The 57,671-nt window shown below is 32.7% G+C and carries 58 protein-coding genes, 2 pseudogenes, 1 riboswitch and 4 other annotated features (1 of these 65 cut by a window edge); of the genes and pseudogenes, 57 read left to right on the top strand and 3 right to left on the bottom strand.

What is annotated here, in order from left to right; all coding sequences use genetic code 11:
- The first annotated feature begins 264 nt into the window (after positions 1-264).
- The 21 genes from gap (at position 265) to KA894_RS01130 (ending at position 23,412) form a co-directional block, all read left to right on the top strand.
- Positions 265-1,290 (top strand): type I glyceraldehyde-3-phosphate dehydrogenase, encoded by a 1,026-nt coding sequence (gap, locus tag KA894_RS01030; protein WP_210133624.1) that lies wholly within the window; start codon positions 265-267, stop codon positions 1,288-1,290.
- Between the two features lie 263 nt (positions 1,291-1,553).
- Positions 1,554-2,024, top strand: coding sequence for a transcriptional regulator NrdR (gene nrdR, locus KA894_RS01035; RefSeq protein ID WP_096809240.1), 471 nt, complete (start codon positions 1,554-1,556; stop codon positions 2,022-2,024).
- Positions 2,025-3,416: a replicative helicase loading/DNA remodeling protein DnaB gene (locus KA894_RS01040; RefSeq protein WP_119487939.1), complete on the top strand. Its 1,392-nt coding sequence runs from the start codon at positions 2,025-2,027 to the stop codon at positions 3,414-3,416.
- A 3-nt stretch (positions 3,417-3,419) separates the two neighbouring features.
- Positions 3,420-4,343: a primosomal protein DnaI gene (gene dnaI / locus KA894_RS01045; RefSeq protein WP_103373300.1), complete on the top strand. Its 924-nt coding sequence runs from the start codon at positions 3,420-3,422 to the stop codon at positions 4,341-4,343.
- Between the two features lie 47 nt (positions 4,344-4,390).
- Positions 4,391-4,599: a binding site (T-box leader), on the top strand.
- A gap of 82 nt (positions 4,600-4,681) precedes the next feature.
- Positions 4,682-6,619, top strand: a complete 1,938-nt coding sequence (thrS, locus tag KA894_RS01050) for a threonine--tRNA ligase (RefSeq protein ID WP_096809246.1) — start codon at positions 4,682-4,684, stop codon at positions 6,617-6,619.
- A 58-nt stretch (positions 6,620-6,677) separates the two neighbouring features.
- A riboswitch (Lysine riboswitch) is annotated at positions 6,678-6,850 on the top strand.
- A gap of 212 nt (positions 6,851-7,062) precedes the next feature.
- Positions 7,063-8,550 carry an amino acid permease gene (locus tag KA894_RS01055; RefSeq protein ID WP_210133625.1) on the top strand — a complete coding sequence of 496 codons (1,488 nt, stop codon included), beginning with the start codon at positions 7,063-7,065 and terminating at the stop codon, positions 8,548-8,550.
- A 64-nt stretch (positions 8,551-8,614) separates the two neighbouring features.
- Positions 8,615-8,743 (top strand) — a sequence feature (ribosomal protein L20 leader region).
- Positions 8,744-8,766: 23 nt separating this feature from the next.
- Positions 8,767-9,294: a translation initiation factor IF-3 gene (infC, locus tag KA894_RS01060; RefSeq protein ID WP_096811207.1), complete on the top strand. Its 528-nt coding sequence runs from the start codon at positions 8,767-8,769 to the stop codon at positions 9,292-9,294.
- 28 nt (positions 9,295-9,322) lie between these two features.
- Complete coding sequence (rpmI, locus tag KA894_RS01065) at positions 9,323-9,523, top strand: 50S ribosomal protein L35 (protein WP_096809251.1); 201 nt, start codon at positions 9,323-9,325, stop codon at positions 9,521-9,523.
- Positions 9,524-9,589: 66 nt separating this feature from the next.
- On the top strand, positions 9,590-9,946 hold the full coding sequence (rplT, locus tag KA894_RS01070) for a 50S ribosomal protein L20 (RefSeq protein WP_096809253.1): 357 nt from the start codon (positions 9,590-9,592) through the stop codon (positions 9,944-9,946).
- Positions 9,947-10,462: 516 nt separating this feature from the next.
- Complete coding sequence (locus KA894_RS01075; protein WP_096809256.1) at positions 10,463-11,074, top strand: NUDIX domain-containing protein; 612 nt, start codon at positions 10,463-10,465, stop codon at positions 11,072-11,074.
- A 12-nt stretch (positions 11,075-11,086) separates the two neighbouring features.
- A complete protein-coding gene (locus KA894_RS01080; RefSeq protein WP_119487940.1) occupies positions 11,087-12,010 on the top strand; it encodes a hypothetical protein in 924 nt (307 codons plus the stop codon).
- A 183-nt stretch (positions 12,011-12,193) separates the two neighbouring features.
- Positions 12,194-13,504, top strand: coding sequence for a trigger factor (tig, locus tag KA894_RS01085; protein WP_096809261.1), 1,311 nt, complete (start codon positions 12,194-12,196; stop codon positions 13,502-13,504).
- A gap of 186 nt (positions 13,505-13,690) precedes the next feature.
- The gene (gene clpX, locus KA894_RS01090) at positions 13,691-14,953 is read left to right on the top strand and encodes an ATP-dependent Clp protease ATP-binding subunit ClpX (protein WP_096809263.1); all 1,263 of its coding nucleotides are present in this window, start codon (positions 13,691-13,693) and stop codon (positions 14,951-14,953) included.
- Between the two features lie 272 nt (positions 14,954-15,225).
- Positions 15,226-15,813, top strand: a complete 588-nt coding sequence (yihA, locus tag KA894_RS01095; RefSeq protein WP_103373298.1) for a ribosome biogenesis GTP-binding protein YihA/YsxC — start codon at positions 15,226-15,228, stop codon at positions 15,811-15,813.
- Between the two features lie 159 nt (positions 15,814-15,972).
- On the top strand, positions 15,973-17,307 hold the full coding sequence (hemA, locus tag KA894_RS01100) for a glutamyl-tRNA reductase (protein WP_210133626.1): 1,335 nt from the start codon (positions 15,973-15,975) through the stop codon (positions 17,305-17,307).
- Between the two features lie 21 nt (positions 17,308-17,328).
- Entirely contained in the window at positions 17,329-18,165 is an 837-nt protein-coding gene (gene ccsA, locus KA894_RS01105) for a cytochrome c biogenesis protein (RefSeq protein WP_096809272.1), read from the top strand.
- A 47-nt stretch (positions 18,166-18,212) separates the two neighbouring features.
- Positions 18,213-19,139 carry a hydroxymethylbilane synthase gene (hemC, locus tag KA894_RS01110; protein WP_096809274.1) on the top strand — a complete coding sequence of 309 codons (927 nt, stop codon included), beginning with the start codon at positions 18,213-18,215 and terminating at the stop codon, positions 19,137-19,139.
- 18 nt (positions 19,140-19,157) lie between these two features.
- Entirely contained in the window at positions 19,158-19,844 is a 687-nt protein-coding gene (locus KA894_RS01115; RefSeq protein ID WP_096809276.1) for a uroporphyrinogen-III synthase, read from the top strand.
- The gene (gene hemB / locus KA894_RS01120; protein WP_119487941.1) at positions 19,834-20,811 is read left to right on the top strand and encodes a porphobilinogen synthase; all 978 of its coding nucleotides are present in this window, start codon (positions 19,834-19,836) and stop codon (positions 20,809-20,811) included. The genes KA894_RS01115 and hemB overlap by 11 nt, the downstream gene beginning before the upstream one ends.
- Positions 20,812-20,824: 13 nt before the next feature.
- The gene (hemL, locus tag KA894_RS01125; protein ID WP_096809278.1) at positions 20,825-22,108 is read left to right on the top strand and encodes a glutamate-1-semialdehyde 2,1-aminomutase; all 1,284 of its coding nucleotides are present in this window, start codon (positions 20,825-20,827) and stop codon (positions 22,106-22,108) included.
- Positions 22,109-22,329: 221 nt separating this feature from the next.
- Positions 22,330-23,412 (top strand): AbrB family transcriptional regulator, encoded by a 1,083-nt coding sequence (locus KA894_RS01130; protein WP_096809280.1) that lies wholly within the window; start codon positions 22,330-22,332, stop codon positions 23,410-23,412.
- A gap of 396 nt (positions 23,413-23,808) precedes the next feature.
- Here KA894_RS01130 and KA894_RS01135 read toward each other — a convergent pair whose 3' ends face one another.
- Entirely contained in the window at positions 23,809-24,387 is a 579-nt protein-coding gene (locus tag KA894_RS01135) for a DNA-3-methyladenine glycosylase I (RefSeq protein WP_096809282.1), read from the bottom strand.
- Between the two features lie 58 nt (positions 24,388-24,445).
- Positions 24,446-24,687: a binding site (T-box leader), on the top strand.
- A gap of 41 nt (positions 24,688-24,728) precedes the next feature.
- Here KA894_RS01135 and KA894_RS01140 point away from each other — a divergent pair.
- The 17 genes and pseudogenes from KA894_RS01140 to KA894_RS01210 all read left to right on the top strand — a co-directional run bounded on the left by KA894_RS01140 (position 24,729) and on the right by KA894_RS01210 (position 41,074).
- A complete protein-coding gene (locus tag KA894_RS01140; protein ID WP_096809283.1) occupies positions 24,729-27,359 on the top strand; it encodes a valine--tRNA ligase in 2,631 nt (876 codons plus the stop codon).
- Between the two features lie 11 nt (positions 27,360-27,370).
- Positions 27,371-28,633, top strand: a complete 1,263-nt coding sequence (locus KA894_RS01145; protein WP_115342122.1) for a bifunctional folylpolyglutamate synthase/dihydrofolate synthase — start codon at positions 27,371-27,373, stop codon at positions 28,631-28,633.
- 186 nt (positions 28,634-28,819) lie between these two features.
- Complete coding sequence (locus KA894_RS14900) at positions 28,820-29,527, top strand: prepilin peptidase (RefSeq protein WP_119487942.1); 708 nt, start codon at positions 28,820-28,822, stop codon at positions 29,525-29,527.
- A 179-nt stretch (positions 29,528-29,706) separates the two neighbouring features.
- Positions 29,707-30,516: an aldo/keto reductase gene (locus KA894_RS01155; protein ID WP_199194483.1), complete on the top strand. Its 810-nt coding sequence runs from the start codon at positions 29,707-29,709 to the stop codon at positions 30,514-30,516.
- A 328-nt stretch (positions 30,517-30,844) separates the two neighbouring features.
- The gene (locus KA894_RS01160) at positions 30,845-31,666 is read left to right on the top strand and encodes a squalene/phytoene synthase family protein (RefSeq protein WP_103373689.1); all 822 of its coding nucleotides are present in this window, start codon (positions 30,845-30,847) and stop codon (positions 31,664-31,666) included.
- A 622-nt stretch (positions 31,667-32,288) separates the two neighbouring features.
- Complete coding sequence (locus KA894_RS14835; RefSeq protein ID WP_096811209.1) at positions 32,289-32,429, top strand: DUF2089 family protein; 141 nt, start codon at positions 32,289-32,291, stop codon at positions 32,427-32,429.
- 99 nt (positions 32,430-32,528) lie between these two features.
- Complete coding sequence (locus tag KA894_RS01170) at positions 32,529-32,825, top strand: hypothetical protein (protein ID WP_096809290.1); 297 nt, start codon at positions 32,529-32,531, stop codon at positions 32,823-32,825.
- Positions 32,826-33,164: 339 nt separating this feature from the next.
- Entirely contained in the window at positions 33,165-33,437 is a 273-nt protein-coding gene (locus KA894_RS01175) for a hypothetical protein (protein WP_125147425.1), read from the top strand.
- Positions 33,438-33,605: 168 nt separating this feature from the next.
- Positions 33,606-34,466, top strand: coding sequence for an AraC family transcriptional regulator (locus KA894_RS01180; RefSeq protein WP_174221769.1), 861 nt, complete (start codon positions 33,606-33,608; stop codon positions 34,464-34,466).
- Positions 34,467-34,502: 36 nt separating this feature from the next.
- Positions 34,503-34,721, top strand: a complete 219-nt coding sequence (locus KA894_RS14840) for a nucleotidyltransferase domain-containing protein (protein WP_241966479.1) — start codon at positions 34,503-34,505, stop codon at positions 34,719-34,721.
- A gap of 8 nt (positions 34,722-34,729) precedes the next feature.
- Positions 34,730-35,182 (top strand): DUF4037 domain-containing protein, encoded by a 453-nt coding sequence (locus tag KA894_RS14845; protein ID WP_323703360.1) that lies wholly within the window; start codon positions 34,730-34,732, stop codon positions 35,180-35,182.
- Positions 35,179-35,322: a hypothetical protein gene (locus tag KA894_RS14850; RefSeq protein WP_308669854.1), complete on the top strand. Its 144-nt coding sequence runs from the start codon at positions 35,179-35,181 to the stop codon at positions 35,320-35,322. The genes KA894_RS14845 and KA894_RS14850 overlap by 4 nt, the downstream gene beginning before the upstream one ends.
- Before the next feature lie 784 nt (positions 35,323-36,106).
- Positions 36,107-36,643: pseudogene (gene radC / locus KA894_RS01190) on the top strand (RadC family protein); the annotation flags it as partial.
- 136 nt (positions 36,644-36,779) lie between these two features.
- Positions 36,780-37,865 (top strand): tyrosine-type recombinase/integrase, encoded by a 1,086-nt coding sequence (locus tag KA894_RS01195; protein ID WP_204195746.1) that lies wholly within the window; start codon positions 36,780-36,782, stop codon positions 37,863-37,865.
- Positions 37,862-39,754, top strand: coding sequence for a site-specific integrase (locus KA894_RS01200; RefSeq protein ID WP_210123848.1), 1,893 nt, complete (start codon positions 37,862-37,864; stop codon positions 39,752-39,754). The genes KA894_RS01195 and KA894_RS01200 overlap by 4 nt, the downstream gene beginning before the upstream one ends.
- A 6-nt stretch (positions 39,755-39,760) precedes the next feature.
- Positions 39,761-40,138: a DUF6262 family protein gene (locus KA894_RS01205; protein WP_000361060.1), complete on the top strand. Its 378-nt coding sequence runs from the start codon at positions 39,761-39,763 to the stop codon at positions 40,136-40,138.
- A gap of 153 nt (positions 40,139-40,291) precedes the next feature.
- Entirely contained in the window at positions 40,292-41,074 is a 783-nt protein-coding gene (locus tag KA894_RS01210) for an aminoglycoside nucleotidyltransferase ANT(9)-Ia (RefSeq protein ID WP_000067268.1), read from the top strand.
- A 125-nt stretch (positions 41,075-41,199) separates the two neighbouring features.
- Here KA894_RS01210 and erm(A) read toward each other — a convergent pair whose 3' ends face one another.
- Positions 41,200-41,931 carry a 23S rRNA (adenine(2058)-N(6))-methyltransferase Erm(A) gene (erm(A), locus tag KA894_RS01215; RefSeq protein ID WP_204195749.1) on the bottom strand — a complete coding sequence of 244 codons (732 nt, stop codon included), beginning with the start codon at positions 41,929-41,931 and terminating at the stop codon, positions 41,200-41,202.
- A 509-nt stretch (positions 41,932-42,440) separates the two neighbouring features.
- Here erm(A) and KA894_RS01225 point away from each other — a divergent pair.
- From KA894_RS01225 to KA894_RS01235, 3 genes and pseudogenes are all read left to right on the top strand, one after another.
- A complete protein-coding gene (locus KA894_RS01225; protein WP_204195750.1) occupies positions 42,441-43,103 on the top strand; it encodes a class I SAM-dependent methyltransferase in 663 nt (220 codons plus the stop codon).
- Positions 43,104-43,334: 231 nt separating this feature from the next.
- A pseudogene (locus tag KA894_RS01230) lies at positions 43,335-43,475 on the top strand (JAB domain-containing protein); the annotation flags it as partial.
- Between the two features lie 119 nt (positions 43,476-43,594).
- Positions 43,595-43,870 (top strand): hypothetical protein, encoded by a 276-nt coding sequence (locus KA894_RS01235; RefSeq protein ID WP_096809296.1) that lies wholly within the window; start codon positions 43,595-43,597, stop codon positions 43,868-43,870.
- A 54-nt stretch (positions 43,871-43,924) separates the two neighbouring features.
- Here KA894_RS01235 and KA894_RS01240 read toward each other — a convergent pair whose 3' ends face one another.
- The gene (locus KA894_RS01240; RefSeq protein ID WP_096809298.1) at positions 43,925-44,104 is read right to left on the bottom strand and encodes a hypothetical protein; all 180 of its coding nucleotides are present in this window, start codon (positions 44,102-44,104) and stop codon (positions 43,925-43,927) included.
- Positions 44,105-44,251: 147 nt separating this feature from the next.
- Here KA894_RS01240 and KA894_RS01245 point away from each other — a divergent pair, with 147 nt between their 5' ends.
- The 16 genes from KA894_RS01245 to recJ form a co-directional block, all read left to right on the top strand.
- Positions 44,252-44,710: a DUF4930 family protein gene (locus KA894_RS01245; RefSeq protein ID WP_096809300.1), complete on the top strand. Its 459-nt coding sequence runs from the start codon at positions 44,252-44,254 to the stop codon at positions 44,708-44,710.
- Positions 44,711-44,777: 67 nt separating this feature from the next.
- The gene (locus tag KA894_RS01250; RefSeq protein WP_170006960.1) at positions 44,778-44,936 is read left to right on the top strand and encodes a hypothetical protein; all 159 of its coding nucleotides are present in this window, start codon (positions 44,778-44,780) and stop codon (positions 44,934-44,936) included.
- Between the two features lie 483 nt (positions 44,937-45,419).
- Positions 45,420-46,262 carry a rod shape-determining protein MreC gene (mreC, locus tag KA894_RS01255; protein ID WP_096809302.1) on the top strand — a complete coding sequence of 281 codons (843 nt, stop codon included), beginning with the start codon at positions 45,420-45,422 and terminating at the stop codon, positions 46,260-46,262.
- Positions 46,262-46,786: a rod shape-determining protein MreD gene (gene mreD / locus KA894_RS01260; RefSeq protein WP_096809304.1), complete on the top strand. Its 525-nt coding sequence runs from the start codon at positions 46,262-46,264 to the stop codon at positions 46,784-46,786. Before mreC ends, mreD begins: the two co-directional genes overlap by 1 nt.
- Before the next feature lie 29 nt (positions 46,787-46,815).
- Positions 46,816-46,889: a sequence feature (ribosomal protein L21 leader region), on the top strand.
- 12 nt (positions 46,890-46,901) lie between these two features.
- Positions 46,902-47,210 carry a 50S ribosomal protein L21 gene (rplU, locus tag KA894_RS01265; RefSeq protein ID WP_019468505.1) on the top strand — a complete coding sequence of 103 codons (309 nt, stop codon included), beginning with the start codon at positions 46,902-46,904 and terminating at the stop codon, positions 47,208-47,210.
- Between the two features lie 2 nt (positions 47,211-47,212).
- Positions 47,213-47,533, top strand: coding sequence for a ribosomal-processing cysteine protease Prp (locus KA894_RS01270; protein WP_096809306.1), 321 nt, complete (start codon positions 47,213-47,215; stop codon positions 47,531-47,533).
- A gap of 11 nt (positions 47,534-47,544) precedes the next feature.
- Positions 47,545-47,829, top strand: a complete 285-nt coding sequence (gene rpmA, locus KA894_RS01275; protein ID WP_042738496.1) for a 50S ribosomal protein L27 — start codon at positions 47,545-47,547, stop codon at positions 47,827-47,829.
- A gap of 130 nt (positions 47,830-47,959) precedes the next feature.
- The gene (obgE, locus tag KA894_RS01280) at positions 47,960-49,252 is read left to right on the top strand and encodes a GTPase ObgE (RefSeq protein ID WP_096809308.1); all 1,293 of its coding nucleotides are present in this window, start codon (positions 47,960-47,962) and stop codon (positions 49,250-49,252) included.
- Between the two features lie 11 nt (positions 49,253-49,263).
- On the top strand, positions 49,264-49,719 hold the full coding sequence (locus KA894_RS01285; protein ID WP_103373182.1) for an ACT domain-containing protein: 456 nt from the start codon (positions 49,264-49,266) through the stop codon (positions 49,717-49,719).
- 12 nt (positions 49,720-49,731) lie between these two features.
- Positions 49,732-50,334 (top strand): Holliday junction branch migration protein RuvA, encoded by a 603-nt coding sequence (gene ruvA, locus KA894_RS01290; protein WP_096809310.1) that lies wholly within the window; start codon positions 49,732-49,734, stop codon positions 50,332-50,334.
- Between the two features lie 35 nt (positions 50,335-50,369).
- Entirely contained in the window at positions 50,370-51,371 is a 1,002-nt protein-coding gene (gene ruvB / locus KA894_RS01295) for a Holliday junction branch migration DNA helicase RuvB (RefSeq protein ID WP_096809312.1), read from the top strand.
- Between the two features lie 2 nt (positions 51,372-51,373).
- Positions 51,374-52,399 carry a tRNA preQ1(34) S-adenosylmethionine ribosyltransferase-isomerase QueA gene (queA, locus tag KA894_RS01300; protein ID WP_096809314.1) on the top strand — a complete coding sequence of 342 codons (1,026 nt, stop codon included), beginning with the start codon at positions 51,374-51,376 and terminating at the stop codon, positions 52,397-52,399.
- Between the two features lie 20 nt (positions 52,400-52,419).
- Positions 52,420-53,559: a tRNA guanosine(34) transglycosylase Tgt gene (gene tgt, locus KA894_RS01305; RefSeq protein WP_096809316.1), complete on the top strand. Its 1,140-nt coding sequence runs from the start codon at positions 52,420-52,422 to the stop codon at positions 53,557-53,559.
- An 18-nt stretch (positions 53,560-53,577) separates the two neighbouring features.
- On the top strand, positions 53,578-53,838 hold the full coding sequence (gene yajC, locus KA894_RS01310) for a preprotein translocase subunit YajC (RefSeq protein WP_019468514.1): 261 nt from the start codon (positions 53,578-53,580) through the stop codon (positions 53,836-53,838).
- A 318-nt stretch (positions 53,839-54,156) separates the two neighbouring features.
- Positions 54,157-56,433 (top strand): protein translocase subunit SecDF, encoded by a 2,277-nt coding sequence (secDF, locus tag KA894_RS01315; protein WP_115342123.1) that lies wholly within the window; start codon positions 54,157-54,159, stop codon positions 56,431-56,433.
- Between the two features lie 230 nt (positions 56,434-56,663).
- Positions 56,664-57,671: the beginning of a single-stranded-DNA-specific exonuclease RecJ gene (recJ, locus tag KA894_RS01320; RefSeq protein WP_119488040.1), read on the top strand. Its footprint extends 1,269 nt past the window's final position; 1,008 of the gene's 2,277 nt are visible here — the first part of the coding sequence; its start codon is at positions 56,664-56,666; its stop codon lies beyond the right edge, outside the window.

A 57,671-nucleotide genomic window follows, 5' to 3' on the forward strand; every position in this document is an offset into this window, starting at 1 on the left:
AAATAATGAATTGCAATAATTTATAAATGCGGGTGTAGAGACTAAGTCAAACTAAAACTTTGATTTTGTCCTACTCTCGTTTTTTTTTAGGTTATGAAAATATTAATCAAGCTATTTGGTTGTATGATAAGAATGAATATCGCAAACTTACAATTTTATAAACTTTAAATTTTTTAAAAATTATTCAAGAAAACGCTTTCTCATTCATCTATTTATGTTATACTAATTCCATAAAGTATAACACTAAGACAAGGGGTGCTTTGAATGACGACAAATATTGCAATTAATGGCATGGGTAGAATAGGTAGAATGGTATTAAGGATTGCATTAAAACGTGAGGATATGAATATAGTAGCGATTAATGCTAGCTATCCACCCGAGACAATTGCACACTTAATCAATTATGATACGACACACGGTAACTACGATTTAAAAGTAAAACCGGTGGAGAACGGTATAATGGTCGATAATCATAAAATTAAGCTTGTAGCTGATAGAAACCCAGAAAATTTACCTTGGAAAGCACTAGATATCGACGTTGTAATTGAAGCTACAGGTAAATTCAACCATGGGGATAAAGCTATCGCACATATTAAAGCTGGCGCTAAAAAAGTATTGTTAACAGGGCCTTCTAAAGGCGGTGCTGTGCAAATGATAGTTAAAGGTGTTAATGATGACCAATTAGATATCGAAAAATACGATATCTTTAGCAACGCCTCATGCACAACAAATTGTATCGGACCTGTAGCTAAGGTATTAAATGACCAATTTGGTATTCAAAATGGTTTAATGACAACTGTTCATGCTATTACTAATGACCAAAACAACATTGATAATCCACATAAAGATTTAAGACGTGCACGTTCATGCAATGAAAGCATCATTCCAACTTCCACAGGAGCTGCAAAAGCACTTAAAGAAGTATTACCTGAATTAGAAGGTAAACTACATGGCATGGCGTTAAGAGTGCCAACTAAAAATGTATCTTTAGTAGATTTAGTAGTGGATTTAGATACTTCAGTAACAGCCGAAGAAGTTAACGAAGCATTTAAAAACCACCCGTTAGACCATGTGATTGCAACTGAAGATGCACCGCTTGTATCAATGGACTTTAATACAAACCCACATTCAGCAATTATTGATACGCAAAGTACGATGATAATGGGTGATAACAAAGTAAAAGTGATTGCTTGGTATGACAATGAATGGGGATACTCAAACAGAGTGGTTGATGTGGCCGAAGAAATTGGTCAGTTATTAAAAAATAATATTTCAACCGTAGCACATTAATACCTTATTTAATAAACACAAAATATAACATTATCTAAATTAATTGATTATGAATGAATATTTATTTATTATTGAAGATAATACAAAACTCCTTTTAAAGTAAGAACAGATATCTTACATTAAAAGGAGTTTTTATTTTCAAATATTTATTATAAACGAAATGCTTTTTAAAACTAATTGCTGAATTGTGTAATAGCAATCTTTTGTGCCTTAAAGATTTGTAGTATAATGTAAGGTAATCAAATTGAGAGGGTGGTAATTCGATGAAATGCCCGAAATGTAGTTCAACGCACTCTCGCGTTGTAGATTCACGACATGCTGATGAAGTAAATGCGATTCGACGTAGAAGAGAATGTGAACAATGTAGCACAAGGTTCACTACGTTCGAACATATTGAAAAACGACCGCTAATCGTTGTGAAAAAAGACGGTACACGAGAACAATTTTTACGTGAAAAAATATTAAATGGTTTAGTGCGTTCATGTGAGAAGAGACCAGTACGCTATCAACAGTTAGAAGATATTACAAATAATGTAGAATGGAAATTGCGAGATGAAGGACATGCAGAAATTTCTTCTAGAGAAATAGGAGAACATGTGATGAATTTATTAATGCATGTCGATCAAGTATCTTACGTACGCTTTGCGTCAGTTTATAAAGAATTTAAAGATGTTGATCAATTATTGCAATCAATGCAAGGGATTTTAGCAGAGAATAAACGGAGTGATTCTTAAATGGGATTACAGCCCTATGATTATGGTTTGAGGCCACATGACGATTTCCATGTCATACGCCGTTTTTATCTAAATCATAAACATTTAGAAATACTAAATAGATTATTTACGCCCATGATAGGATCAAAGGCGATTGGTTTATACCATTATTTAAACCAGTTTGTTGAATTTAAACAAGATATGGTATTGACACATTATATTATCATGAGTGAATTGAAGATAAATTTACTTGAATTTAGAAAAGAAATGGATTTGTTAGAGGGCATAGGATTAGTAAAATCTTATGTTAACCATAATCAGCAACATTCTTCTTTTGTATATCAATTAATTCAACCGCCATCATCTCAGCAATTTTTCAATGACCCTATGCTGTCAGTATATTTATATAGCGAGGTCAGTAAACAACGCTATTTTCAATTAAAGACACATTTTGAGGATTACGTGTCTATCGATTTAGACCAGTACCAAGATGTCACACGTACTTTTACTGATGTTTTTAAAGTGCCTAATAAATCAATGACTGTAGATACACAACAGATTGAAAGTGAAGAGGCGTATGGTGGTATGGATTTATCACATGTGCACTTTGATTTTGAAACACTATATGATTTATTACAAAACCATTTTATCAGTACAAAGATTATTAATCATGAAGCGAAAACGCTGATAACGCAAATTGCAACTTTATATGGTTTAACACCAGAAGCCATGAAACGTATTATTTTGAAATCAATTACGAGTGCGCAAACACTCTCTTTTGAAGAATTGCGTAAACATGCAAGAACGTACTATCTTATTGAGCATGAACAACAGTTGCCGAAACTGAATGCTCAAGAAACAAACTATCATAATAATGAAAATAGTGGGGAAAATATACAACCATCTGATGCATCTAACAATTGGTTAAAGCAATTAGATGAAACGAGTCCAATTGATATGCTTGCATCTTGGTCTGAATCTGAACCGACAACACAGCAAAAATACATGATTGAAGAATTGATTGAGAGAGAACAGTTGCCATTTGGTGTGATTAATATACTTTTACAATTCGTGATGTTAAAAGAAGATATGAAACTTCCTAAATCATATATTTTTGAAATTGCATCAAATTGGAAGAAAAAGGGAATTAAGACGGCAGAACAGGCTTATCATTACGCGAAGAAGGTAAATCAACCCAAAGACACTCACTCCAATCAAGTTACAAAGGGTAAATATAAACCTAAACAACTTGTTTCTAGAGAAATGACACCGAAATGGTTAGAAGAACGTGATAACAAAGCTTCTAATTCACAAACTTCAGATAATAATGTAAATGCTGATGAAGATGAAACATTAAAAAGAGATCGTGAAGCGTTATTAAAACGATTAAATAGCAAGAGAGAGGAGGAATAATATATGAAGTCTTTCAATCATATTATGGGTGATTCTAAAGATTTAAGTAAACGAATTGAAAAGATTAAAAAAGATGTCATAAACGATCCTGACGTAAAAACATTTTTAGAATCACACCAATCTGAAGTAACAAACGCAATGATCGACCAAGATTTAAATATTTTGCAAGAATATAAAGACCAAGAAAAACATTATGACGGCCACGATTTTAAAGACTGTCCTAACTTTGTTAAAGGTCATATTCCAGAATTATACGTAGAAAATCAACATATCAAGATTCGTTACCTTCCTTGTCCTTGTAAAATAAAATATGACGAAGAGAAATTTAATGCGCATTTAATCTCTTCACATCATATGCAACGTGATACATTGAATGCAAAATTGAGCGATATATATATGGATAGAAGGGATCGTATTGATGTTGCTATGGCAGCAACTGATATTTGTGAAAAAATAGTTAGCAAAACACCACAAGTTAAAGGATTATATATACATGGACCTTTTGGCACTGGGAAGTCATTTATATTAGGTGCAATCGCAAATCAATTAAAAGCTGAAAAAGTCTCGTCGACCATTGTATATTTACCTGAGTTTATTCGCGCTTTAAAAGGTGGATTTAAAGATGGTAGTTTTGAAACCAAATTGGCAAAAGTCCGCGAGTCCCATATCCTTATGTTAGATGATATAGGTGCTGAAGAAATCACCCCATGGGCAAGAGATGAAGTGATTGGACCATTGTTACATTATAGAATGGTCCAAGAATTACCAACATTCTTCAGTTCTAATTTAAGTTTTGAAGAATTAGAATATCACTTATCTGTCACACGTGACGGCACAGAAAAAACAAAAGCAGCTCGGATTATGGAACGGATTAAGTCATTGGCAAAACCCTATTTTTTAGAAGGAAAAAATTATCGAGACGATTGAATTCTTAAAAAAATGTTGTATAATATAGTTAAATCTAAATCAAGCGAAATAAAATGAAGACAAGATGAATAATATCATACTTCACAGAGAGCCAATGTTTGATGAGAAATTGGTAAGTATCATTATTGATTACTACTTCATTATAGATGTTTTAATAAACATCCGGCTCAAGACCGTTACCTTATGCAGAGTTTAGTTGCAATTGATATGATTGTAACTTTAATTAGGGTGGTACCGCGAAGACCTCGTCCCTTTTAGGGATGGGGTCTTTTTATTTTTGTGTAAGTTATAGCTATTCGTGAAGATTTAAGGCAAGTATAGATATAGGAGGAATTTAAATGGATCAAATAAATATTATATTTCCAGATGGTAATTCGAAAGCATTTGATAAGGGTACAACTACTGAAACAATTGCGCATTCTATTAGCCCAGGTTTAAGAAAAAAGGCAGTCGCTGGTAAATTGAACGGACAATTAATTGATTTAACAAGTCCAATTGAAAACGATGGCGAAATTGAAATCGTAACGCCTGGCAGTGAGGAAGCATTAGAAGTGTTGCGTCATTCTACTGCGCATCTTATGGCCCAAGCTTTAAAACGTTTATATGGAGATGTGAAGTTTGGTGTTGGCCCAGTAATTGAAGGCGGATTTTATTATGATTTTGATATGGCAGAAAGCGTTTCCTCTGATGATTTTGAAGAGATAGAAAAAACAATGAAACAAATTGTTAATGAAAACTATCCAATTGAACGTAAAGTAGTTTCAAGAGATGAAGCGAAGACATTTTTTGCTGACGATCCGTATAAGTTAGAGTTAATCGATGCAATCCCATCAGATGAAAATGTTACTTTGTATTCACAAGGCGAATTTACTGATCTTTGTCGCGGTGTCCATGTACCTTCAACGTCAAAAATTAAAGAGTTTAAATTATTATCAACTGCAGGTGCTTATTGGCGTGGCGATAGTGATAATAAAATGCTACAACGTATATACGGTACTGCATTCTTTGATAAAAAAGATTTAAAAGCACATTTAAAAATGCTTGAAGAACGTAAAGAACGTGACCACCGTAAAATTGGTAAAGAATTAGAATTATTCTCGAACAACCAATTAGTAGGTGCAGGTCTACCATTGTGGTTGCCAAACGGAGCAACAATTCGTCGTGAAATTGAACGATATATCGTGGATAAAGAAGTAAGCATGGGTTATGATCATGTTTACACTCCAGTAATGGCAAATGTGGATTTATATAAAACATCAGGCCACTGGGACCACTATCAGGAAGATATGTTCCCAACTATGAAATTAGATGAGAATGAAGAAATGGTCTTAAGACCAATGAACTGTCCGCACCATATGATGATTTATGCAAATAAACCTCATTCTTACCGTGAACTACCAATTAGAATTGCAGAATTAGGCACAATGCATCGCTATGAAGCAAGTGGCGCAGTATCTGGTTTGCAACGTGTGAGAGGTATGACATTGAATGATGCACATATTTTTGTAAGACCAGACCAAATTAAAGAAGAATTCAAACGCGTTGTTAATTTAATCATTGATGTTTATCAGGATTTTGGTTTCGAAAATTATAGCTTCCGTTTAAGTTATAGAGATCCAGAAGATAAAGAAAAATATTTTGATGATGATGAAATGTGGAACAAAGCTGAAAGTATGTTGAAAGAAGCGGTTGATGAACTTGGTTTAGATTATGAAGAAGCCATTGGGGAAGCTGCATTCTATGGTCCGAAATTAGACGTTCAAGTTCAAACTGCTATGGGTAAAGAAGAAACATTATCTACAGCACAATTAGACTTTTTACTTCCTGAAAAATTTGAATTGTCTTATATAGGTAAAGATGGCGAACAACATAGACCTGTTGTCATTCACCGTGGCGTTGTTTCAACAATGGAACGTTTTGTTGCATTCTTAACTGAAGAAACGAAAGGTGCATTTCCAACTTGGTTGGCACCAAAACAAGTCGAAATTATACCAGTTAATGTAGATTTGCATTATGATTATGCTAGACAACTGCAAGATGAGCTTAAATCACAGGGTGTGAGAGTAGAAATCGATGATCGCAATGAAAAAATGGGGTATAAAATAAGAGAAGCTCAAATGCAAAAAATCCCTTACCAACTTGTAGTTGGTGACAAAGAAGTTGAGAACAATGAAGTCAACGTAAGAAAATACGGTTCAAAAGATCAAGAAACTGTTGAAAAAGAAACATTTATTTGGGAACTTGTAGACGAGATTAGACTTAAAAAACAAAGATAGTCTTGAAACTCTTATTGAAATCATGTATATTACAAGTTAGTGAAATAAAAAATATTGAATTTGAGTTAGAGGTTGCGTTTTTAATCAGTAACAGTCCGGTAGCTATTTGGGGCATATGTAGGATTTGTGAAAGGTGAAGACGCCGAAACCAACAGTGACCAGATGCGCTGTTGGTTGGGTCAGTTATCGAAAGAAACTGGACTGTCACATATGTGATGTGCTACCTATATAAATGCTATTATTAAAATGGTTGCATATCTAATAGGTATGCAACCATTTTATTTTAGGTTAAAGATTATCATTCATACAAATACGGGAAAAATTTACGACAAATTGTGTAAACGACATGATTATTCTAGCGGTAATATCACTACTTACTATAAGTTTGCGTTTTTAATTATATTAGTAAGTTAACCTCTAAGTTTAAAAGAAAGGGAGCATCTATGGCAAAAGAAGAAATTCAGAATAATGGAGTAAAAAGGGGATTGAAAGATCGTCATATATCCATGATAGCAATTGGGGGTTGTATTGGGACTGGATTGTTTATGACTTCTGGTGGCGCAATTCATGATGCAGGCGCTTTAGGCGCATTGCTTGCATACACAATTATTGGAGCAATGGTGTTTTTCCTTATGACATCATTAGGAGAAATGGCTACTTACCTACCCGTATCTGGGTCATTCAGTACGTATGCGACACGCTTTGTTGATCCATCATTAGGGTTTGCACTAGGTTGGAATTATTGGTTTAACTGGGTAATAACAGTTGCAGCTGATGTTACAATTGCAGCCCAAGTTATTCAATATTGGACGCCATTATCAGGTATCCCAGCATGGAGTTGGAGCTGTCTATTTTTAATCATTATATTCGGACTCAATGCATTATCAGTTAGAGTATATGGTGAAAGCGAGTACTGGTTTGCATTAATTAAAGTTGTAACAGTTATTATCTTTATCGCAATAGGATTACTAACCATCTTAGGTATTATGGGCGGAGAATTTGTTGGCTTCGATACATTTACTAAAGGTGGCGGCCCAATACTTGGAGATGGATTGGGTGGCAGTCTGCTAACTATTTTAGGTGTATTCTTAGTTGCAGGGTTCTCGTTCCAAGGCACTGAATTGATTGGTATTACAGCGGGTGAATCTGAAAATCCTGAACGTGCTGTGCCAAAAGCCATTAAACAAGTATTTTGGAGAATATTGATTTTCTATATATTAGCTATTTTTGTAATTGGTATGTTGATTCCGTACGATAGCCCATCATTGATGGGTGGCGGTGATGATATTGCAACTTCGCCATTTACGCTTGTATTTCAAAACGCTGGTTTAGCATTTGCGGCATCGTTTATGAATGCGGTCATCTTAACTTCGGTGCTATCAGCGGGTAACTCAGGTATGTACGCTTCTACTAGAATGTTATATTCGATGAGTAAAGATAAATTAGCATACCCTATATTTGGTAAAACAAATAAAAGCGGTGTACCTTATGTATCACTTATCGCAACAGCAATCATTGTGATTGGCATATTTGTTTTACAACATTTAAGTGGCGATGCGTATGAATACATCGTTGCAGCAAGTGGTATGACTGGTTTCATAGCTTGGGTAGGTATCGCGGTCAGCCATTATAGGTTTAGAAAAGCGTTTGATAAACAGAATTATGATAAATCTAAATTGAAATATAAAGCTAAATTATTCCCATTTGGCCCGATTTTCGCAGGCGTACTATGTGTGCTTGTAATCATTGGCCAAGACGTCGATTTTATACAAACGGGCGACTTTAATTTGAATCGCTTTATTATTACTTACATGGGTATCCCAGTATTCCTAGCATTCTTTATTTATCATAAAGTACGCTATAAAACTAAAATTGTACCATTAGAAAAAGTGAACCTTCGCCAAGACGTGGATATGGATGAAATAAAATAATATTCAAACAAAGTATTGACTTATATCAGTATTGTTGCTAAGATAGGTAATGTTGAATACGAAACGAACCAAGTAGAAGCTCCCGCTTCTCACCTGTAGCGACGCTGAATGCAGTTGGCAGGTCTATATATACATGGAAAGATCATGTGTAGAGAAGAGCGGGTATATTATATACTCGCTCTTTTTGCTTGGGATAATTTCGTAAAAATCTTGGAGGTGTCAACCATAGCAAAAGATCAGACTCAAGTTAACGAAAAGATTCGCGCAAAAGAATTACGTTTAATAGGGCAAGATGGAGAACAAATCGGTGTTAAATCGAAATCTGAAGCCTTAGAAATGGCTGAACGAGTTGGTTTAGATTTAGTCATAATGGCTCCAAATGCTAAACCACCTGTTGCAAGAATAATGGATTATGGAAAATATAAATTCGAACAACAGAAAAAAGAAAAAGAAATGAAGAAGAAACAAAAAACAATTAACCTTAAAGAAATTCGTTTAAGTCCAACAATTGAGGAACATGATTTCCAAACTAAATTGAAAAACGGACGTAAATTCTTAGAAAAAGGCGACAAATGTAAAGTTTCAATTCGTTTCAGAGGTCGTGCGATTACGCATAAAGAGATTGGACAACGTGTTTTAGAAAAATTTGCTGAAGAATGCAAAGATATTGCAACTATTGGGCAAAAACCTAAAATGGATGGACGTCAAATGTTCATTATGCTTAACCCAATAAATGAAAAATAATATTTGATAATACAGGAGGAAATGAATCATGCCTAAAATGAAAACACACCGTGGAGCTGCTAAACGTGTTAAAAGAACTGCTTCAGGTCAATTAAAACGTTCAAGAGCTTTCACTTCACATATGTTTGCACACAAAACTACTAAACAAAAACGTAAATTACGTAAAGCTTCATTAGTACACAAATCAGACATGAAACGTGTAAAACAATTATTAACTTATAAAAAATAATTGATGATATAGCTATAAGAAACAACGAAAAATTAAGAATGTACACATTTTGAGGAGGAATTTATTATGCCACGAGTTAAAGGTGGAACGGTAACAAGAGCGCGTCGTAAAAAAACGATTAAATTAGCTAAAGGTTACTTCGGTGCTAAACACACATTATATAAAGTTGCAAAACAACAAGTTATGAAATCAGGACAATACGCTTTCCGTGATCGTCGTCAAAGAAAACGTAATTTCCGTAAATTATGGATTACACGTATCAACGCAGCTGCACGTCAACACGATATGAGTTATTCAAGATTAATGAATGGCTTAAAACAAGCTGGTATTGATGTTAACCGTAAAATGCTTTCTGAGATTGCTATTTCAGATGAAAAAGCTTTTGCTGAATTAGTTGCTAAAGCTAAAGACGCTTTAAAATAATTTTTAAGTTAAAAGAGGCTAAGACATATGTAATGTCTTGGCCTTAAATGATATATAGACAATATAAATAACTAAAATGAAAATGTATTTAATATCAAGCTTGTATACTTTTTTATAACCATCTTATCGGAGCGAGTTAGATAAATCATTTTAGCAAAATGTGATTTCTATCTCGCTCTGTTTTATGTGGTGTCAGCAATGATTATGTAGATGAAACATATGAGTATCAAATGTTTAGAGAACGACGCCTTTTAAAGTAAAGCTTGTGCATGCGTTTTAGTTGACATCTTCTGCTTATGGAAACGAATCGTTTATATATAATGATTGGAACATGCCATTGTGTATGAAAATGCTTCTACGCTTGTGTTTTGTCTCATAGGCAGAAACGTTTTGTGGGAGATCTCGAGGTATTGAAATTTTGTATTTCTGTCTGTACCTTATTAACTGTAGTATCATTTTGAGATATGTAAATGATTTGATAAAATGACAAGGAAGTCACATATGAAGGAGAAACCAATGTCTAAATTTGATGAAATGATTACAGTAGTACCAAGAAAAGTTTTATTTGATAACGAAAATAATCAATTTAATGGTTTTTTAGATAAAAATTCTAATAAAGGTCAAGACATTTTTGAAACACTTTCTAAATATGAAATTAAACGTCGTGGTGACATGGAAGAAGATCCAAGTTACAAACAACTTATTTCATATTGTATCTTAGAAAACGAGCACGATGAAATTTTAGTTTATGAACGTCTTTCTGGCGGTGGAGAATCTCGTTTGCATGGCCAATCTTCTATTGGCGTTGGTGGTCATATGAATGATGTTAAAGGCGCTGAATCTATTAACGAAGTGCTCAGAGTAAATGCTCAAAGAGAATTAGATGAAGAAGTAGGTTTACCAGAGCATAAATCTCAAAATTTAGCATACATAGGTTTTATCAATGATGATACAAATGAAGTTGGTGAAGTCCACTTGGGTGTTGTCTTTAAAATTAAAGTCGATAGTAATGATGTAGAGGCTAAAGAAACAGACACTTTAAAAATCAAATGGGTAAATCATAATAAGATAGAGCAATATGATGATTTTGAAACATGGAGTGCACTCATATTACAGGCAATACAATAGAGGTGTTGATCAATGTCTGATATTATTCCATTTCCACGCTCAAAAGATAAATTGATTAGAGAAATAAAGCAATCATATAATAAGCATGACTTTGAAACAATGTATAATCTGTTTGAGTCACTAGAAGCACAGTTTGAACTTGATGAACAAATGGCTCTGTTGAAATGTGCTATGCTTTATAAGATGGAACATTACTTAGAGTTACGTGAAGAAGCGATCATTTTATTAAAACAAGGCATTTCAAATTACGATGATTTAATCATCTATTATGTACAAAGCTTAAATGGTTTGGATCAATATTTTGAAGTTGTCGAAATCATCAACCAAATTATCGATGAAGTAAATGACCATAAGACAAGAATGGAACTTTTTCCTATTAAAGAATATGCTTTGAGTCAAATAGATAAGCATAATACACGGGCAGCACAAATGCTACAAAATTTTGATGCTTTAACGTTAAGGGAACAAGTTAATACAATTTTATCGTTAATTGATTATAGTCAATATCGTTACCAAGAAACAGTTATGCATTTATTAAATGACGGACATTTAGCACCAAACGTTGTAAGTATTATGTTAGAATATTTACGGTTTGCTGAATGCGAATCAACAATTCACATCCATAAATTTGGATTTGAAGTTGATGTGATACCATACCAACTTGAAGGGTTGGAACACACGACGTTTAAGACTGATGTTATTCCAAATGTTTTGAAAAATATTGAGGATGACGCAGCGCAACTTATTGAAGAAGCGCTTCACTTATTGAACAATCATGCCATTTTACTTTATCCAATAAATATTGAAAACATTGCAACCAAAGATGCTTGGGTAGAAGCGTATAGTAACTACTTTAAATCTATGGTAGGCTTAGAAATATTAGATGAAACAAACCATGTTATTACATTTATCGTTTCTTTAGATAAAGAAAAATAGTGGATTTTGTATTTAACTTATTTGATTCATGGGTAAACGTTAAAAAGGAAATATAAAAGTAAAATAAGTTTCAATTTTTCATTGATTATTCATATAAAGTTCATAATTTGTGTCGAGCTTTGACGTGTGCTATAATAATGAAGTTGAAAAAATAAAATAGGATAATCATGGAGGTTTTTATACATGACAGCAACTTGGGAAAAAAAGGAAGGTAACGAAGGCGTTTTATCTGTTACTGTTCCAGCAGAAAAAGTAGACAAAGCAATTGATCAAGCTTTCAAAAAAGTGGTTAAACAAATTAATGTGCCAGGTTTCCGTAAAGGGAAAGTACCTCGCCAAATTTTTGAACAACGTTTTGGTGTAGAAGCATTGTATCAAGATGCAGTTGATATCTTATTACCAGAAGCTTACGGTGAAGCTATTGACGAAGCTGGAATCAAACCAGTTGATCAACCAGAAATTAACGTGACATCAATTGAAAAAGGTGAAGATATGACATTTGAAGCAAATGTTGTAGTTGAACCTGAAGTAGAATTAGGTGAGTACAAAGGTTTAGAAGTTGAAAAACAAAATACTGAATTAACAGAAGAAGAATTACAAGAATCAATCGATCATCAACTTGGTCATTTAGCAGAAATGGTTGTTAAAGAAGACGGCGCAGTTGAAAACGGTGATACTGTCAATATCGACTTTGATGGTTATGTCGATGGTGAACAATTTGAAGGTGGACAAGCTGAAGGTTATGACCTTGAAATTGGTTCAGGTTCATTCATTCCAGGCTTCGAAGAACAATTAGTAGGCGTGAAAGCTGGCGAAGAAAAAGATGTTACCGTAACTTTCCCAGAAGAATACCACGCTGAAGAATTAGCTGGAAAAGAAGCTACTTTTAAAACAAAAGTAAATGAAATCAAATATAAAGATGTTCCAGAATTAAATGATGAAATTGCGAATGAATTAGATGCAGAAGCTAACTCAGTAGACGAATACAAAGACAATTTACGTAAACGTTTAGCTGAACAAAAAGCAACTGAAGCTGAGAACACTCAAAAAGAGGAAGCTATCAATAAAGCAACTAATAACACAACAATTAATATTCCAGAAGCTATGATTAAAACTGAATTAGACCGTATGGTTCAAGAATTTGGACAACGTATGCAACAACAAGGTCTTAATTTAGAAACTTACTTCCAAATTTCTGGACAAGATGAGTCACAGTTAAGAGAACAAATGAAAGACGACGCAGAAGAACGCGTTAAAACAAACTTAACTTTAACTGCGATTGCTGATGCAGAAGAAGTAGAAGTAACTGACGCTGATATCGATAAAGAATTAGAAAAAATGAGTGAACAATTTAATATCTCAGTTGAAGATATTAAACAAACACTTGGAAATACTGACATTGTGAAAAATGATGTGCGTATCCAAAAAGTAATCGATTTATTAGTTGAAGAAGCAAAATTAGTAGAACCATCTAAAGATGACTCAGAAGCGTAACTAAACATTTCTCAAGCATATTGTTTGTAGGAATATAGATTAGTTGTTTAATATTGTAAATTAGTAGCAGATGCATTTGAACAATGTGTCTGCTACAATGTTTTGTGCAAAAAACTTGAGTTTTCTTCAAGTTGCATATTAAAATGCTATCTAGTATAGTCTTTAGGGAATAGGGGTGTAAATAGAATGTTCAAATTCAATGAAGATGAAGAAAATTTAAAATGCTCTTTCTGTGGTAAAGACCAAGATCAAGTTAAGAAGTTGGTTGCAGGAAGTGGCGTATACATTTGTAATGAATGTATTGAGCTATGCTCAGAAATAGTTGAAGAAGAATTAGCTCAGTCAGAATCTGAGGGGCTAACAGAATTACCAACTCCTAAAGAAATTATGGACCAATTAAATGATTATGTTATCGGCCAAGAAAAAGCTAAAAAGTCTCTAGCAGTTGCAGTGTACAATCATTATAAACGTGTTCAAAATTTAGGTCCAAACGAAGATGATGTTGAATTACAAAAAAGTAATATTGCATTAATCGGACCAACAGGTAGCGGTAAAACGCTTCTAGCTCAAACACTAGCTAAAACTTTAAACGTACCTTTTGCGATTGCAGACGCTACGAGTCTAACTGAAGCCGGGTATGTAGGTGACGATGTTGAAAATATTCTGCTACGCTTAATTCAAGCAGCTGATTTTGATGTAGATAAAGCAGAAAAAGGCATTATTTATGTAGACGAAATTGATAAAATAGCTAGAAAATCAGAGAATACATCTATTACAAGAGATGTGTCTGGTGAAGGTGTGCAACAAGCATTATTAAAAATTCTTGAAGGTACTACTGCAAGCGTGCCGCCACAAGGTGGTCGTAAACATCCAAACCAAGAGTTAATTCAAATTGATACAACGAATATCTTATTTGTACTTGGTGGTGCATTTGATGGTATTGATGAAGTAATCAAACGTAGACTTGGAGAAAAAGTGATTGGCTTTTCAAGTAGCGAAGCATCTAAATATGATGAAGATGCTATCCTTGAACAAATTAGACCTGAAGATTTACAATCATATGGTTTAATCCCTGAATTTATCGGTCGTGTGCCAATTGTTGCTAATTTAGAAACATTAGATGTAGATGCATTGAAAAACATCTTAACGCAACCTAAAAATGCGTTAGTGAAACAATATACTAAAATGTTAGAACTTGATGATGTAGCATTAGAATTTACAGATGAAGCATTATCAGCTATTAGTAATAAAGCCATAGAACGTAAAACAGGCGCACGTGGATTGCGTTCAATTATCGAAGAAGCACTGATTGATATTATGTACGATGTGCCATCTTCTGAAGGTGTTGTAAAAGTAGTTATAACTGAAGAAACAATTAATGAAGAAAAAAATCCTGAACTATACGATAAAGAAGGAAACCTTGTAAACAAGGAACAAACTTCTGCTTAATTTAGTAACACAAAAGAAAACGATACAATTCCAATTTTCCTAAAAAAAGATTGTTTTGTTGTGTAACGGCGAACATGCTAAACTCGAAAAAGTTTGACACAAAATTTATTTTCAAGTAGCGGTAGTGCCGATATGAAATTCGAGGCTGAGACGTATTTATGTCTTAGCCTCTTTCTTTGTTAAAAGGTATAAAATCATAGAAAAATACATATTATTATTTGAAATTGTGTAATATAATAATGGAGTATGTTTAATAGAAAAGAGGGTCGGTAATGAAAATAAATCCTAATGAAATTGAATTACTAATAAGTGCTGTCAAGCCTGAACAATATCCTGAAACAGGTTTGAGTGAAGTTGGGCTGAGTGGCCGATCTAATGTTGGTAAGTCAACGTTTATCAATAGCATGATTGGTCGTAAAAATATGGCTAGAACATCACAACAACCTGGTAAAACGCAGACGCTCAATTTTTATAATATTGATAACCAGCTTGTATTTGTAGATGTACCAGGATATGGTTACGCCAAAGTAAGCAAAAAACAACGTGAAGCGTTTGGGAAAATGATTGAAAAGTATATTTCGCAGAGAGCGTCTCTAAAACTGGTAATTCAACTCGTTGACTTAAGACATAATCCCACAGAAGATGACGTTTTAATGTATAATTATTTGAAATATTTTGATATTCCAATATTGGTTGTTGCAACTAAAGAAGATAAAATCGCAAAAGGTAAAGTCCAAAAACATTTATCCAATGTACAACGGAAACTTGAAATGGAACCTGAAGATGAAATTATAAGTTATTCTTCTATAAAAAATAGTAAGCAACAACAGGTATGGAATATAATTGAAAAATATTTATAAAAATTAATAACAATGATATGGGCAACATTAATTGTACAAATTATGACAACTATTTGAATGTAAATTAGAATATTTCTAATTTACGTGTGCAAGTTGCTTAACTCAAATGATAATTGTGTTATAATTTACTTATTGTAATATGTATGGAGGGCGTTATAAATGCATTTAATTGCGATAAGCATTAATCATCGTACAGCAGATGTAGCACTGAGAGAACAAGTTGCTTTTAAAGATGATGCCATACGTTCAGCCAATGTTGATTTATTCGAAACTAAATCTATTTTAGAAAATGTAATATTATCAACTTGTAATCGTACAGAAGTATATGCGGTTGTTGATCAAATTCATACAGGTCGCTATTATATTCAACGTTTTTTAGCGAGAAATTTTGGATTTGAAGTAGAAGAGATTAAAGCTATGACTGAAGTAACTGTGGGGGACGATGCAGTAAGACACTTATTGCAAGTTACTTCAGGATTAGATTCTGTAGTATTAGGTGAAACTCAAATTCTTGGACAAATCAGAGATGCATTCTTTGTTGCTCAAGAAGAAGATACGACGGGTACTGTATTTAATCACTTATTTAAACAAGCAATTACTTTTGCGAAAAAAGCGCACAATGACACTGATATAGCAGATAATGCAGTAAGTGTTTCATATGCAGCAGTTGAACTCAGTAAGAAAGTGTTTGGCAAAATTAATAATAAAAAAGCTTTGATCATCGGTGCAGGGGAAATGAGTGAATTATCACTCTTAAATTTGATAGGTTCAAATGTAACAGATATTACTATAGTAAATAGAACTGTGAGCAAAGCGCAACAGTTAGCTATAGCACATGATGTTAAATATGAATCTATGAAAGCACTACCACAACTTTTGGCTCATGCCGATATAGTTATAAGTTCAACTAGTTCAGATACGTATATTATTACGGATCACATGATCAGTTCAATACAATCGCAACGAAAAAATGATTCACTTGTGTTAATAGATATTGCAGTTCCAAGAGATATTGAACCTGATATAAATGCTGTTCAAGATGTGTTTAACTATGATGTTGACGATTTGAAAGGATTAGTAGATGCTAACCTTAAAGAACGTCAGAATGCAGCCAATGAAATCTTGCAGAGAATACCAGCAGAAATTGACGCACATAATGAATGGGTTAATATGCTAGGTGTCGTTCCTGTAATTCGTGCGCTTAGAGAAAAAGCAATGAATATACAAGAAGATACAATGAGTAGTATTGATAGAAAACTCCCAGGTTTAACAGAAAGAGAACGCAAAATTATATCAAAACACACCAAAAGTATCATTAACCAAATGTTAAAAGATCCTATTAAGCAGGCTAAAGAGTTGAGTAGTGACAAAAAAGGTAACGAAAAATTAGAGCTATTTCAAAACATTTTTGACATTGAAGCAGAACAAGCTTATGAACCCAAAAAGAAAAAGCGTAATGTAGCTACGACAAGTCAAATTTTTAGTTTTGAATAAGCATATGCAAATGGTGATGATATGCAAGAATTTTTGTTCATTAGACTAAATGAACTTATTTTATTAATTTATTTACTTAGCATTGCTTGTTATTTTTTTGATTTTGTGAGAAAAAACCATAGGATTAAAACGATTGGTTTTGTTACATTAGGGGTTGTTTGGATGTTACAAACAATCTCTTTATCTTTATATATAAATGTGACAAAACAAATCCCCCTAGGAAACATTTTTGATGTGTTCTTTGCATTAGCATGGTTAATCATTTCTATTTCAATAGTGATTAGTGTGATTAAGCAAATTAATTTGTCGATATTTCTATTTAATATTATTGGCTTTCTATTAATTGCTGTTAATACATTCCAACCGATGCGATATCAAAGTACGGGTGAGAAATTAAATATTATAAATGAATTGCTCATAGTCCATATTAGTTTTGCGGTCATTAGCTATGCATTATTTGCATTTGCTTTTGTCAATTGTATATTGTATTTAATACAATATAATAATTTGAAACAAAAGAAATTTGATCAAAAATATTTTAGGATTGGAAGTGTAGCTACACTTGAACAAGTCGTGTTCTATAGTAGTTTAATAGGTTTTACTTTCATTATATTTAGTATCATATTAGGTGCACAATGGGGATTCAATACATTAGGGGGATATATTCTTATAGATCCTAAAGTAATCATGTCGTTAATAATAACGTTATTATATGGAATTTATTTGATTTTTAGAGTGAAAAAAATCATAAATAAGCACAAATTGATTTATTTTAATATCATATTATTTTGTCTTAGTATGATTAATTTATTTTTCGCTTCGCATATATCTGATTTTCATCAATGGACAGGTATTTAATGATGTATGATTAAGTTAAATAGATTTTTTCTAGGAGGTTGCGCATGATGCGTAAATTAGTTGTAGGTTCACGTAGAAGTAAATTAGCTTTAACGCAAAGCAGACAGTTTATTGATAAATTAAAAGCGATTGACCCTAGTTTAGAGATAGAAATTAAAGAAATCGTAACAAAAGGCGACCGTATTATAGATAAACAATTATCTAAAGTTGGAGGCAAAGGCTTATTTGTTAAAGAAATCCAAAATGCCTTGTTTAGTCAAGAAATTGATATGGCTATACATTCTTTAAAAGATGTCCCAAGTGTTATACCTGAAGGATTAACTTTAGGATGTGTGCCCGATCGAGAAAACCCCTATGACGCTTATATAGCAAAAAATCATGTTCCTCTACATGAATTACCTGATAATAGTATAGTTGGTACGAGTTCATTACGACGTGGTGCTCAAATACTTGCTAAATATCCTCATTTACAAATAAAATGGATTCGTGGAAATATAGACACGCGATTAAGTAAATTAGAAAATGAAGATTATGATGCTATACTATTAGCTGCGGCAGGACTTAAGCGTATGGGGTGGTCAGATGACATCGTTACTGACTACTTGGATGAAGATACGCTAATACCAGCAATAGGACAAGGCGCTTTAGGCATTGAATGTCGGTCGGATGATAAAGCATTATTAGACTTATTAACACAAGTCCATAACCATGACGTTGCCGAATGTGTAACCGCTGAACGTACATTTTTAGAGCGTATGAATGGAAGCTGTCAGGTGCCTATCGGAGGCTATGCTAGTAAAAATAGTGATGGTACAATAGTATTTACAGGACTAATCATGTCACCTGATGGTAAAGAACGTTACGAACACACAGAGCGTGGTACAAATCCAGTTGAGCTCGGTGAAAAAGTTACTGAAGTTTTAAATGCGCAAGGTGCATATGAAATAATTAAAGCACTTAACGAAGAACAATAATCGTTCGAGGTGAAAATAATGAGACCAGTGATAGTTATGACACAAACTAACGAATTTAAAAAAGATGGTATAAATATTCTACACAAGCCTTTTATAGATGTGGAACCGTTATCGTTTGATTTAAATTTGTTAAAAGTCGACTATGACTGGCTTATTTTTTCGTCTAAAAACGCAGTCAGATATTTTCAATCATTTTTATCGCAAGTGAAAGTGAAAAAATTTGCTGCAATAGGCGCTAAAACTGCAGAATATTGCAAGTCAATCGGGCTTGATGTTCTATATTATCCATCGGATTATTCGCAAGAAGGTTTTCTTAAATCCTTTAAAACTATAAAGGGTAGTAATATTTTGATACCTTCTAGTGCACAAGCGCGTCCTTTATTACAAAATAGTTTAAAACAACAAGGGCATCATGTATGTAAAATTGATTTATACCGACCTATACCACATAAAGATAACATTGAAATGGTTAAACGAATGATGAAATATAATGAATTAGATGCTATCACGTTTGCGAGTTCATCAGCAGTGAAATATTTTTTTGAACAAGGTCCAACGCCTGTATTTAACCATTACTATGCAATAGGTCAGCAAACATTGGATACTATAATGCACTATGGCTATGATGCCACTATTTCAGATATACAAACGTTAGACTCATTAACAAATAAAATCTTAGAAAGTTGGGAAAATGATGCAATTTGATAGACATAGAAGATTACGCAGTAGCAAATCTATGAGAGATATGGTGCGTGAAACATACGTACGTAAAGAAGATTTAATTTATCCAATTTTTGTAGTTGAACGCGACAATGTTAAAGAAGAAATTAAATCTATGCCAGGCGTATACCAATTAAGTTTAAATTTAATTGATGAAGAGATAAAAGAAGCTTATGAATTAGGCATCAGAGGTATTATGTTCTTTGGCGTACCAAACGAAAAGGATGCTGTTGGTACAGGCGCTTATGACCATAATGGTATTGTTCAAGAAGCGACTAGGAAAGCCAAAGCAATGTACAACGATTTACTTATCGTAGCAGATACATGTTTATGTGAATATACAGATCACGGCCATTGTGGCGTCATTAATGAAAAAACGCAAGATGTAGATAATGATAAATCATTACCACTATTAGTTAAAACTGCCATTTCCCAAGTTGAAGCAGGTGCTGACATTATTGCGCCTAGTAATATGATGGACGGTTTTGTTGCTGAAATTAGAGCAGGTCTAGATGAAGCAGGCTATTACAATATACCAATTATGAGTTATGGTATTAAATATGCTTCAAGTTTCTTTGGACCATTCCGTGATGCTGCTGAATCTACACCTCAATTTGGAGATAGAAAAACATACCAAATGGATCCAGCCAATAGAAGAGAAGCATTGAGAGAACTAGAAAGTGATTTACATGAAGGCGCCGATATGATGATTGTTAAACCTGCATTAAGCTTTTTAGATATCATCAGAGATGTAAGAAATACAACCAATGTGCCTGTAGTCGCATATAATGTGAGTGGTGAATACAGTATGACTAAAGCTGCAGCGCTTAACGGTTGGATTGACGAAAAACAAGTAGTGATGGAACAAATGACTTCAATGAAACGTGCAGGCGCTGACATGATTATCACTTATTTCTCTAAAGATATTTGTAAATATATTGATGAACAATAAGGAGGCAATTTTAATGGGATATAATAATTCTATAGAAGCAATGAAGGTAGCCGAACAACTGATGCCAGGCGGCGTAAATAGTCCAGTAAGAGCATTTAAATCAGTAGACACACCTGCTATTTTTATGGATCATGGACAAGGTTCAAAAATATATGATATTGATGGTAATGAATATATTGATTACGTACTAAGTTGGGGTCCCTTAATCTTGGGTCATAAGAATAAGCAAGTAAATGAAAAATTACATGAGGCTGTAGACAATGGGACTAGCTTTGGTGCTTCAACAATTATTGAAAATAAATTAGCTGAACTTGTTATAGACCGCGTTCCTTCTATTGAAAAATTACGTATGGTCTCTTCAGGTACAGAGGCAACGCTAGATACTTTACGTTTAGCCCGAGGTTATACTGGTAGAAATAAAATTGTGAAATTTACTGGTTGTTATCACGGCCATAGTGATTCACTATTAATCAAAGCAGGTTCTGGTGTTGCGACATTAGGGCTACCTGATTCCCCTGGTGTACCAGAAGGCATAGCTAAAAACACAATTTCAGTACCATACAATGATTTAGAATCTATTAAAGTTGCATTTAAAGAATATGGTGACGATATCGCAGGCGTGATTGTAGAACCAGTAGCTGGTAATATGGGCGTTGTGCCACCAGTTGAAGGGTTCTTGCAAGGACTACGAGATATCACAAATGAATACGGCTCATTACTTATCTTTGACGAGGTAATGACTGGTTTCAGAGTAGGTTATAACTGTGCGCAAGGATACTTTAATGTGACACCAGATTTAACGTGTTTAGGTAAAGTGATTGGTGGTGGCTTGCCTGCAGCTGCTTTTGGTGGAAAAAAAGAAATTATGGATCATATAGCACCTTCAGGTAATATTTACCAAGCAGGTACGTTATCAGGTAATCCATTAGCAATGACGAGTGGTTATGAAACACTAAAACAATTAACACCTGAGTCGTATGATTATTTCAATAAACTTGGGGACCTATTAGAAGATGGTTTGAAAACTATTTTTGCAAAACATAATGCTCCAATCACTGTTAATCGTGCTGGTTCTATGATAGGCTATTTCTTAAATGAAGGGCCAGTAACCAATTTTGAAGAGGCGAATCAAAGTGATTTAGAAATGTTTAGCCAAATGTACAGAGAAATGGCTAAAGAAGGTGTCTTTTTACCACCATCTCAATTTGAAGGCACATTCCTTTCAACTGCACACACTGAGGAAGATATCCAAAAAACATTAGAAGCGTTTGATACTGCTTTAAGTCGTATTGTCTAATATATACCAACTTTATTTAACATCAATAATGTACTATACTGATGGAAACAGTAAAGTGTTTTAGATGGCCGGTTTCGTTACAGTAAGTATACTAAGTGTTTTAGAGTTCTTTTTTACCTTTGGGGGCGGGGATTCGAAATCAAATTAAACATTTTGATTTCTAACTCGCTCCTTTTAAATTTACATAATAGGGTGACGATACTTAAGAAAGTTGTGAGAATATGAATAAGCAATTAAAAGGTAACTTAATCGTATTAATACTAGCACTTATTTTTAGTTTGATACTTAATGCGGCACATGTTTTACTTCCATTCATGTTTGGTCCGATTATTGCTAGTATCGTTTGTATACGTTATTTACACCTAGATGTACAATGGCCATTTTGGTTGAGTCAAATAGGATTAGTATTATTAGGTGTTCAAATCGGTTCTACTTTTACTAAAACTGTTATTTTAGATATTAAAGATGATTGGTTTACCATCGTTATGATTACTGTCATGCTCCTTGTATTAGCGTTAATTATTGCGTATTTCTTTAAAAAAATTGCCAATGTTAATACTGAAACAGCGATACTTAGCGTTATTCCAGGTGCTTTGAGCCAGATGTTAATTATGGCGGAAGAGAATAAAAAAGCGAATATTATGGTAGTGAGTCTAACGCAAACTTCTAGAATTATCTTTGTTGTAATACTCGTACCTTTTTTATCTTACTTTTTTAAAAATCCAGATAATGATGGGGCTCTTGCTACCAATACGACTAAAACTTTAACACAAGCTTTAACCCTCCCTAATATACTTATATTAATTATTGCGATAACTGTTGTTTATTTTGTTATGAAAAAAATAAATTTTCCAACGAAGCAATTACTTGCACCAATACTTGTACTTATTTGTTGGAATTTATTTACTAGTGCGACGTTTACGTTAGATAATTATATTATTGCTGCTGCTCAAATCATATATATGATACGTATAGGTATACAAATTGCAAAACTATTAGATCAAATGAAAGGAAGAATTGCTGTAGCAATCGCTTTTCAAAATATTTTATTGATTTTACTTGCGTTTGTAATGGTACTATTTATATCTTCTGTTTCTCATCACCAAGTAAACGAACTATTCTTAGGTGCAGCGCCTGGGGGAATGAGTCAAATTGTGTTAGTTGCCATTGAAACAGGTGCTGATGTAGCTATGATATCGAGTTATCATATCTTTAGAATATTCTTTATACTATTTTTAATTGCACCGATGTTAAATTATTTTCTTAAATATAGAGCAAGACAAGGTTATCATAATGAAAAATGATTGTTGAATATACAATCTCGCCTAACACTTTAACAAGTTTACAATATTTTAATAATTATTGCGTTGAACAATATAATTTTGTTTGATAATATAAAGGATGAAGTACTGGAGGTACTTCATCCTTTGACCACTCTTCGGAGTGGTTTTTTGTTTGAAATTTGAAATCAGTGACAAGGTTAGAACATAGTTAGGAATAGATTTATAGTTAATTTAAATCATCTTGTAATTGAAATAAATTAAAGAGAGTAGAGCGTTATTGATATAATAGTGTGAAATTAATGAGGCTGTACAAAATAAGCGAGCAGTTATTCTTTTGTATTTTGTCACGCTTGAGAGGCAGAACGGCACAGAACAATGTAGTCGTTTAAGCAATATCGCTGCTATCTAACACCTTGATTATTCAAACCCTTTGCCATTATAATACTTTGGATTGAATGGACAAGATTGTAAATGTGCATTATACAAACCTGCAGCTTCTAAAAATGAATAAACAGTTACAGGACCTAAAAACTTAAAGCCAAACTGTTTTAATTTTTTAGAGAGTTCAGTTGCACGTGCATCGACTGTAACACGCTCACTTGGATTAGTGTACCCACAATCTATAGGTTGAAAATCAACATACGACCATAAAAAATCACTAAAGCTGCCATACACTTTTTCAATTTCAAAATAGCCCTTGGCTTGATTTACAATTGCTTCTAATTTTTTTCGGTTATGTATAATATTTGGAAATACCATTAACCTATCTATATCTTCTGAAGTCATTTGTGCAATTTGTGCTGGGTTAAACTGATAAAAAGCCTGCTCATAAGATGACTTCTTCTTTAGAATAGTTAACCATGAAAGTCCAGCATGTTGGGATTCTAAAGCTATTAGTTTAAATAATTTTAGGTTATCATAAAGTGGGTGGCCCCAACTTTCATCGTGATAATGAATATAAACAGGATCTTTTGTACCGAATGCACATTCGTTCATAAATTTCACTCCATTTTATTGACTTATTTTCATATCCATTATACTATAATCAAGTAAAGGAATATTGTCTACTGGGAAGAGTAAATAAGCTGAAATTTAACAGAGAGTACATGGTTGCTGAAAATGTACAATTTAACTTATTGAAGGTAGCCCACATTGAACTTTGACTGAAATAAATCATTGGTTTTGATTATAGATTAAGTTAAAGCGTGTTTGAGCGTTAATCATAATTTTGAGTGCTTGAAATTGGAATGCTAATTTCTTGAATTTAGGTGGTACCACGGAAAACCCGTCCTATTTATAGGATGGGTTTTTTATTTATTTAAGGAGGATTTTAACATATGGAAATGAAACCAAAATATAATCCAAATGAAGTTGAAGCTGGACGTTATGACGAGTGGGTTAATAATGGCTATTTTAAAGCTTCAGAAGATCATTCAAAAGAAACATATACGATTGTCATTCCGCCCCCGAATGTAACAGGAAAATTACATTTAGGACATGCTTGGGATACAACATTACAAGATATTATTACGCGAATGAAACGCATGCAAGGGTACGATACATTATACTTGCCTGGTATGGATCACGCAGGTATTGCTACACAAACTAAAGTAGAAGCAAAACTTAAAGAAGAAGGACTATCTCGTCATGATTTAGGTAGAAGTAAATTCCTAGAAAAGGCATGGGATTGGAAAGAAGAATACGCTACGTTTATCAGACAACAATGGGCTAAATTAGGTTTAGGGCTAGATTATAGTAGAGAACGCTTTACATTAGATGAAGGTTTAAGTAAAGCCGTGAAAAAAGTCTTTGTTGACATGTATAATAAAGGTTTAATTTATCGTGGTGAATATATTATTAATTGGGATCCAATTGCGCGTACAGCTTTATCTGATATAGAAGTTATCCACGAAGATATTCAAGGCAAATTTTATCACTTCAAATACCCTTATGCGGATGGCGAAGGTTATATTGAAATAGCTACTACGCGTCCAGAAACAATGTTAGGTGATACTGCTATCGTGGTAAACCCTAATGATGAACGTTATAAAGATGTTATCGGTAAAAAAGTTATCTTACCAATAGTAGAAAGGGAATTACCTATATTAGCAGATGAATATGTTGATATTGAATTCGGTAGTGGTGCGATGAAAGTAACGCCATCACACGACCCAAATGACTTTGAAATAGGTAACCGACATGATTTAGAACGTATTACTGTTATGGATGAATCTGGCCATATGAATGAATATGCTGGTAAATACCAAGGCATGGATAGATTTGAGTGTCGTGAAGCATTAGTTAAAGATTTACAAGAACAAGACTTAGTGATTAAAATAGAAGAACATGAACACTCAGTAGGGCATTCTGAACGTTCAGGCGCAGTGGTTGAACCTTACTTATCTACACAATGGTTTGTTAAAATGAAACCATTAGCAGAACAAGCCTTAAATAACCAAAAAACAAATAATAGAATTGATTTTGTACCTAATAGATTTGAAAAAACGTTTAACCGTTGGATGGAAGAAATTCGAGATTGGACAATTTCTCGTCAATTATGGTGGGGCCACCAAATACCTGCTTGGTATCATAATGAAACTGGAGAAATCTATGTGGGGGAAGAGCCACCTAAAGATGAAGCAAATTGGACTCAAGATGAAGATGTATTAGATACATGGTTTTCTAGTGCGCTTTGGCCATTTTCAACGTTAGGATGGCCTGATGTTGAAAGCGAGGATTTCCAACGTTATTATCCAACCAATGCGCTTGTAACTGGTTATGACATTATTTTCTTCTGGGTAGCAAGAATGATTTTCCAAGGTTTAGAATTTACTGGCCAACGTCCATTTAATGATGTATTATTACATGGATTAGTACGTGCAGAAGATGGGCGTAAAATGAGTAAATCACTTGGTAATGGTGTGGATCCAATGGATGTTATAGACGAATATGGCGCAGACAGCTTAAGATATTTCTTAGCTACAGGATCTTCACCTGGTCATGATTTACGTTATTCTACAGAAAAAGTTGAATCTGTTTGGAATTTTATCAATAAAATTTGGAATGCTGCTCGTTTCAGTCTTATGAACATTGGTGAGGATTTTAAAGTTGAAGATGTTGATTTAACTGGTAATCTTTCATTAGCAGATAAATGGATTCTAACTCGTTTGAATGAAACAATTGATACAGTAACAGATTTAAGTGAAAAATATGAATTTGGCGAAGTTGGTAGAGCACTTTATAACTTTATTTGGGACGAGTTCTGTGATTGGTATATCGAAATGAGTAAAATACCAATGAACGGCGAAGATGAAACTCAAAAACAAGTAACACGATCTGTATTAACATATGTTTTAGATAATACGATGAGAATGCTACATCCATTTATGCCATTTGTCACAGAACAAATATGGCAAAACTTACCTCATGAAGGTGAGACCATTGTCAATGCGGCTTGGCCTAAAGTAAATAAAGCGCTCGTATTTGATGAGAGTAAAGAAACAATGCAACAACTAGTTGAAATCATTAAATCAGTGAGACAATCCCGATTAGAGGTAGATACACCATTATCAAGAGCAATTCCAATTTTCATTCAAGCTAAAAATGAAAATTTAAAAGATACGTTAACAAATAATTCAAATTACATTGATAGATTCTGTCATCCAAGTGAATTGGTTATCGATACATCTATCACAATTCCTGAAAAAGCAATGACATCCATCACATCTGCAGGTGAAGTTGTATTACCATTAGAAGGCTTAATTGACATGGATAAAGAAATTGAACGACTAGAAAATGAGCTATTAAAATGGGAAAAAGAGTTGGACCGTGTTAATAAAAAATTAGCTAACGAAAACTTTGTTAATAAGGCACCGGAAAAAATTATTAATGAAGAACGTGAAAAAAAACAAACATATCAAGAAAAATATGACGGTGTACAAGAACGTATTAATCAATTAAAAGCATAGGAGTCCTAAACATGAATTACCTAGACAGCTTATATTGGATACATGAACGAACTAAATTTGGCATTAAACCAGGTGTTAAACGCATGGAGTGGATGTTAAATAGATTAAATAACCCACAATTTAATATCAATGGTATTCATGTCGGTGGTACGAATGGTAAAGGGTCAACTGTTGCATATTTAAGATCAGCACTCGTTGATAATGGATATGAGGTCGGTACCTTTACATCGCCTTTTATAGAAACATTTAATGAACGCATAAGTTTAAATGGTACGCCTATTAGTGATGACGCCATCGTAGCATTAGTTCAAAAAGTAAAACCAGTAAGTGAAGCATTAGAAATAGAAACAGAACTTGGCACAGCAACTGAATTTGAAATTATTACAACTATGATGTTTCTTTATTTCGGAGAAATCCATCCAGTAGATTTTGTAATAGTAGAAGCAGGATTAGGTATCAAAAATGATTCAACAAACGTATTTAAACCAATACTTAGTATTTTAACAAGTATTGGTTTAGATCATGTAGATATTTTGGGTGATACTTATGTAGATATTGCAAAAGATAAAGGCGCAATTGTTAAGCCAGATACACCTGTAATCTACGCAGTAAAAAATGAAGACGCACTGAAAGTTATTCGAGATTTTGTAGAACAACAAAATGCAGAAGGTATAGAGTTAGATAGAGATATTAGTGTGATTTCTCAAGGTGATGAGTTTACGTACCGTTATAAAAATTATGAATTAGAAACACTTATTTTAAATATGTTGGGCGAACATCAAAAAGAAAATGCTGCATTAGCAATAACAGCGCTTATAGAATTGAATGAGTCAGGATTAGTCGAGTTAGATTTTAATAAAATGATTGATGGCATTGAATCGGTCAATTGGACAGGAAGAATTGAAAAAGTTAAAGATCAACCACTAATGATTATAGACGGCGCGCATAACTTAGAAAGCGTAGAAGCTCTAATTAAAACTTTAAAAGATTATTACAAATTAGAGTCTGTAGATGTCTTATACGCTGCAATTAAAGGAAAACCAATCCATAGCATGGTTGATCAATTGAAAACAGTCGCTTCAACTTTTTATGTAACGGATTTTGATTTTCCCAAAGCGTGTACTAAAGAAACAATATATGACGAAATACGTTTCGAGCAAAAAGAAACTATAGACGACTTTGTTCAATTTATTGAAAATTATAACGGGTCTGGTTTAGTGATTACAGGTAGTTTGTATTTTATCAGTGAAGTTAAATCTAAAGTTAACTTCTAGTTATAATATATTAATTTATGATTATTTAAAAAGCTAGTAATGATTTAGTGTTTTTTCAATGTTAGTGAGAGAAACACTGAGTGATTAACTAGCTTTTTCATTGCTCTTTTATATTATAATTTAATAAATGACTTTTTTCTTATAACCTTAAATCAAGGGTGATATAATGAGGACAGGAGGCGAACATTGCTACTACTACTCATCGTATGTCCTATACTGTTTAGTTTTCTTTATCACTTGTGTTTCATGAAAAAATTCAATTTAAAATATTTACTTTTGAGATCTAAATGTGATTTTTGCAACCAACAATTAAAATTTAGAGATATGATACCCGTAGTCAGCTATATTAAACTTTGGGGACGCGCTTCATGCTGCTATCAAAAACTCAATAAGTATTATCTTATCGGCGAAATAACGTCACTTATACCAGCATTTTATTTGCTATTCAGTTTTACCTCTGAAGCGTTAACTTCCCTCTTATTGATATATTTATTTCTTCTTATATTTTCGTTATATGATTTACAAACTTTGTCTATCCCTTTACATATGTATTTAATATTTGCCATTAGTAGTATTTTTATTATTGAGGGAAATGTGTATCAATTTTTAGTCATCACGTTTATACTTCATCTCTTTTATATATGCTTTAAAAGTGCGATTGGTTATGGAGATATTTTAATTTGTGCTCTGTTATCTTATTTATTACCTTACATATATTTTATCAATGTGTTATTTTTAACATTTTTAAGCGGTAGTGTTTTTGCTATCATTTTAGTATTAAAGTTGAAGAAAAGAAAAATTAAAATACCGCTTATTCCTTTTATCTATATCGCTTATTGTATAGAAACGGCGTTAGTACATTTAAAAATGCATGAAGTTAACTTGTTCTATTAATATTTAATTAGGCATTATGAAATTCAAATACAGATTAAAAGGTATTAGAAGTGGGTAAACAATAAATATAACTATTAAAAGGTGAAAATAACAATATTCCCTTACTAATTGAATATTATGAATTGAAAGGAAGTTATATTTTGAGTTTATATGAAAAATTTCTATTAAACGATGGCACGATGTTACCACATATAGCGTTAGGCACTGTTAATGTTCAAGGGGGCATCGGCGTTAAACAATTAGAAAATGCGTTGAATCTAGGTTATAGAGTTATTGATACTTCCACAAACTATAACAATGAAGGTATGGTAGGTGAAGCTATTCGTCGTTCAAGTGTTCCAAGAGAAGACATTTATGTAAGTGCTAAATTACCAGGTTCAAGTCATGAATATGATAAAGCCATTAACCTGATACAAGAGTCGCTTTATAGAACGGGCTTAGATTATTTTGATAAATATTTAGTCCATTGGCCTAATCCTAAACAAGGTAAATATGTGGAAGCTTGGCAAGCCTTAGTAGATGCTCAAAAATATGGATTAATTAAAACAATCGGAGTATCTAATTTCATGCCTGAGCATTTAGATGACATTATTGAAGCAACAGGTGTAACACCTGCAACCAATCAAATAGAAATACAACCATACTTTAATAACAACGCATTAATCCAAGAATGCCTTAAACGCGGTGTATTACCCGAAGCTTGGAGCCCATTAGGTCGTGAAATCAACGATGTGTTAACAAACGATACAATCAAAGAAATAGCTCAAAAATATAACCGTTCAACTGCTCAAATTATCATTAATTGGATAAACCAAAAACAAGTTTTCCCAGTAGTTAAAGCTTCTCAATATATACACCAAATAGATAATTTTAATTACTTGGATTTTGAACTTTCAGAAGATGATATACAAACAATTGACGCTTTAGATAAAGGTGAAGACGGACGCGTCGAAGGACAAAATCCATATGAATATGAAGAGTTTGTATAAAATTGCATAAGTATTATCTTGGACTGTAAAACCAAAGTAAAATTTGATTCGCCAAATTTTAGGAATACAGTTATCATTTAAAAGCGGGATTTGAAATCAACTCACTTATTTTTGATTTCATTCTCGCTTTTTAATTTGTTAAAGAAATATCTATTTATAAATAATTAAAAAAGTACATTGCAAGTCCTACAAAATTAAAAATAACAATTTATACTTAAAATCTACACTTTTCGAAAATGATAGTAATAAAAATAACTTCATCATAGCATATGCTATTTTAATATGTAATAATATGATAATATCAAGAAAAGGGAGGGGAAGACATAAAATGGCAGATAAGAAATTCCCAAAAGATGCTATGCGCGTTTTAAAAGAGACAAGCCGTACGTTTTATATTCCAATAACTTTTTTAGAAAAAGAACTAAAACACTCAGTAGCTTGTGCATATTTAGTTATGCGTGCAATAGATGAAATCGAGGATCATGAAGAAATTGAAAATGACTTAAAACATAGCATGTTAATGCAAATCAGTGAATTACTTAAAGCACCTTTTGATGAAGAAAGATATTTAGAGGTTATTAACCCCGTTAAAGACAAATTACCTGAGGTTACAGTAAGGTTAGGGGATTGGTTGGCTGCATGCCCAGATCAAACAAGATCGATAGTTATGGCATCTTCTAGTGAAATGGCATATGGTATGGCAAAATGGGCAAAAGCAAACTGGAGCATTAAAACGCGAGAAGATTTAGACGATTATACATATTACGTAGCAGGACTTGTAGGTGTAATGCTTTCTCAACTATGGGATTTCTGCGCAGGCGTGAAAACAGATAGAGAGCTAGCAATAGGGTATGGTCGTGGTCTTCAAGCAGTAAATATTTTAAGAAATGAAGAAGAAGATCTTGAGGAGCGAGATGTGAGTTTTGTTCCAGACGATTGGACACGTGAAGACTTATTTGCTTATGCCGAAGAAAACCTAGCAAAAGCTGATGCGTACATGAAAGCAATTCATAAAAGAACCATTTTATTATTCTGTCGGTTACCTTTAGCTTTTGCACATAAAACGCTTAAGGCTATGAAAGACGGGCGCGAAAAAATGACCCGTGAAGAAGTTGAAAAAACTGTAGAAGAAGTAAAAAAAGAAGAATAGTGTTATTTAAAGCGTAGCTATTTCAATTTGTATTTTATACATTTGAAAGCAGACTATGCTTTTTTAAGTGGTTGATTGAAATATTAGCAACAGAAAAATCTTGTATATTTTATGGGAAGAAAGAAGATAAATTTATGAATAGAACGACAGTGTTGAATCTTTTGATTTTTATATTAATAATCAATATAAAAATATAATAACGATACTAGTTATTTAAATAAACATAAATTTAAATCGAAATAACAAGGTTCGAATTGAATATTTGAGTCTTGTTTAATCATAAAAAATTAGTTTACTCTTATTTTTATAGTTTTTTTAGCCGAAAATCTATAAAGATAATCTCTATCTTTTGGAAGTAATTGAGAAAACACAACATCTAGTACCATAATAAAAATATTTGGAGTAAGTAAGGTTCTTTATTTTTGTATTAGTAAATTCATTCTTCATTAAATATATAAAATGAATTTTATACTTAAATATTATTAATAAATAGTTCAATTATATTTAAGTATAATTGGACTTTATCGAAAAAATTGTTAATGTGCCTGATAGGGAGCGGTTTGATTGAACAATAATGATATATCTAAATGGATAAAAATTTAGAAAAATCAGATTTTAATTCATTAAAAACTTTGTTTTAAACTCTGGATCATTAAAAGCTTTAGCTAAATATTATGAAGTTTCATATCCAACAGTGAGGCAACGGTTAAATAATGTAATTGCAAGTATAGAATCAGTCCAAGACAACGAGAATGTGCATTAGTAAACTATGTAAGAAAGCTAGCGATTGAAAAAAATTAGGCTGGAATGATGCTAAACAATTATTAGAAATTTATAATAATGTAAAGGAGAGCGAATAGATTTGGATAACTTCATGATATTTTTACCAGTTATTTTATATGCGATTTTATTTGCTATACAATACTTCTTATCCAAAACAGGAAATAAGTTAGTGGGGGCCATCGTACCATTCTTATTTGTAATGGCGCTTATATATTTGTATTCAACAGAAAAATTAGGATTAAATATTTGGGGAACTTTAATATTTGGCGTTATTGGTCTTTTATTCCTTTTAGGTCAATGGGAAAATGCTCAAAAAGATAATAAGAAAAAAGCGCAAAAAGAATTACATAAGATGGAAGGAAAGGACCTAAGTTAACATTATATGTAGTTATAGTTAATTAAAGGAGTACAAATAATAAAATCTTTGTTTTGTATTTCGGTAAAAAGAAGTATTTCAATTATATTTAAAAAACTACACATATTAAAAACTAGAAAAGTTAAAAAAATATATTCATATAAGTTATATAGCCAATCAACTTAATTGAATTAACAAAACAGAATTTAAAAACGAACGAAAAGTAATTTAAAAATAGAATGATTTTGGCAGTGTGAATTTAAATTTTGGAAGTGAGGGCACCATAAATAAAGAAACACAAAATATGGCTATGAAATCATTAAATGCTACGTTAAAAAACTAGAAAAAGCTTATATGAGCATGAAGGTTAAAGGTGCAAATACAATTCTTGTAAAAAGAAAGAGAAATGCTTTTGCAGTAGCTTTAAATTTTTTAAGCAATGATTGGGGAAATATTGATTTTAACTATATAGACGAAGATATTGTTTTAGCAATTGAGGCGTTATATTCTTTAAAACTTTCAATTCAAAGACAGATTGATAAAACCGAAGCCCGTAATAGTCAAAAAACACTGAATGAACGACGATTATTAGCGATAAATTTAGGAATTAAATCTATGGAGAAAAGAATATAATTTTTAATTACACACGTTTTTGCTTGATTGGTTGCAAGGTGACGAGCTATGAGTGGCTAAATTTTGCCGCTCTTTTTTAATATAGCAGCATATACGATTATTTTTATATATAAATTGTCGAGTAATCATTTTAGTCATTAGTTATTATAAAGTTGAAAGGTGATGGATATGATTTTAAATGAATTAAACAAATCTATAGATTATATAGATGAAAATTTAACTAAGGAATTAAATTTATTAGATATATCAAATTTTGTTGGTTTACCTGCACAACACTATAGAAATTTATTTATATTCTTAAGTGGTATTGGATTATCTGAATACATTAAAAAAAGAAAATTATATTTTGCTAATAAAGATTTGCTGAATAATGAGTCAGTAACAAATGTGGCTACAAAATATGGTTATTCAATGGATGGTTTCACTAGAACTTTTAAGGCTTGGAGCGGATATTTGCCATCTCAAATTCATGAAAATCAAGTATTAATTTCATATCCAAAACTTTCATTTTTTGTTAATGTTACGGGAGGAATAAATATGAAAACTAGAATTGTACAACAACCAAAATTTAATATAGTAGGAATTCAAAAACGTGTACCTATGCAATTTGAAGGTGTTAATAAAGACATTGATCAATTAGCAAATAGTATAACTGAACAACAAAAAAAAGAAATGCACCATTTACAAGATATGGAACCAAAAGAAATTGTAAATGTTTCTTACAACGCTGATGAAGATTTCACTAAAGAAGAAGGTTATTTGACTCATATGGTAGGCGTTTTAACTACTAAAAATGATATAAGCAGTCAAATGGATGTTATTCATTTCAATGAAAGCAAATGGGTCGTATTTGAAAATGAAGGTGAATTTCCAAAAACTTTACAAGACACTTACGCGAAAATATACTCTGAATGGCTACCAGACACAGAATATACATTATCTGATGTACCGATGTTTTCTTTTACGAAGTTTGATAGTTCAAATAATGATTTTGCTTATAGCGAAATATGGGTAGCAGTTAGTCATTAAATTATTAAATGAACACTAACGCAAGGAGGTGTTAGTTTGGATATTGTAGACAATGTAATAAATAATATAAAAAATGAGTTGGTTGGAGTTCCGGGTATAGTAGGCGATGTTTTAGGCGGTTCTAGGGCAAGAGGAACCCATAGTGCTGATTTCGATATTGATATTGGATTTTATTATGATGAGTCTAAAGAATTTAATATTAATGATATCGAAAATATTGCCTTTAATTTAAATGATGAAAAAAGAAGCATTTAATATCTAATTTGGGAGAATGGATTGATGGCGGTGGTTCGTTAGTGATAGATGGCTATCATGTAGATATTATTTTTCGAGATATTGAAAAGTTAAGACAAGTTATTAATGAATCTTTAGAGGGAAATGTTTCAATTCACTACCAAACTGGCCGCCCCCATGGTTATTTAAATGTTATGTATATGGGAGAACTGTCCATATCACAAATTTTATTAGATTCTAAAAGAATGTTGAAAGCATTAAAAAATCGAATAGAGATTTATCCGGAAAAAATGAAACATGCTATTATATCATTTTTCTTATTTGAATCATCTTTTTCTTTGATGTTTATTGAAGCCAACGTAGATAAACAAGATAGTTTTTATGTAACGAGTCATTGCTTTAGAAGTATAGCTTGTTTAAATCAAGTTATTTTTGCAAAAAACAACGCATATTGTATTAATGAAAAAAAGTGTTTTTTATGATTCAAGCATTTATAAACAAACCAGAAAAGTATAAAGAAAGCGTTGAATCAGTTATTACTTTGATTTCAAGTGACTCCGAAAAAATGAAGAAAGCTGCAAAAGATTTAAAGGATTTAGTCGAAGAAGTTAAATCTTTATAGCTTTATATCTTTGTGTAATCGAATTAGGTTAAAGTCCTTTGTTGGCGTTATATTATTAAACAAACATTTTTAAAACAAGGTATATCCCATATGGAAAAGATGGATTTTTTATATAAAAAATATACGCTATGCCTAGGGTGCAAACTGTCGGCAAAGTCTCCGACTTTGTTGGCAGTTTTTTGTGCACGCTTTCCGCGAGCACTATCTTATACTGTAGTCTTCGGCTAGTGCTCTTCCAGCAGGAGCCGGCCTAAATCACTGCCAATATTATACGGAAAATATTATAATATATATAAACTAAACAGCGGTGATGTTTATTAAATTACACGAAAGGCCCTTATTTCTTTATACTAAAATACATCATTTGTAACGATTTTATAACGTGCTGAAGCTCGAGAGAATAGTACGAGTGAGAAACTATAGGTTCGAACCATACTTCAGGCAGGCATGCATAGCCAAAATCGTAAGATATTAAATAATAAGAGAGCTAATACCTAAAGGGTTAGCTCTCTTATTATGAGCATGCGAATTTATATCTCAACTTACTTTTTCATCATTATTAAAAATATATTTGAGTGATTTTAATATATAAAGTAAGTACTTGTTGTAACGAACTCTCAATTTTAAAATTAATGAAAAAACTGTCAACAACCGATATTAACTGTAGTAAAATAAATGTATATAAATCATGCGCTCTTCTAAATCCTTCTACCATAAATCGTAATGTCCCATTTTTTAAACAAATCTTTTTCATAATAATATAATAAATAGGAGCTGTTGTTTATTGAGAATAAATGAGCTTGCGGATCATCAGAAACCAAGGGAACGTATGTTAAGCCATGGTGCAGCACGTTTGTCGCACGCGGAATTATTAGCTATTTTAATTAATACAGGTAGAAAAGGGTGTTCAAGTTTAGATATAGCTAATGAATTGTTAAAATCAGTAGGTAGCTTAAAAGAATTAAAAGGGTTATCTGTAAATGATTTGAATAAAATAAAAGGTGTAGGTATATATAAAGCGCTCATATTGAAAGCAGCATTTGAGCTTGGTGAGCGCATGCATTCTGGAAGCGTTGATGACAAAATTCAAATCACTAGTCCTAAAGACGTGGCAGATTTTATGATGGGGAAGATGGAACATTTAACACAAGAAAAATTTATTGCGCTTTTCTTAAATTCCAAAAACGTCATTATAAAAAAGAAAACAATATTTATTGGTACTTTAAATTCTTCAATTGTACATCCACGTGAAATTTTTAGTGAAGCAATCAAATGTGCAAGCAATGCAATTATCGTACTTCATAATCATCCCTCGGGTGATACATTAACCATAGTATAATAAATAATAGTAGTTAAAGTAGTTTAAGAGGAGATATTAAAGAGATATTTTACTTTAAATAAAAATTAACAAGGTTTATAATTTGTAGTAGTTAAAGTATTTAAAGAGGTGGGAACATGTGAAGGTTCAAAGGATAGAAGTGGAGAATAAGCCGTATCCATTGTATTTATTACTAGATAAAGAATACCAGCTAATAGAACCAGTAATGAAATTTATTAAATACTTAGATAATACTGGTAAGTCTCCTAATACCATTAAAGCATACTGTTATCATTTAAAGTTGCTGTACGAGTTCATGGAACAGAGAGGTGTTATTCTTAATGATATTAACTTTGAGTTGTTAGCAGACTTCGTAGGTTGGTTGAGATATCCTTCAGCATCAAATGTAATTGATCTTCAGTCAAAAAAATCCATAAGAGAAGAAACGACAGTGAATACAATTTTAAATGCAGTTATGAGTTTTCTTGATTATTTAAGTAGATTAGGAGAATTTAAATCAATTGATGTATTTAAACAAGCAAAGGGAGGAAATTTCAAAGGATTTTTACATCATGTTAATAAGGGTAGATACCAAAAGAATGTCTTAAAGTTAAGGGTTAAAAAGAAACAGATAAGAACATTGAGATCAGAGGAAGTTAAGCAAATTATTGATGCTTGTCATACGAAAAGAGATAAATTAATTTTAATGCTTATGTATGAGGGGGGTTTAAGAATCGGTGAAGTGTTATCGCTTAGGCTTGAAGATATTGCCACTTGGGACAATCAAATCCATTTAACACCTAGAGATGTTAATGTTAATGAAGCTTATATTAAATTAAGGAAGGAAAGAACAATACATGTGAGTAAAGAACTTATGTCACTTTATACAGATTACTTGGTATATGAGTATAGTGAGGAATTGGAGCATGATTATGTTTTTATTTCCTTAAAAGAAGGCTATTTTGGGAAACCACTAAAGTACCAAAGTGTTCTTGATCTAGTTAGAAGAATAGTTAAAAGGACTGGAATAGAATTTACATCGCATATGCTTCGCCACACTCACGCAACGCAGCTAATTAGGGAAGGATGGGATGTTGCGTTCGTTCAAAAGAGATTAGGTCACGCACATGTTCAGACAACGTTAAATACCTATGTTCATCTTTCAGATCAGGATATGAAAAATGAGTTTAATAAATACCTCGAGAGAAAGGAGCATAAGAAATGAATGCTTCTAGTAAAAGGAAAATTATTAGTCAGAGTGAGATTAGCAAAAAAATAGCTGTAATGAATGAAGAAATGCAGGGGTTTTGGGCTAATAATAGTTGGGATATAAGAAAATGTCCACATCCTTCTGCCATAGAATTAAGTAAGAATCCTGCTTTAAGGAATCGTTGGGTTCGTTTTGAACGTGTTAAAAATCTGTGGTTAAGAACAGAATTGAAATATTTTTATTTTTACAATTTAAACAATGGAATATGGAATGCAAAAACTGTCTGGATTAGAAAAGGAACAGTAATTAATAAAATGTTAGATTTCTTAGATTTAAAGTATCCTAGCATTACTTCAATTACTGAAGTTCCTATTGAAAAAGCAATGACGGAGTATAGAACATATTTGACAAAACGGGGTGTTAGAATTACCACTACTAATTATAAGATTACTGCTAATCAAGAAAAAACACCTGTAAAAGCTAATTCCTACTATGTTACTAATCTAAAACAATTTATGGAGTTTTATGAGAACTTTTATTTTGATGGAGAGGAGTGGGATAAAGACGTTTGGGATAGACGTAACTTACCTTTGCCAGATGATAAGGTTAACCCAACACAATATGAATATACAATTAACTTTAAAGGGTTTCGGAATACATATTTTAAACAACTTGTAAAAAGATATTGTAAGTTGAGATTGAACATGGATAGCTTTTCCTATGTAAGTGATATTGCCCAAAGACTTAAAGAGTTCTTTAATTTTCTGGACATGAAATTTAAACAAGTTCAGAGAGTACACCAATTAACGAGAGTGGAAATTGAAGCATATTTAAGTGAACTAAACATGATGGGAATAAAACCTAGTACAATAACTGGGAGGATCTCTATATTGGAAGGACTATTTAGTACCCTTCTTAGGCTAGAATGGGATGATGTTCCTTCCAAAATATTAATTTATTCTGAGGACTATCCGAAAATACCAAGAGCAAAACCACGCTTTATAGATGAATTCGTCCTAGAGCAATTGAACAGTCATCTTGATAAATTACCCGAATATATAGCTACGATGACTATGATTGTTCAAGAATGTGGAATGAGGATAAGTGAATTGTGCACCTTGAAAAAAGGCTGTCTATTAGAGGACAAAGATGGAGATTTCTTTTTAAAGTATTATCAATGGAAAATGAAAAAGGAGCATATAGTTCCAATATCTAAAGAGGTAGCTTTACTTATTAAAGTTCGGGAAGATAAAGTTTCAGAGGAATTTCCAGATAGTGAATACCTCTTTCCAAGAAAAGATGGATCGCCATTAAAACAAGAAACATTTAGAGGTGAGTTAAATAAATTAGCTTATGAGCAAAATATAGTGGATAAATCAGGTGAGATTTATAGATTCCATGCCCATGCCTTTCGCCATACAGTAGGAACAAGAATGATTAACAACGGGATGCCCCAGCATATTGTGCAGAAATTTTTGGGGCATGAAAGCCCAGAAATGACAAGCAGATACGCTCATATCTTTGATGAAACTCTAAAAAATGAATTTACTAAATTTCAGGAAAAACTGGTTACCAATAATGGAGATGTGCTTGATCTACATGAAGATAATGAAGTCGATGATGTAGAGCTTCAATGGTTCAAGAAAAATATAAATGCACAAGTGCTTCCAAATGGTTATTGTAGATTGCCAGTAGTAGCAGGAGGTTGTCCACATGCGAATGCATGCTTAGATTGTACCCACTTCTGTACCAGTAAGCAATTCTTACCACAGCACGAAGAACAGTTAGAGCGTACAAAAGAGTTATTAGCCATAGCTAAGGATAAACAATGGCAAAGACAAGTAGAGACTAACAGCCGTGTTAAAGAGCGTTTAGAACAAATCATTGGAAGTTTGACGGGGTAATTATCAATGGATAAACAAGTTAGAAATACAACAGAAATTGTACGTTTGGCGAAGCAGAAATCAAAAAAGACAAGGGAAAAAGTAGACAAAGCGATTTCTAAATTTTCGATTGAAGGTAAAGTTATTAATTTTAATTCAATAGCAAAGGAAGCTAATGTTTCTAAATCATGGCTTTATAAGGAACACGATATTAGGCAAAGAATCGAATCCCTTCGTGAGCGTCAAATAACATCAAATGTAGTCTCAAAACCCAAGAAAAGTTCTCGTTCGGAGGAAATCCTTATTAAAACCTTAAAAAGAAGAGTAATGGAATTAGAAAAAGAAAATAAAAAATTACAGAACCAAATTCAAAAATTATATGGAGATCTGTATAATAAAGAATAATTATTAATCTGTAGACAAATTGTGAAAGGATGTACTTAAACGCTAATGTTCAGCTTTATTGAACAGTCATTTAGGTATATGTCCAATCTAGGGTAAGTAAATTGAGTATCAATATAAACTTTATATGAACATAATCAGTTACGAGGTGAAATCATGAGCAATTTGATTAACGGAAAAATACCAAATCAAGCGATTCAAACATTAAAAATCGTAAAAGATTTATTTGGAAGTTCAATAGTTGGAGTATATCTATTTGGTTCAGCAGTAAATGGTGGTTTACGCATTAACAGCGATGTAGATGTTCTAGTCGTCGTGAATCATAGTTTACCTCAATTAACTCGAAAAAAACTAACAGAAAGACTAATGACTATATCAGGAAAGATTGGAAATACGGATTCTGTTAGACCACTTGAAGTTACGGTTATAAATAGGAGTGAAGTTGTCCCTTGGCAATATCCTCCAAAAAGAGAATTTATATACGGTGAGTGGCTCAGGGGTGAATTTGAGAATGGACAAATTCAGGAACCAAGCTATGATCCTGATTTGGCTATTGTTTTAGCACAAGCAAGAAAGAATAGTATTTCTCTATTTGGTCCTGATTCTTCAAGTATACTTGTCTCCGTACCTTTGACAGATATTCGAAGAGCAATTAAGGATTCTTTGCCAGAACTAATTGAGGGGATAAAAGGTGATGAGCGTAATGTAATTTTAACCCTAGCTCGAATGTGGCAAACAGTGACTACTGGTGAAATTACCTCGAAAGATGTCGCTGCAGAATGGGCTATACCTCTTTTACCTAAAGAGCATGTAACTTTACTGGATATAGCTAGAAAAGGCTATCGGGGAGAGTGTGATGATAAGTGGGAAGGACTATATTCAAAGGTGAAAGCACTCGTTAAGTATATGAAAAATTCTATAGAAACTTCTCTCAATTAGGCTAATTTTATTGCAATAACAGGTGCTTACTTTTAAAACAACTGATTTATTGATAAATATTGAACAATTTTTGGGAAGAATAAAGCGTCCTCTTGTGAAATTAGAGAACGCTTTATTACTTTAATTTAGTGAAACAATTTGTAACTATTGAAAATAGAAAGAAATTGTTCCTTCGATAGTTTATTAATATTAGTGACATTTGCATGCTTCAAAGCCTGTCGGAATTGGTTTTTAGTGAAAAGAACACGATATTCACGGTTTACCCATTTATAAACAAAAGATCGATACTTTTTGTAGTCCTTCTTTGAAATCAATGGTTGATGTCGTTCAAGAACAATCAATACAGAGTCTACACTTGGCTTAGGATGAAAATATAGTGGTGGTACTTTTTTGAGCATTTTTATATCCATCTCCACCATTAATAGTAAACCCAAAGCTCGTTGCAGATTTTGCAATCTTTTCGCAAATCCCTTCTCAACGATAAGATAGCTATATTTAGCCTGACTTTCAAAGGTAATTCTTTTGACAATATCCGTACTGATGTTATAAGGAATATTACCATATATCTTATAGTTTATATGTTTTGGGAAGGAAAATTTTAGAATATCCGTTTGAATCACTTTTATATTCTCAGAGGGGTTTACCGCTTCTTTAGTCACTTGACATAAGCCTTCATCAATTTCTATAGCAGTAACTGATCGACTCATTTTGACTAGCTCTTTGGTAAAATGTCCTTTTCCTGATCCGATTTCTATTACGTTGTCTTGTTTACTGATATTCGTGTGATTCAATATTTCTTTTACATGCTTTTTAGAAGTAATAAAATTTTGCGTGTCTTTAGGGTTTTTCTGGTTCATTATAACCTTCTCCTTACTGGTTATAATGAACTGACATTAAGCGTTCATTATAACCAATTAATTTTGATTTGGTTGATTACGAAATTTTATTAATAACAAATATAGAAAAAGTACCCATACTTTTATCTCCTTTCCATTTTTTTCATTATGAATGAGATACAGTAATTTCTACTACTGCGATACTGGTGCACATAATTGAAACCTCCTTATGTAACTGAATATGATTGTATCATCTTTTCATTTTAGAATAAACCTTTATATGTAATTTTGCACTTGACACTTCAGATGGACGTTTTCTTCAAAATAATATGTTTTGAAACTTGATAAGAGAAGCCACTGTCTTTACTAAAAAGTAAAGGCTGCGATAAAGGACAGTGACTTTAATAAAGTTGCACTGTTGTATTGTCTTTGGATAAAATTGTCTAAAGGGAAGTTTTATCCCCAACGAAAAAACATCTAAAGTGGTAAGTAATGAAAGAATGTCGATAAAGTAGGAATGGGGGATCTTTTTGAATACAATAGAATCACAGTTTGATAAGGTTGCAGAAGATTACGATTTCGTGAATGAGCTTTTGAATGATTATTCATTCTTTGTGTCTAATATGTCTCCAAAGAAAGGCAGAGCATTAGATATCGGATGTGGCTCGGGTTTGTTAGTGGAGAAATTAGCAAGTTATTATGATGAAGTGGTAGGGATTGATATTTCTAATCAAATGCTCGATCTTGCCAAATCTAAACGTCAACTAACAAATACGGTCTATCTGAATATGAATGCAGAACAACTTAATTTTAATGAGAAGTTTGATTTTATTGTAAGCCGAACAACCTTTCATCATTTGGATGATATAGCCAGCGTAATACAGCAAATGAAGGAACTGTTGAATGAGGAAGGAAGAATAGTTATTCTTGATAATGTATCTGAAGTCGAGACACCGCCTACCTATGTTTATAAAATAGGGGCAATCCAAGAGTTTTTACCGCATTGTTTCAAATTTGGAATAAAAAATGCGATTAGAATTTATAATCACAACACATCTAAATCATGGCTTGAGCATTTAGCTTCAGATAAGTACCTATCTGAACAAAATTATTACGATTTATATGGAAAGTTGTTGCCTGGATGCCAATTCCATAAAATGGGTTGGGCAATGGGGTTTGTCTGGACAAAATAACTTAAAGATGTGGCTTTGAAAAGTTGAATTTGTGATTGTTTTCAGAGCTATCGGGTGCTTTAGTATAAATAACAATGAATAAAAAATCAGCCTGTATCTTATGTTACTATTAAGTAATTTAAGATACAGGTTTTACTATTTTTGAAATAAGTACCTTTCACTTCAAATACATGTATTCAAAGTGAAAGTATTGATTTAAATGATTCTTTTGTAATTTACTCTTGATAAAGCTTAACGCCTTCGAAAGAAGATATCAAAACGACTGCACGGTTAAGAGAATGTGGCGCACTTTTAGGTATAGACTTATTAGATCATTTAATTATAGGCGATCATGAATATCTGAGTATGGTGGAAGCGGGTTACTTTGATTAAATTTCAAAATATTTTGTAGTTTTTAAAATAATATTTTCATCACTATATTTGTAAAGATAGCCGTGATATATTTAATTATTATAGTGCATTTGATGTTCTTCGATGCGGGAGGTTAAATATTGGAAAGCATTCTGTTAGTAGCATTATTATTACCTATTATATATTTAATGCAAATTATTAAAATGAAACAAATTATTAGAATGAAGCATGTATATGTTACAGTTATCGTTTCAACGATTGGCGTTACAATTTCTACATTGATACTCAATATGGTAAAAGACTATAATACTTCCTATTTTATTGTTTTACTAAGTGGTATCATTGTTGGGGTAGTATGGGCATTATTATTATGTGGATGTTATTATTGTTATCAAGTCCTTACAAATAGACGTTAGTTTTGCATACATAAAAAGCGCTTAATGGACAAAAAGTCTATAAGCGCTAAAATTTTAATTTATAAAATTGAAAAATTGATTATAGTTTTCCATTAACCAAAGAATCCCTTGGTATCCAAGGTAAATACATAATACAATTATACCAATATATATTAAAAATCTTAAAAGTGATAAGCCTACTCTAAATAATAAGATAACTAAGAGTGCAAGCAGGATTATAGATAAAATACTCATTGTCTATTCACTCCCTTTAAATATATTTTAATATTAATGCATAATACATGCATCAGTCTATAGTTAAGATATAAATACACCTATAGTCTGATGATAATTATAATTTAAAATACTATAATTTTGATGAATAAAATAGGAGGATGGTTCATGCGTTTTATATTTAGCATTATCAAAAATATTATAGCAATTATAGCAATTATAGTAATTGTATTTTTCGCGCTCAAATATGCTCCTTTTTTAAAAGATCAAGATTGGAATCCAGTGCATGAAGATGAATCATCCCTACAAAAAAATGCTAATGAAGGACATCTTACTGGTGGACAAAGATATTCAGTTGAAGATAACGATATATTAAACAACGTTCCGCTAAGCCAAACTAAAAACATGTTTGATTGGATTGATAAACGTGAATTTATGTCGGTCTCTGGTATTCAGAGAATGGGATACAACGATGCTTATTTAGCTGGACAGCGTGGAGATGAATTTATAATTTATAAGTTTGGATCTGACTCTATGAGAGTATATAAAACTGAAATAGAAATGAATCAAGACCTTAATCAATTAGGTGAAAATATAGAGCTCAAGCCTACTTCTTATTATGAGTAGTGCGTTTGAATTCTAACAAGAAATAAGTTAGCCTTAAGAAAGTAATATGAAAAGGTTGGTGTTTAATATGAGTGAAAAATCTAATGAAAAAAAAGCGGATGAACAAGCAAAAGCGCAAAATTTATTTGCTCGTTGGCGAAAAGAAGAAACATTATATAAAGATGATGAAAAGGAATCTAATAAATCAAGTGACTCTCAAACATCATCAGATGAAGAAAAACAATAAAAATATTTGTTAAAAAAGACGCAGGAAAGTGGCTAGTATGATACGTAGATCGATCAATAGTAATAAACTAGTTTCTGTATTATGTAGTAACAATGTGGTTGAGGCCATAGATATACATAAGAGTGAGTATATGAAATCAATTCAGCAACGATTGGTTTTTGCTCACTCTTATTTTTTATAAAAGAATAAAACTGGTCCAAAATATAATTAGAGTTTAAGCTATGTTTACTATTTTGCATATTACTCTCATCAATAATTAATTTTAGTGTCTAAATTAATACTAAATAATACACTATTCACCGCAATTATTGCTATAATACTAGATATCATTATGTTTGAATACAAAATAAATAGGGCTTGTGTCTTTTTGATTCACAAGTAAATTTTGTTTTATATTCTTAACGTTCGCGCTTTATTTCATTTATGTAGTAATATAAAATGATAAGAAGAAGATAAAATAGTTGGTTAATAGAGGTGTTTAGGTTGTCAAAGTTTTTTAGAAACAACAAATTGATTGTCATATTATGTGCAATCATCGTGTTTATCGCCTTAATTGGTGTATCATTGCGATCGCAATCACAATCGTATGTTGAACAGTACGTAGGGGATACAGTGGCTTTTGGTCAAAAAGCCGTAAGTTATCCTGTTCATTTTATTACTGGGTCAATAAACAATATTTTTTCGAATGGTGATTCAAAAAATCAATCAAACAAAATTAAACAGTTAGAAGCAGAAAATGAAAGATTAAAGTCAGAAAATAAAAAGTATAAAAAAGAATTAGATATAGAAGATATATCTAAATTCGAACCGATTTCTAGTACAGTTTTATCTAGAAACCCCGATCAATGGATGAACACCTTAGTTATTAATCAAGGTAAAAAAGATGGGATTAAAAACAACATGGCAGTAATGACTTCAGACGGTTTAGTTGGTCGTATATCTAAAGTGAACCAATTCTCTTCTCAAGTGGATTTAATATCAACTAACACTAGAGCTAACCGTTTGTCAGTTAATATCCAACATGATGATAAAAATGTGTTCGGCCTTATTGATCATTATGACTCAAAAACGGAAGAACTCGTTATTTCAGATATAAATAATAAAGACAGTGTTAAAAAAGGAGACAAAGTTGTTACAAGCGGTTTAGCTGATCAACTTCCAACAGGTTTATACATAGGCGAAGTATCTAAGGTAGAAAATGATGAATATGGATTATCTAAAGAGGTTAGAGTGAAGACTGGTACTGATTTAGCTGATTTAAGTCATGTTTATGTAGCAAAAAGAAACCCTAATACAGTACCTGATACCGAAAGTGGTGAGAATTAATGAGAGCTTTTTACTACTTTATAATTGGTATTATCCTCTTTTATGTAGATACTGCAATCGCACTTGTTATACCTATGCAAATCTCTGGGAAAGAAATTATATTCGTGCCGCACTTAACCATCATGTACATTTTGATCATGAGTGTTTACAGAAGCGCTGGTGTGGCCGTTATATTGTCGGTCGTGTTCGGACTTATGACTGATTTATATTTTGGTAGTTTTTACGGGCTGTATTTATTTGGTTACATATTATTAGTTGTGATTATGGATTTCTTCTTTAAAGTGTTTTATAGAGATCATTCAATGCTGTTTGCTATTATTCTATTGAGTACGATCGTATTAGAAATGTATGCAGCAATTATATATAGCGTATTAGGCTTAGTCCATTTTAACCTATTTGAGTTTATTGTTTTTAGATTAGTACCTACACTTATACTAAACTTTATTTTGTTAATTATTTTATACCCACTAATTGCAAAATTTCTTGAAAAACTGCAATTGAAGATTGACAGTAAAAGGTCGTAATGCTAAAATGCAGTAGTTGAGTAGTTTCTAGCTACATACAACCGCTCGGATTCAGGTTTAAGTACATTGGTGTCACCTGGATTTGGCGTGACTTAAATTATAGGAGGTGCAAAGTATGTTTGCTATTATTGAAACAGGTGGAAAACAAGTAAAAGTTGAAGAAGGACAAGAAATTTTCGTCGAAAAATTAGACGTAAATGAAGGTGATTCTTTCACTTTTGATAAAGTACTATTTGTAGGTGGAGATTCAGTTAAAGTTGGCGCGCCAACAGTTGAAGGTGCAACAGTTACTGCAACAGTAAATAAACAAGGTCGCGGTAAAAAAATCACTGTTTTCACTTACAGACGTCGTAAAGACTCTAAACGTAAAAAAGGTCACCGTCAACCTTACACTAAATTAACAATCGACAAAATCAACGCGTAATTATGATTAATGTAGATATTACATTGAACGATTCGGGTCAAGTAACGGATGTTATCATGGACGGCCATGCCGAACATGGCGAGTATGGTTATGATATCGTATGTGCCGGAGCATCTGCAGTTATTTTTGGCAGTGTTAATGCTATAATAGGATTAACCTCTGAGAAACCTGATATTGATTACAGTGAAGACGGCGGACACTTTCATGTCAGAAGTGTCGATACGAATAATGAACAAGCGCAATTAATTCTTCAAGCAATGTTAGTTTCCTTGCAAACCATTGAGGAAGAATACAATGAAAATATTAGATTAAATTATAAGTGAGGTGCAACCAAATGTTAAAATTAAACTTACAGTTCTTCGCATCTAAAAAAGGGGTAAGTTCTACAAAAAACGGACGTGACTCTGAGTCTAAACGTTTAGGTGCTAAACGTGCTGATGGTCAATACGTTACTGGCGGTTCTATTTTATTCCGTCAACGTGGTACTAAAATTTATCCTGGTGAAAATGTTGGTCGCGGTGGCGACGATACATTATTCGCTAAAATCGACGGCGTTGTTAAATTTGAACGTAAAGGTCGAGACAAAAAACAAGTTTCTGTTTATGCAGCAGCTGAGTAATTTTTGTTAATGTTAACACCAGAAGTGATGACTTCTGGTGTTTATTTTTTGTCTTTATTTTCTAGTTATCTAGAAAATGCTATAATATAAAAGATATGTAAATTAAGTTTTATAAAAAAGAGGTGAAATCATGTTTGTCGATCAAGTTAAAATATCACTTAAAGCAGGTGATGGCGGTAATGGTATAACTGCCTATAGAAGAGAAAAATATGTGCCATTTGGTGGTCCGGCTGGTGGCGACGGCGGTGACGGTGCTTCAATTGTTTTTGAGGTGGATGAAGGTCTAAGAACACTATTAGATTTTAGATACCAAACACATTTCAAAGCTAAAAGAGGCGAAGGTGGCCAGAGTAGTAATATGCACGGTAAAAATGCTGAACACTTAGTTTTAAAAGTACCACCAGGCACGATTATTAAAAGTGTTGATACTGAAGAAGTGTTAGCTGATTTAGTAGAAAACGGGCAACGCGCAACAGTAGCTAGAGGCGGCAGAGGAGGCCGTGGTAATTCACGTTTCGCTTCTCCGAGAAACCCAGCGCCTGATTTCAGCGAGAATGGCGAGCCAGGAGAAGAAATCGAGGTTACTTTAGAATTAAAATTACTGGCGGATGTCGGATTAGTTGGTTTCCCAAGTGTAGGTAAATCTACGTTATTGTCTACAGTTTCAAAAGCAAAACCCAAAATCGGCGCTTATCACTTTACGACGATCAAGCCTAATTTAGGCGTGGTATCTACGAAAGATAATAGAAGTTTTGTGATGGCAGATTTGCCTGGGCTTATTGAAGGGGCTTCTGAAGGCATTGGATTAGGACATCAATTTTTAAGACATGTGGAAAGAACTAAAGTTATTGTGCATATGATTGATATGAGTGGTTCTGAAGGTCGTGACCCTTATGAAGATTATCGAGTAATTAATGAAGAATTAAAAGCGTATGAGCATAGATTGGAAGACAGACCACAAATTGTTGTAGCTAATAAAATGGATATACCTGAAGCAGAGGAAAATCTAGCTATTTTTAAAGAAAAACTCAATGACGAACATATCCGTATTGTGCCGTTATCAACAGTTATGCATGACCATATAGATGAATTATTATACGCTATTGCTGAGACATTAGAAGAAGTGAAAGATATTGATTTCAATAAAGAGGAAGAAGATCTAGGCGTAAATAGAGTAGTTTATAAACATACGCCTAGTCAAGACGCGTTTACAATTACGAGAGATGATGATGCCGCTTATGTCGTAAGAGGTAAAGCAATTGAAAGAATGTTCAAAATGACAGACTTTAATAGCGATCCAGCTGTAAGACGTTTTGCTCGTCAAATGCGTTCGATGGGCATCGATGACGCCTTGCGTGCACGTGGATGTAAAAATGGAGACATTGTAAGAATACTTGGCGGAGAATTCGAATTTGTAGAATAGGAGTGCTTAATATGGACAAAAAAGAAAATAAAAGGTTTTATTTAATCCGTGAAGATGTATTACCAGAATCAGTAGTCAAAACTTTACAAATAAAAGAAGTTTTGAAAAACAATCCATCATTGTCCATATTTGAAGCAGTTAAACAATTTGATTTATCTAGAAGTGCATTTTATAAATATCGAGATACTATCTTTCCTATAGATGAAAAACTAGAAGAAACAAGAGAGTTTACTTTGATATTGTATGTCAATGATATTATAGGCATGTTAGCTGAAGTCTTAAATACACTTTCTAAATTAAATTTGTCAGTGTTAACGATTCATCAAAGTATACCAATGGATGGTAGAGCAACTATTACGCTATCGTTAGACGGTAAAGATACAGATTTAGAAATTGATGAAGTGATGGAATCATTAAAAATGATTGAGCATATTTCTAATGTTGAATTAATTAGTATGACTATATAAGGAAGTGTGACTGTGTACGCATATATTAAAGGAACATTAACTGTTTTAAATCCTACACACGTAGTGCTTGAAGCTGCTGGTGTAGGTTATGAAATTCAAACACCCAATTCATATCGTTTTCAAAAATATAAAGACCAAGATATATTAATTCATACATCGTTGATTGTAAGAGAAGATGCACAACTACTTTATGGTTTTTATAACCAAGAAGAAAAAGACATGTTTCTCAGTTTGATTAAAGTTACTGGCATTGGACCGAAATCAGCTTTAGCAATTTTAGCTAGTAGTTCACCAAACGAAGTTAAAATAGCGATTGAAAACGAAAATGATGCTTATTTAACAAAATTCCCCGGGATAGGTAAAAAAACTGCTCGCCAAATTGTTTTGGATCTTAAGGGTAAAGTTCAAGTGACTGAAGAAGATAGCGGTCAATTATTAAATGCGAATCAAAACGGACATCAAAATTCTGAAAGCGTAAAAGAAGCATTACTTGCTTTAGAGGCATTAGGATATTCTAAGAGAGAACTTAATAAAGTAGAAAAAACATTAAACAAAGAAACTTTTGAATCTGTAGATGATGCTGTTAAGCGAGGTTTGCAGTTACTTATATCTTAGTTTTTTGTTGAATTTTAGTGAAGGGGGAATGATCAATGGATGATAGAATGGTAGATCAATCTATGCACGAAGAGGAATCATCATTTGAATTATCTTTAAGGCCAGAAAGATTGCGTCAATATATAGGACAATCAACGATTAAATCAAATTTAGAAGTTTTTATAAAAGCAGCTAAAATTAGGCAAGAACCGTTAGACCACGTTCTATTGTTTGGCCCCCCTGGATTAGGAAAAACGACTTTATCTAATATTATTGCCAATGAAATGGAAGTTAATATTAGAACAATTTCTGGTCCCTCTATTGAACGCCCAGGTGACTTAGCAGCTATTCTTTCTAGTTTGCAACCCGGAGACGTATTGTTCATCGACGAAATCCATAGATTAAGTAGCGTAGTTGAAGAAGTGTTATACCCAGCTATGGAAGATTTTTTCTTAGATATTGTTATTGGCAAAGGGGAAGAAGCACGAAGTATACGTATAGATTTACCGCCTTTTACATTGATTGGTGCCACGACTAGAGCGGGTAGTTTAACAGCACCTTTACGTGATAGATTCGGCGTTCATCTCAGATTGGAATATTATAAAGAACCTGAATTAAAAGAAATTATCATTCGTACAGCAGAGGTATTAGGCACATCTATTGATGATGAAAGTGCAATAGAATTAGCTAAGAGAAGTAGAGGTACCCCAAGAGTTGCTAATCGATTATTAAAGCGTGTAAGGGATTTCCAACAAGTTAAAGAAGATGAATTGATTAGTATCGGTACGACGAAACAATCACTAGCATTGCTACAAGTAGATGATGAAGGGTTAGATTATATCGATCATAAAATGATGAATTGTATATTAGAACAATATAATGGTGGACCTGTTGGTTTAGATACAATTGCTGTTTCTATTGGTGAAGAACGCGTTACAATAGAAGATGTTTATGAACCGTTTTTAATACAAAAAGGATTTATCGAACGTACACCTAGAGGGCGTAAAGCAACAGCTTATGCCTATGAACACTTTAGTAAGGATAGAAAGAAGGAATAGTTTTGGATATTGAATCTTTTGATTACCATTTACCAGAATCATTAATTGCACAAACCCCTTTAAAAAATAGAGATGAGAGTAGATTGCTTGTCCTTGGAAGAAAAACGGGAGATATTGAACATAAATACTTTAAAAATGTAATTGACTATTTACAAGCTGGAGATACATTAGTACTCAATGATACGAGAGTCATGCCAGCGCGCTTATTTGGCTTAAAAGAAGAAACTGGTGCGAAAGTAGAAATGTTGATGCTTACACAACTTGAAGACGATGATTGGGAAGTATTATTGAAACCAGCGAAAAGAATAAAAACAGGGGATAAATTATCATTCGGTGATGGTAAAATAATAGCTGAATGTGTGGAAGAATTAAATCAAGGCGGACGCATTATGCGCCTTGATTATGATGGTATATTACAAGAGCGATTAGATGAACTAGGTGAAATGCCATTACCACCATATATAAAAGAGCGGTTAGATGACCCAGATCGTTATCAGACAGTATATGCTAAAGCCTCAGGATCAGCTGCTGCTCCAACGGCTGGACTCCATTTTACAGATGAATTACTTGAACAGATCAAAGCTAAAGGCGTGAATATAACTTTTATTACGTTGCATGTAGGATTAGGTACATTTAGACCTGTAAGTGTTGAAAATATAGATGATCATGAAATGCATAGCGAATATTATCAGATGGATCAAGAAACAGCTGATTTGTTAAATGAGACAAAAGCGAAAGGTCATCGTGTCATTTCAGTAGGTACGACATCTACTAGAACTTTAGAAACAATAAGAGCATCTCATAATGAATTTGTAGCAGATAGTGGTTGGACTGATATTTTTATTTTTCCTGGCTTTGAATTTAAAGCGATAGATGGATTAATCACAAATTTCCATTTACCGAAATCAACGTTAGTCATGTTAGTTTCTGCATTTAGTACAAAAGATTATATTTTAAATGCGTATCATCAAGCCGTGAAATCTGAGTATAGATTCTTTAGTTTTGGCGATGCAATGTTAATTATTTAGGGAATGAAAGGAGCATTTGTATGCCTGCGGTAACATATGAACATATTAAAACATGTAAACAATCTGGAGCTAGATTAGGCATTGTACATACGCCACATGGGTCATTTGAAACACCCATGTTTATGCCCGTAGGTACAAAAGCTACAGTTAAAACGATGAGTCCAGAAGAACTACATCAGATGGAAGCGAAAATTATATTAGGAAACACATATCATTTGTGGTTACAACCAGGAAATGATATTATCAAAAAGAGTGGGGGATTACATCAGTTCATGAACTGGAATGGTCCAATACTGACAGATTCAGGTGGTTTTCAAGTATTCAGTTTAAGTAATTTACGAAAAATTACTGAAGAAGGTGTTGAATTCCGTCATCATACAAATGGTTCTAAACTATTTTTGAGTCCTGAAAAATCAATGCAGATTCAAAATGATTTAGGTTCAGATATTATGATGGCATTTGATGAATGCCCGCCTATGCCAGCTGAATATAAGTACGTGAAAGATTCAATCGAAAGAACAAGTAGATGGGCCGCTAGATGTTTACAAGCACATCAAAGACCTGAAGATCAAGCATTATTTGGTATTATTCAAGGCGGAGAATATAAAGATTTAAGACAACAAAGTGCCGAAGAATTAGTAGCATTGGATTTTCCTGGATATGCCATTGGAGGTTTATCAGTAGGGGAACCAAAACCTGTAATGTACGATATGGTATCACATACACAACAATTTATGCCTAAAGATAAGCCACGTTATTTAATGGGTGTGGGATCGCCAGATGCATTAATAGAATGCAGCATTAGAGGTATGGATATGTTTGACTGTGTTTTACCAACACGTATTGCACGTAATGGTACATGTATGACTTCACATGGCCGTGTGACTATTAAAAATGCTAAATACGCAGAAGATTTAGGCCCGCTTGATGAAAATTGTGACTGCTATACTTGTAAAAATTATAGTAGAGCTTACATAAGACATTTAATAAAAGCAGAAGAAACTTTTGGTATCCGTCTTACTACTTATCATAATTTACATTTCTTGCTGAAATTAATGGAAAACATTCGACAAGCTATTCGCGATGATCGTTTACTTGATTTTAAAGAAGAATTTTTTGAACAGTATGGACTTAATGTAGAAAACCCAAAAAACTTTTAAAAAGGGAGAAATAACTTTATGCAATTTACTTCATTGATATTACCGATTTTATTATTAGTATTAATGTGGTTCTTCTTAATTAGACCACAACAGAAAAAGGCAAAAGAGCATCGTGAAATGATAAGTCAAATTTCATCTGGTCAACATGTAACAACTATTGGTGGCATCAAAGGCACTGTCCGTAGCGTCGATGAAACAACTGTTGTATTAACTTTAAATGGTAATGGCACTGAAATTACTTTAGAAAAACCAGCAATTAAACAAGTTGATCCATCATAAAATTGATAATTACGAACTGATATTTACTATCAGTTCGTTTTTTGTTTAATAAAAACCTAAAGTTATTGGACTTTGAAGTCATAGTTGGTGTTATAATAAAAGATAGACAAAATCGCATAAATAACGAAACTAAATAAACATTACATATGAAGCACTTACATTTAAAAAGTAATTACAAATAGGTTAAGTTTGTTTTTACACTAAATGTAATATGTTAAAATATGAAAGGTTATTTAGAAAAGTTTAATCAATTTATTAAACGTAGAGAAACGCGATTGAATTTGAATTGATAACATAAGCTTACAATGAGGTGTTCAAGTGAAGAAAAGTAGTAGAATAGTTGCATTTATATTACTTGTAGTTCTATTGTTAGGCGGAATAGGACTTACATATAAAAATGTAGTTAAGAATGTCAGCCTCGGTTTAGACTTACAAGGTGGCTTTGAAGTCTTATACCAAGTTGATCCTTTACAAGAAGGAGATAAAATTGATGATAAAGCGGTAAAAGCCACAGCAAAAACACTTGAAAACCGTGTGAATGTTTTAGGAGTCTCAGAACCTAAAATTCAAGTGGAAGACAAAAACAGAATTCGGGTACAATTAGCAGGCGTGAAAAACCAATCTCAAGCCAGAGAAATTTTGTCTTCGCAAGCTAATTTAACAATTCGTGACGCAAATGATAACGTCAAATTAACGGGTAAAGATATTCAACAAGGTTCCGCAAAACAAGAGTTTAAACAGAATACAAATGAACCCGCAGTTACATTTAAATTAAAAGATAGTGATAAATTTAAAAAAGTAACTGAAGAAATTTCTAAAAAAGATGAAAATGTCATGGTTGTATGGTTAGATCACGAAAAAGGTGACACTTATCATAAAGAAATGAATAAAGAAGACCCTAAATATGTATCTGCTGCATCAGTAGATAAGCCGATTAATTCAGATAGTGTAGAAATTTCTGGTGGTTTTAAAGGGGAAGAAGGTATTGAAGAAGCTAAACAAATAGCTGATTTATTAAATTCTGGTTCTTTACCTGTAGACTTAAATGAGATTTACTCTAACTCTGTAGGCGCTCAGTTTGGTCAAGATGCGCTAGATAAAACGATACTTGCAGCAGCAATTGGTATAGCTGTTATTTACTTATTTATGCTAGGCTTTTATCGTTTACCAGGTTTAGTTGCAGTTATTGCGCTAACTGTTTATATTTATTTAACATTGGTAGCATTTAATTTCATATCAGGCGTATTAACTTTACCAGGTTTAGCCGCATTAGTACTAGGTGTTGGTATGGCAGTAGATGCTAACATTATTATGTACGAGCGGATTAAAGATGAGCTTAAAATTGGGCGAACCCTTAAACAAGCTTATAAAAAAGCGAATAAGAGTTCCTTCTTAACTATAGTAGATGCGCAACTTACAACAGTAATTGCAGCTGCTGTACTGTTTTTCTTTGGTGAAAGCTCAGTTAAAGGTTTTGCCACAATGTTATTACTTGGTATCTTAATGATATTTGTTACAGCTGTATTCTTATCAAGATGGTTGCTATCACTTCTAGTTTCTTCAAATTACTTTAAAAAATCTACTTGGTTATTTGGAGTTAGTAAGAAAAACATTGCAGATATAAATGAAGGCAAAGAAGTTCATGACCTCAAAACACCATATGAACGTTGGGATTTCATGAAGTTAGCTAAGCCATTACTATCTTTAAGTATTATCATATTGATTATTGGTGCAGTTATATTATTTGTTTTCAAATTAAACTTAGGTATAGATTTTACAAGTGGTACAAGAGTTGACTTCGAATCAAACGATAAAGTCTCTGAAGCAAAAGTGACCCAAACATTGGAAGATGAAAACTTTAAACCAACACAAGTATCATTAGGTGAAAACGGTAAAAACGTTACAGTACAATTTAAAAATGATTTATCAAAAGACGAAGTTTCAAAAATCAAAAATACCATTGATGATTCATTTGGCAATGACCCAACGGTTAACACTGTTTCCCCTGTAATTGGTCAGGAATTAGCTAAAAATGCAATTATGGCCTTATTATATGCCGCGATTGGTATTATCATTTATATTACCTTTAGATTTGAATGGCGCATGGGATTATCATCAGTGCTCGCGTTACTACACGATGCATTTATGATTATCGCTGTGTTCAGTCTGTTTAGACTTGAAATCGATATTACATTTATCGCTGCAGTATTAACAATTATTGGTTATTCCATCAATGACACAATTGTAACGTTTGATAGGGTACGTGAGAACTTGCATAAAATTAAAGTAATCACCAAACCTTCACAAATAGACGATATCGTTAATAGATCGATTCGACAAACAATGACACGCTCCATCAATACAGTATTGACTGTTATAATTGTAGTTGTTGCATTACTTGCATTTGGTGCACCAAGTATCTTTAATTTCTCATTAGCATTGTTAATTGGTCTCATAAGTGGTGTATTCTCATCTGTATTTATTGCCGTGCCACTGTGGGGCATTATGAAAAAACGTCAACTTAAAAAATCAGATGATCATAAACTTATAGTTTATAAAGAGAAAAAATCAAACGATGAAAAAATCTTAGTATAATAACTTGAGTTTTAATTAAAGCGACTAAATTCCAATTTGGAATCTAGTCGCTTTTACTTTTTATGAAACAGGTCAAATCAAATAATTGTATTTAAAAAATTATGGTAAGATTTCATAGATATACCTTAACAGTTAATAAGAAGCTCAAATCTATATCTAAATTAAAGGTTACTACTTTTTATTTTTGAATTTCTTTTGTATAATTGCTTGTGGAAATGAGGGAGAATAGTATGATTAAATCAAAATATAATTGGGACGTTAAATTACCTGAAGTTGAAATTACAGAAGATGTTTCAACAGATTTAAAGCTAACTCCTATTGTAAAAAAAATTCTGGAAAATAAAGGGATAACAGAAGAAACTGCAATTCGTGAACTTTTAAACGGTACACAAATTGCGCACGATCCGTGGACAATGAGTGATATGCATAAGGCTGTGGAGCGTATTAATCTAGCTATAGATCAAAACCAAAAAATTTTAGTATATGGTGATTACGATGCTGATGGTGTCACTTCTACAACAATATTAGTTTCTACACTTAAAGCACTTGGAGCGCATGTAGGTTGGTATATTCCAAACCGTTTTTCTGAAGGCTATGGACCTAACGAGATGGCCTTTAAAAACGCTTATGAGGAAGGCATTTCACTAATTATAACAGTAGACAATGGCATTCAAGGCCATGATGAAATCCAAATGATTCAAGAATTAGGTGTAGATGTAATTGTTACAGATCATCATGAGATTGGTCGTACAATGCCTAACGCATATGCAATTGTACATCCAATGCATCCTGGGTTTGATTATCCTTTTAAATATTTGTGCGGTGCTGGCGTGGCGTATAAATTGGCACAGTGTTTATTGACTGAACCACCAACCCATTTTCTTGGTTTAGTAGCTATTGGAACGATTGCAGATTTAGTATCATTAACGAATGAAAATCGTTCACTTGTTCAACGCGGTTTAGACGCGTTAAATCAACACTGTCCATTATCAATAAAAGCGATTTTAAAACAAGCAGGTTGCAATGATGAAATCAATGAAGAAACTGTTGGTTTTGTTATCGGCCCGCGTTTAAACGCAGTAGGTCGTTTAGAAGATGCTGCACTAGCTGTCGAGTTATTAATGACAGAAACTGAAGAAGAAGCGGAATTTTTAGCTGAACAAGTTGAATTTTTTAACCAAGAACGTAAAGATATCGTCTCACAAATTACCGAAGAAGCATTAGTAATGGCAGAGCAA

It is taken from the genome of Staphylococcus sp. GDY8P131P (assembly GCF_017891975.1).
In the GTDB taxonomy this organism is placed as follows: Bacteria; Bacillota; Bacilli; order Staphylococcales; family Staphylococcaceae; genus Staphylococcus; species Staphylococcus nepalensis.

Bases quoted from the DNA above. Each gene is read 5' to 3' on its own strand.
- gap (WP_210133624.1), top strand. From the start codon at position 265: ATGACGACAAATATTGCAATTAATGGCATGGGTAGAATAGGTAGAATG.
- nrdR (WP_096809240.1), top strand. From the start codon at position 1,554: ATGAAATGCCCGAAATGTAGTTCAACGCACTCTCGCGTTGTAGATTCA.
- KA894_RS01040 (WP_119487939.1), top strand. From the start codon at position 2,025: ATGGGATTACAGCCCTATGATTATGGTTTGAGGCCACATGACGATTTC.
- dnaI (WP_103373300.1), top strand. From the start codon at position 3,420: ATGAAGTCTTTCAATCATATTATGGGTGATTCTAAAGATTTAAGTAAA.
- thrS (WP_096809246.1), top strand. From the start codon at position 4,682: ATGGATCAAATAAATATTATATTTCCAGATGGTAATTCGAAAGCATTT.
- KA894_RS01055 (WP_210133625.1), top strand. From the start codon at position 7,063: ATGGCAAAAGAAGAAATTCAGAATAATGGAGTAAAAAGGGGATTGAAA.
- rpmI (WP_096809251.1), top strand. From the start codon at position 9,323: ATGCCTAAAATGAAAACACACCGTGGAGCTGCTAAACGTGTTAAAAGA.
- rplT (WP_096809253.1), top strand. From the start codon at position 9,590: ATGCCACGAGTTAAAGGTGGAACGGTAACAAGAGCGCGTCGTAAAAAA.
- KA894_RS01075 (WP_096809256.1), top strand. From the start codon at position 10,463: ATGTCTAAATTTGATGAAATGATTACAGTAGTACCAAGAAAAGTTTTA.
- KA894_RS01080 (WP_119487940.1), top strand. From the start codon at position 11,087: ATGTCTGATATTATTCCATTTCCACGCTCAAAAGATAAATTGATTAGA.
- tig (WP_096809261.1), top strand. From the start codon at position 12,194: ATGACAGCAACTTGGGAAAAAAAGGAAGGTAACGAAGGCGTTTTATCT.
- clpX (WP_096809263.1), top strand. From the start codon at position 13,691: ATGTTCAAATTCAATGAAGATGAAGAAAATTTAAAATGCTCTTTCTGT.
- yihA (WP_103373298.1), top strand. From the start codon at position 15,226: ATGAAAATAAATCCTAATGAAATTGAATTACTAATAAGTGCTGTCAAG.
- hemA (WP_210133626.1), top strand. From the start codon at position 15,973: ATGCATTTAATTGCGATAAGCATTAATCATCGTACAGCAGATGTAGCA.
- ccsA (WP_096809272.1), top strand. From the start codon at position 17,329: ATGCAAGAATTTTTGTTCATTAGACTAAATGAACTTATTTTATTAATT.
- hemC (WP_096809274.1), top strand. From the start codon at position 18,213: ATGCGTAAATTAGTTGTAGGTTCACGTAGAAGTAAATTAGCTTTAACG.
- KA894_RS01115 (WP_096809276.1), top strand. From the start codon at position 19,158: ATGAGACCAGTGATAGTTATGACACAAACTAACGAATTTAAAAAAGAT.
- hemB (WP_119487941.1), top strand. From the start codon at position 19,834: ATGCAATTTGATAGACATAGAAGATTACGCAGTAGCAAATCTATGAGA.
- hemL (WP_096809278.1), top strand. From the start codon at position 20,825: ATGGGATATAATAATTCTATAGAAGCAATGAAGGTAGCCGAACAACTG.
- KA894_RS01130 (WP_096809280.1), top strand. From the start codon at position 22,330: ATGAATAAGCAATTAAAAGGTAACTTAATCGTATTAATACTAGCACTT.
- KA894_RS01135 (WP_096809282.1), bottom strand. From the start codon at position 24,387: ATGAACGAATGTGCATTCGGTACAAAAGATCCTGTTTATATTCATTAT.
- KA894_RS01140 (WP_096809283.1), top strand. From the start codon at position 24,729: ATGGAAATGAAACCAAAATATAATCCAAATGAAGTTGAAGCTGGACGT.
- KA894_RS01145 (WP_115342122.1), top strand. From the start codon at position 27,371: ATGAATTACCTAGACAGCTTATATTGGATACATGAACGAACTAAATTT.
- KA894_RS01155 (WP_199194483.1), top strand. From the start codon at position 29,707: ATGTTACCACATATAGCGTTAGGCACTGTTAATGTTCAAGGGGGCATC.
- KA894_RS01160 (WP_103373689.1), top strand. From the start codon at position 30,845: ATGGCAGATAAGAAATTCCCAAAAGATGCTATGCGCGTTTTAAAAGAG.
- KA894_RS01175 (WP_125147425.1), top strand. From the start codon at position 33,165: ATGAAGGTTAAAGGTGCAAATACAATTCTTGTAAAAAGAAAGAGAAAT.
- KA894_RS01180 (WP_174221769.1), top strand. From the start codon at position 33,606: ATGATTTTAAATGAATTAAACAAATCTATAGATTATATAGATGAAAAT.
- KA894_RS14850 (WP_308669854.1), top strand. From the start codon at position 35,179: ATGATTCAAGCATTTATAAACAAACCAGAAAAGTATAAAGAAAGCGTT.
- KA894_RS01200 (WP_210123848.1), top strand. From the start codon at position 37,862: ATGAATGCTTCTAGTAAAAGGAAAATTATTAGTCAGAGTGAGATTAGC.
- KA894_RS01205 (WP_000361060.1), top strand. From the start codon at position 39,761: ATGGATAAACAAGTTAGAAATACAACAGAAATTGTACGTTTGGCGAAG.
- KA894_RS01210 (WP_000067268.1), top strand. From the start codon at position 40,292: ATGAGCAATTTGATTAACGGAAAAATACCAAATCAAGCGATTCAAACA.
- KA894_RS01240 (WP_096809298.1), bottom strand. From the start codon at position 44,104: ATGAGTATTTTATCTATAATCCTGCTTGCACTCTTAGTTATCTTATTA.
- KA894_RS01245 (WP_096809300.1), top strand. From the start codon at position 44,252: ATGCGTTTTATATTTAGCATTATCAAAAATATTATAGCAATTATAGCA.
- KA894_RS01250 (WP_170006960.1), top strand. From the start codon at position 44,778: ATGAGTGAAAAATCTAATGAAAAAAAAGCGGATGAACAAGCAAAAGCG.
- mreD (WP_096809304.1), top strand. From the start codon at position 46,262: ATGAGAGCTTTTTACTACTTTATAATTGGTATTATCCTCTTTTATGTA.
- rplU (WP_019468505.1), top strand. From the start codon at position 46,902: ATGTTTGCTATTATTGAAACAGGTGGAAAACAAGTAAAAGTTGAAGAA.
- KA894_RS01270 (WP_096809306.1), top strand. From the start codon at position 47,213: ATGATTAATGTAGATATTACATTGAACGATTCGGGTCAAGTAACGGAT.
- rpmA (WP_042738496.1), top strand. From the start codon at position 47,545: ATGTTAAAATTAAACTTACAGTTCTTCGCATCTAAAAAAGGGGTAAGT.
- obgE (WP_096809308.1), top strand. From the start codon at position 47,960: ATGTTTGTCGATCAAGTTAAAATATCACTTAAAGCAGGTGATGGCGGT.
- KA894_RS01285 (WP_103373182.1), top strand. From the start codon at position 49,264: ATGGACAAAAAAGAAAATAAAAGGTTTTATTTAATCCGTGAAGATGTA.
- ruvB (WP_096809312.1), top strand. From the start codon at position 50,370: ATGGATGATAGAATGGTAGATCAATCTATGCACGAAGAGGAATCATCA.
- tgt (WP_096809316.1), top strand. From the start codon at position 52,420: ATGCCTGCGGTAACATATGAACATATTAAAACATGTAAACAATCTGGA.
- yajC (WP_019468514.1), top strand. From the start codon at position 53,578: ATGCAATTTACTTCATTGATATTACCGATTTTATTATTAGTATTAATG.